Annotated in this window: 53 protein-coding genes, 1 pseudogene and 1 riboswitch (2 of these 55 only partly in view); of the genes and pseudogenes, 36 read left to right on the top strand and 18 right to left on the bottom strand. The window is 71.9% G+C overall.

Translation table 11 applies throughout. The features are described 5' to 3' along the window. On the top strand, positions 1-89 hold the final stretch of the coding sequence (locus ACF08F_RS04865) for a hypothetical protein (protein ID WP_392297055.1). It extends 676 nt beyond the left edge of the window; only the last 89 of its 765 coding nucleotides appear in the window; the start codon falls outside the window, past its left edge; the stop codon is at positions 87-89. On the opposite strand, the gene ACF08F_RS04860 is transcribed toward ACF08F_RS04865, so the two are convergent. The 4 genes from ACF08F_RS04860 to ACF08F_RS04845 all read right to left on the bottom strand — a co-directional run bounded on the left by ACF08F_RS04860 (position 29) and on the right by ACF08F_RS04845 (position 4,991). After that, a complete protein-coding gene (locus tag ACF08F_RS04860) occupies positions 29-739 on the bottom strand; it encodes a hypothetical protein (RefSeq protein ID WP_392297054.1) in 711 nt (236 codons plus the stop codon). The two genes, ACF08F_RS04865 and ACF08F_RS04860, sit on opposite strands and share 61 nt — an antisense overlap. Then, on the bottom strand, positions 736-2,499 hold the full coding sequence (locus ACF08F_RS04855; protein WP_392297053.1) for a phosphatidylglycerol lysyltransferase domain-containing protein: 1,764 nt from the start codon (positions 2,497-2,499) through the stop codon (positions 736-738). The genes ACF08F_RS04860 and ACF08F_RS04855 overlap by 4 nt, the downstream gene beginning before the upstream one ends. A 113-nt stretch (positions 2,500-2,612) precedes the next feature. Further along, positions 2,613-3,743 carry a nicotinate-nucleotide--dimethylbenzimidazole phosphoribosyltransferase gene (cobT, locus tag ACF08F_RS04850; protein WP_392297052.1) on the bottom strand — a complete coding sequence of 377 codons (1,131 nt, stop codon included), beginning with the start codon at positions 3,741-3,743 and terminating at the stop codon, positions 2,613-2,615. A gap of 45 nt (positions 3,744-3,788) precedes the next feature. Continuing rightward, positions 3,789-4,991 (bottom strand): bifunctional adenosylcobinamide kinase/adenosylcobinamide-phosphate guanylyltransferase, encoded by a 1,203-nt coding sequence (locus ACF08F_RS04845; RefSeq protein WP_392297051.1) that lies wholly within the window; start codon positions 4,989-4,991, stop codon positions 3,789-3,791. Positions 4,992-5,082: 91 nt separating this feature from the next. Between ACF08F_RS04845 and ACF08F_RS04840 the strand changes: the two genes are divergently transcribed. After that, positions 5,083-5,289 carry a hypothetical protein gene (locus ACF08F_RS04840; protein WP_392297050.1) on the top strand — a complete coding sequence of 69 codons (207 nt, stop codon included), beginning with the start codon at positions 5,083-5,085 and terminating at the stop codon, positions 5,287-5,289. Positions 5,290-5,459: 170 nt separating this feature from the next. Here ACF08F_RS04840 and ACF08F_RS04835 read toward each other — a convergent pair whose 3' ends face one another. Together ACF08F_RS04835 and ACF08F_RS04830 are read right to left on the bottom strand one after the other, a co-directional pair. Next, a complete protein-coding gene (locus tag ACF08F_RS04835; protein ID WP_392297322.1) occupies positions 5,460-6,236 on the bottom strand; it encodes a class I SAM-dependent methyltransferase in 777 nt (258 codons plus the stop codon). A gap of 95 nt (positions 6,237-6,331) precedes the next feature. After that, the gene (locus tag ACF08F_RS04830; protein ID WP_392297049.1) at positions 6,332-6,937 is read right to left on the bottom strand and encodes a DUF3043 domain-containing protein; all 606 of its coding nucleotides are present in this window, start codon (positions 6,935-6,937) and stop codon (positions 6,332-6,334) included. 272 nt (positions 6,938-7,209) lie between these two features. On the opposite strand from ACF08F_RS04830, the gene ACF08F_RS04825 reads away from it, so the two are divergent. The 5 genes from ACF08F_RS04825 to ACF08F_RS04805 all read left to right on the top strand — a co-directional run bounded on the left by ACF08F_RS04825 (position 7,210) and on the right by ACF08F_RS04805 (position 13,697). Further along, the gene (locus tag ACF08F_RS04825; protein WP_361972502.1) at positions 7,210-8,007 is read left to right on the top strand and encodes a PspA/IM30 family protein; all 798 of its coding nucleotides are present in this window, start codon (positions 7,210-7,212) and stop codon (positions 8,005-8,007) included. A gap of 40 nt (positions 8,008-8,047) precedes the next feature. After that, entirely contained in the window at positions 8,048-8,326 is a 279-nt protein-coding gene (locus tag ACF08F_RS04820) for a hypothetical protein (RefSeq protein WP_392297048.1), read from the top strand. 97 nt (positions 8,327-8,423) lie between these two features. Next, complete coding sequence (locus ACF08F_RS04815; RefSeq protein WP_392297047.1) at positions 8,424-9,662, top strand: sensor histidine kinase; 1,239 nt, start codon at positions 8,424-8,426, stop codon at positions 9,660-9,662. Further along, positions 9,659-10,348 carry a response regulator gene (locus ACF08F_RS04810; protein WP_392297046.1) on the top strand — a complete coding sequence of 230 codons (690 nt, stop codon included), beginning with the start codon at positions 9,659-9,661 and terminating at the stop codon, positions 10,346-10,348. Before ACF08F_RS04815 ends, ACF08F_RS04810 begins: the two co-directional genes overlap by 4 nt. Positions 10,349-10,526: 178 nt before the next feature. Continuing rightward, positions 10,527-13,697, top strand: a complete 3,171-nt coding sequence (locus ACF08F_RS04805) for an efflux RND transporter permease subunit (RefSeq protein WP_392297045.1) — start codon at positions 10,527-10,529, stop codon at positions 13,695-13,697. 75 nt (positions 13,698-13,772) lie between these two features. Here the strand turns inward: ACF08F_RS04805 and nadA are convergent, their stop codons facing one another. Then, positions 13,773-14,954, bottom strand: a complete 1,182-nt coding sequence (gene nadA / locus ACF08F_RS04800) for a quinolinate synthase NadA (RefSeq protein ID WP_392297044.1) — start codon at positions 14,952-14,954, stop codon at positions 13,773-13,775. 236 nt (positions 14,955-15,190) lie between these two features. Between nadA and ACF08F_RS04795 the strand changes: the two genes are divergently transcribed. Continuing rightward, a complete protein-coding gene (locus tag ACF08F_RS04795; protein ID WP_015033024.1) occupies positions 15,191-15,547 on the top strand; it encodes an iron-sulfur cluster assembly accessory protein in 357 nt (118 codons plus the stop codon). A gap of 96 nt (positions 15,548-15,643) precedes the next feature. Here ACF08F_RS04795 and ACF08F_RS04790 read toward each other — a convergent pair whose 3' ends face one another. Both ACF08F_RS04790 and ACF08F_RS04785 read right to left on the bottom strand, forming a co-directional pair. Next, complete coding sequence (locus ACF08F_RS04790) at positions 15,644-17,203, bottom strand: hypothetical protein (RefSeq protein ID WP_392297043.1); 1,560 nt, start codon at positions 17,201-17,203, stop codon at positions 15,644-15,646. Between the two features lie 66 nt (positions 17,204-17,269). Further along, positions 17,270-17,476, bottom strand: coding sequence for a hypothetical protein (locus tag ACF08F_RS04785; protein ID WP_055643988.1), 207 nt, complete (start codon positions 17,474-17,476; stop codon positions 17,270-17,272). Positions 17,477-17,652: 176 nt separating this feature from the next. Here ACF08F_RS04785 and ACF08F_RS04780 point away from each other — a divergent pair, with 176 nt between their 5' ends. Beyond that, positions 17,653-18,627: a carbohydrate kinase family protein gene (locus tag ACF08F_RS04780; RefSeq protein ID WP_392297042.1), complete on the top strand. Its 975-nt coding sequence runs from the start codon at positions 17,653-17,655 to the stop codon at positions 18,625-18,627. Positions 18,628-18,655: 28 nt separating this feature from the next. Here the strand turns inward: ACF08F_RS04780 and ACF08F_RS04775 are convergent, their stop codons facing one another. After that, positions 18,656-20,044, bottom strand: a complete 1,389-nt coding sequence (locus ACF08F_RS04775) for a cysteine desulfurase/sulfurtransferase TusA family protein (RefSeq protein WP_392297041.1) — start codon at positions 20,042-20,044, stop codon at positions 18,656-18,658. 394 nt (positions 20,045-20,438) lie between these two features. Here ACF08F_RS04775 and coxB point away from each other — a divergent pair, with 394 nt between their 5' ends. From coxB to ACF08F_RS04755, 4 genes are all read left to right on the top strand, one after another. Then, entirely contained in the window at positions 20,439-21,404 is a 966-nt protein-coding gene (gene coxB, locus ACF08F_RS04770; protein WP_392297040.1) for a cytochrome c oxidase subunit II, read from the top strand. Further along, positions 21,401-23,137 carry a cytochrome c oxidase subunit I gene (ctaD, locus tag ACF08F_RS04765; RefSeq protein ID WP_392297039.1) on the top strand — a complete coding sequence of 579 codons (1,737 nt, stop codon included), beginning with the start codon at positions 21,401-21,403 and terminating at the stop codon, positions 23,135-23,137. The genes coxB and ctaD overlap by 4 nt, the downstream gene beginning before the upstream one ends. Continuing rightward, the gene (locus ACF08F_RS04760; protein WP_392297038.1) at positions 23,134-23,532 is read left to right on the top strand and encodes a cytochrome c oxidase subunit 4; all 399 of its coding nucleotides are present in this window, start codon (positions 23,134-23,136) and stop codon (positions 23,530-23,532) included. Before ctaD ends, ACF08F_RS04760 begins: the two co-directional genes overlap by 4 nt. 135 nt (positions 23,533-23,667) lie before the next feature. Beyond that, the gene (locus tag ACF08F_RS04755; protein ID WP_392297037.1) at positions 23,668-24,927 is read left to right on the top strand and encodes an Ig-like domain-containing protein; all 1,260 of its coding nucleotides are present in this window, start codon (positions 23,668-23,670) and stop codon (positions 24,925-24,927) included. A 191-nt stretch (positions 24,928-25,118) separates the two neighbouring features. On the opposite strand, the gene ACF08F_RS04750 is transcribed toward ACF08F_RS04755, so the two are convergent. Further along, positions 25,119-25,520 (bottom strand): hypothetical protein, encoded by a 402-nt coding sequence (locus tag ACF08F_RS04750; RefSeq protein WP_392297036.1) that lies wholly within the window; start codon positions 25,518-25,520, stop codon positions 25,119-25,121. A 191-nt stretch (positions 25,521-25,711) separates the two neighbouring features. Here ACF08F_RS04750 and ACF08F_RS04745 point away from each other — a divergent pair, with 191 nt between their 5' ends. From ACF08F_RS04745 to ACF08F_RS04720, 6 genes are all read left to right on the top strand, one after another. Next, a complete protein-coding gene (locus tag ACF08F_RS04745) occupies positions 25,712-26,332 on the top strand; it encodes a heme-copper oxidase subunit III (RefSeq protein WP_352189322.1) in 621 nt (206 codons plus the stop codon). Between the two features lie 74 nt (positions 26,333-26,406). After that, a complete protein-coding gene (locus tag ACF08F_RS04740) occupies positions 26,407-27,216 on the top strand; it encodes a c-type cytochrome (protein ID WP_392297035.1) in 810 nt (269 codons plus the stop codon). Next, a complete protein-coding gene (locus ACF08F_RS04735; protein ID WP_392297034.1) occupies positions 27,213-28,265 on the top strand; it encodes a Rieske 2Fe-2S domain-containing protein in 1,053 nt (350 codons plus the stop codon). The genes ACF08F_RS04740 and ACF08F_RS04735 overlap by 4 nt, the downstream gene beginning before the upstream one ends. After that, positions 28,262-29,887, top strand: a complete 1,626-nt coding sequence (locus tag ACF08F_RS04730) for a cytochrome bc complex cytochrome b subunit (RefSeq protein ID WP_392297033.1) — start codon at positions 28,262-28,264, stop codon at positions 29,885-29,887. Before ACF08F_RS04735 ends, ACF08F_RS04730 begins: the two co-directional genes overlap by 4 nt. Positions 29,888-30,025: 138 nt before the next feature. Then, on the top strand, positions 30,026-31,090 hold the full coding sequence (gene trpD / locus ACF08F_RS04725; RefSeq protein ID WP_392297032.1) for an anthranilate phosphoribosyltransferase: 1,065 nt from the start codon (positions 30,026-30,028) through the stop codon (positions 31,088-31,090). A gap of 75 nt (positions 31,091-31,165) precedes the next feature. Further along, positions 31,166-31,282: riboswitch (SAM riboswitch) on the top strand. A gap of 221 nt (positions 31,283-31,503) precedes the next feature. Beyond that, positions 31,504-32,904, top strand: a complete 1,401-nt coding sequence (locus ACF08F_RS04720) for an aminotransferase class V-fold PLP-dependent enzyme (protein ID WP_392297031.1) — start codon at positions 31,504-31,506, stop codon at positions 32,902-32,904. Positions 32,905-32,974: 70 nt separating this feature from the next. On the opposite strand, the gene ACF08F_RS04715 is transcribed toward ACF08F_RS04720, so the two are convergent. Both ACF08F_RS04715 and ACF08F_RS04710 read right to left on the bottom strand, forming a co-directional pair. Next, a complete protein-coding gene (locus ACF08F_RS04715; RefSeq protein ID WP_055643999.1) occupies positions 32,975-33,256 on the bottom strand; it encodes an Lrp/AsnC family transcriptional regulator in 282 nt (93 codons plus the stop codon). Then, on the bottom strand, positions 33,253-33,987 hold the full coding sequence (locus ACF08F_RS04710; protein ID WP_392297030.1) for a rhomboid family intramembrane serine protease: 735 nt from the start codon (positions 33,985-33,987) through the stop codon (positions 33,253-33,255). Before ACF08F_RS04710 ends, ACF08F_RS04715 begins: the two co-directional genes overlap by 4 nt. A 158-nt stretch (positions 33,988-34,145) precedes the next feature. On the opposite strand from ACF08F_RS04710, the gene ACF08F_RS04705 reads away from it, so the two are divergent. From ACF08F_RS04705 to ACF08F_RS04685, 5 genes are all read left to right on the top strand, one after another. Then, a complete protein-coding gene (locus ACF08F_RS04705) occupies positions 34,146-34,388 on the top strand; it encodes a hypothetical protein (RefSeq protein WP_309049699.1) in 243 nt (80 codons plus the stop codon). 33 nt (positions 34,389-34,421) lie between these two features. Further along, positions 34,422-35,786: an NYN domain-containing protein gene (locus ACF08F_RS04700; RefSeq protein WP_392297029.1), complete on the top strand. Its 1,365-nt coding sequence runs from the start codon at positions 34,422-34,424 to the stop codon at positions 35,784-35,786. A gap of 259 nt (positions 35,787-36,045) precedes the next feature. Then, positions 36,046-37,089: an NlpC/P60 family protein gene (locus ACF08F_RS04695; RefSeq protein WP_392297028.1), complete on the top strand. Its 1,044-nt coding sequence runs from the start codon at positions 36,046-36,048 to the stop codon at positions 37,087-37,089. Positions 37,090-37,279: 190 nt separating this feature from the next. Continuing rightward, positions 37,280-38,296: an NlpC/P60 family protein gene (locus ACF08F_RS04690; protein WP_392297027.1), complete on the top strand. Its 1,017-nt coding sequence runs from the start codon at positions 37,280-37,282 to the stop codon at positions 38,294-38,296. A 70-nt stretch (positions 38,297-38,366) separates the two neighbouring features. Next, positions 38,367-39,602, top strand: a complete 1,236-nt coding sequence (locus tag ACF08F_RS04685; protein ID WP_392297026.1) for a hypothetical protein — start codon at positions 38,367-38,369, stop codon at positions 39,600-39,602. On the opposite strand, the gene ACF08F_RS04680 is transcribed toward ACF08F_RS04685, so the two are convergent. Continuing rightward, positions 39,559-40,137 (bottom strand): PadR family transcriptional regulator, encoded by a 579-nt coding sequence (locus ACF08F_RS04680; RefSeq protein WP_392297025.1) that lies wholly within the window; start codon positions 40,135-40,137, stop codon positions 39,559-39,561. The two genes, ACF08F_RS04685 and ACF08F_RS04680, sit on opposite strands and share 44 nt — an antisense overlap. A gap of 98 nt (positions 40,138-40,235) precedes the next feature. Between ACF08F_RS04680 and ACF08F_RS04675 the strand changes: the two are divergent. After that, positions 40,236-41,549: pseudogene (locus ACF08F_RS04675) on the top strand (MATE family efflux transporter); the annotation flags it as partial. A gap of 11 nt (positions 41,550-41,560) precedes the next feature. On the opposite strand, the gene ACF08F_RS04670 reads toward ACF08F_RS04675, so the two are convergent. Further along, complete coding sequence (locus ACF08F_RS04670) at positions 41,561-42,838, bottom strand: glycosyltransferase 87 family protein (RefSeq protein ID WP_392297024.1); 1,278 nt, start codon at positions 42,836-42,838, stop codon at positions 41,561-41,563. An 83-nt stretch (positions 42,839-42,921) separates the two neighbouring features. On the opposite strand from ACF08F_RS04670, the gene ACF08F_RS04665 reads away from it, so the two are divergent. After that, positions 42,922-44,064, top strand: a complete 1,143-nt coding sequence (locus tag ACF08F_RS04665) for a glycosyltransferase family 4 protein (protein WP_392297023.1) — start codon at positions 42,922-42,924, stop codon at positions 44,062-44,064. A gap of 105 nt (positions 44,065-44,169) precedes the next feature. On the opposite strand, the gene ACF08F_RS04660 is transcribed toward ACF08F_RS04665, so the two are convergent. Continuing rightward, positions 44,170-45,966, bottom strand: a complete 1,797-nt coding sequence (locus tag ACF08F_RS04660; RefSeq protein WP_392297022.1) for an AMP-dependent synthetase/ligase — start codon at positions 45,964-45,966, stop codon at positions 44,170-44,172. 254 nt (positions 45,967-46,220) lie between these two features. Here ACF08F_RS04660 and ACF08F_RS04655 point away from each other — a divergent pair, with 254 nt between their 5' ends. The 6 genes from ACF08F_RS04655 to ACF08F_RS04630 all read left to right on the top strand — a co-directional run bounded on the left by ACF08F_RS04655 (position 46,221) and on the right by ACF08F_RS04630 (position 51,164). Then, positions 46,221-46,988 (top strand): metallophosphoesterase, encoded by a 768-nt coding sequence (locus tag ACF08F_RS04655; protein WP_392297021.1) that lies wholly within the window; start codon positions 46,221-46,223, stop codon positions 46,986-46,988. Positions 46,989-47,095: 107 nt separating this feature from the next. Continuing rightward, positions 47,096-47,539, top strand: a complete 444-nt coding sequence (locus ACF08F_RS04650) for an SRPBCC family protein (protein WP_392297020.1) — start codon at positions 47,096-47,098, stop codon at positions 47,537-47,539. 128 nt (positions 47,540-47,667) lie between these two features. Beyond that, positions 47,668-48,795 carry an ArsA-related P-loop ATPase gene (locus ACF08F_RS04645; RefSeq protein ID WP_392297019.1) on the top strand — a complete coding sequence of 376 codons (1,128 nt, stop codon included), beginning with the start codon at positions 47,668-47,670 and terminating at the stop codon, positions 48,793-48,795. A gap of 41 nt (positions 48,796-48,836) precedes the next feature. Further along, positions 48,837-49,325 carry a DUF5304 domain-containing protein gene (locus tag ACF08F_RS04640; RefSeq protein WP_392297018.1) on the top strand — a complete coding sequence of 163 codons (489 nt, stop codon included), beginning with the start codon at positions 48,837-48,839 and terminating at the stop codon, positions 49,323-49,325. Positions 49,326-49,401: 76 nt separating this feature from the next. Continuing rightward, positions 49,402-50,343, top strand: coding sequence for an ROK family glucokinase (locus ACF08F_RS04635; protein ID WP_390485445.1), 942 nt, complete (start codon positions 49,402-49,404; stop codon positions 50,341-50,343). A 77-nt stretch (positions 50,344-50,420) separates the two neighbouring features. Beyond that, positions 50,421-51,164 (top strand): endonuclease/exonuclease/phosphatase family protein, encoded by a 744-nt coding sequence (locus tag ACF08F_RS04630; protein WP_392297017.1) that lies wholly within the window; start codon positions 50,421-50,423, stop codon positions 51,162-51,164. A gap of 26 nt (positions 51,165-51,190) precedes the next feature. Here ACF08F_RS04630 and ACF08F_RS04625 read toward each other — a convergent pair whose 3' ends face one another. Both ACF08F_RS04625 and ACF08F_RS04620 read right to left on the bottom strand, forming a co-directional pair. After that, positions 51,191-52,033, bottom strand: coding sequence for a hypothetical protein (locus ACF08F_RS04625; protein WP_392297016.1), 843 nt, complete (start codon positions 52,031-52,033; stop codon positions 51,191-51,193). Beyond that, on the bottom strand, positions 52,026-52,808 hold the full coding sequence (locus ACF08F_RS04620; protein ID WP_392297015.1) for an alpha/beta hydrolase: 783 nt from the start codon (positions 52,806-52,808) through the stop codon (positions 52,026-52,028). Before ACF08F_RS04620 ends, ACF08F_RS04625 begins: the two co-directional genes overlap by 8 nt. 188 nt (positions 52,809-52,996) lie before the next feature. Here ACF08F_RS04620 and ACF08F_RS04615 point away from each other — a divergent pair, with 188 nt between their 5' ends. From ACF08F_RS04615 to ACF08F_RS04600, 4 genes are all read left to right on the top strand, one after another. Then, positions 52,997-53,728, top strand: a complete 732-nt coding sequence (locus tag ACF08F_RS04615; RefSeq protein WP_055644018.1) for a lysophospholipid acyltransferase family protein — start codon at positions 52,997-52,999, stop codon at positions 53,726-53,728. Between the two features lie 34 nt (positions 53,729-53,762). Further along, on the top strand, positions 53,763-54,977 hold the full coding sequence (gene macS, locus ACF08F_RS04610; RefSeq protein WP_392297014.1) for a MacS family sensor histidine kinase: 1,215 nt from the start codon (positions 53,763-53,765) through the stop codon (positions 54,975-54,977). Beyond that, positions 54,974-55,660 (top strand): response regulator, encoded by a 687-nt coding sequence (locus ACF08F_RS04605; protein ID WP_392297013.1) that lies wholly within the window; start codon positions 54,974-54,976, stop codon positions 55,658-55,660. Before macS ends, ACF08F_RS04605 begins: the two co-directional genes overlap by 4 nt. Before the next feature lie 103 nt (positions 55,661-55,763). Further along, positions 55,764-56,699, top strand: the 5' portion of a protein-coding gene (locus ACF08F_RS04600; protein WP_392297012.1) for a 2-hydroxyacid dehydrogenase. Its footprint extends 60 nt past the window's final position; the window shows 936 of its 996 coding nt (coding positions 1-936); it begins with the start codon at positions 55,764-55,766; its stop codon lies off the right edge, out of view.

Raw genomic sequence — 56,699 nt, 5'->3', positions numbered from 1 at the left:
AGCGCTGGACCAAGGTGCGGCGCCGCGCTCAGGACCTGATCGGCGGCTTCCAGGAGCGCGTCCCGGGCCGGGGCTCCACGCCCTCCTGACCCCGTTCGCGCCAGGCCTGGACGGCGATGAGGACGAGCACGCCCGCGATGGCCGCCAGGTGCTCCTTGCCCGCCAGGTTCGGCTTGACGATCACCTCGACGACCATGGCCAGGACCACCGCGCCGCCCGTCCACCAGGCCCGGTAGCGCCAGCAGACGTAGACCGCGAGGCCCACCACGGCCGCCGACGGGCCGGTGTCGACCACCTGCGCGTCGGAGGCCGGGAGGCCGAAGGGGGTGCCCGGCCCGAGCGCGATGCCCACGCGCGCGTACAGCGTCCCCGAGAGCGTCGCCAGATAGGCCACGCCGAGGGTCCGCCACCGGCCGAGGCAGATCTCGGCGATCCCGAACACCAGCAGGACCTGGGCCAGGGCGCCCCACACGGGCAGGTCGAGCGCGGGGACGAAGAGCGAGAGCGGGGTCCGCAGCAGGGCCAGCCACAGTGGGTCCTCGGCCCGTACGGAACCGATGTTCTGGACCGGCTGATAACCCCAGTCCTGGTTCTGCACCAGCTGGAAGAGAGCCGTCAGACAGACGGCCGTCAGCGTCATCGGGACCGCGTGCCATCCCCGGGACGCGAGCCCCGCCCGTACGGTGCCGAACAGCGGACCCCACTCGCGGCGCGCGAAACGCGTGACGGACCCGCTCAACGCCCGCTCTCCAGGTGCTTGCGGTGCAGCCACTTCGGCAGGCCCGGGGCTTCGAGGAAGCCCTCGGCCCGGCCGGCGGCCAGGCCGATGCGCAGCAGGTCGGCGCTCTTCTCGAAGAGCATGAATCGGGGCTCCCAGATCGGTCGGTACTTGGCGTTGGCGCGGTACAGCGACTCGATCTGCCACCAGCGGGAGAAGAAGCTGAGCAGTGAACGCCACATGCGCAGCACGGGTCCCGCCCCGAGCTTCGAGCCGCGTTCGAAGACGGAGCGGAACATCGCGAAGTTCAGCGAGACCTGGGTGATCCCGATCTCCTTCGCGCGCTGCAGCAGCTCGATCACCATGAACTCCATCAGGCCGTTCTCGGAGTCCCGGTCGCGGCGCATCAGGTCGAGCGAGAGGCCCTTCGGCCCCCAGGGCACGAAGGAGAGCACCGCCCGCAGCTCGCCGGTGCCGTCGGTGCACTCCAGCATCACGCAGCGCCCGTCGTGCCGGTCCCCGAGCCGTCCGAGGGCCATCGAGAAGCCGCGCTCGGTCGCCCCGTCGCGCCAGTCGTCGGCCTTGCGGAGCAGCTCGTCCATCTCCTCGGCCGGGATGTCCTCGTGGCGCCGGATCCGGACCTCGTAGCCGGCCCGCTTGACCCGGTTGAAGGCCTGCCGGACCGTCCGCATGGCCCGCCCGTCCAGGGTGAACTCGTCGGTCTCGACGATCGCCTCGTCGCCCAGCTCCAGGGCGTCGAGACCGTGCCGGGCGTAGATGACCCCGGCCTCCTCGCTCGCGCCCATCACGGCCGGGATCCAGCCGTGCTCGCGCGCCTCCGCCAGCCAGGGCTCGATCGCGCCGGGCCAGGCCTCGGGGTCGCCGATCGGATCGCCGGAGGCGAGCGAGACCCCGCCGACCACCCGGTAGGCGATGGCGGCCTTCTCGCTCGGCGACCACACGACGCTCTTCTCGCGGCGCAGCGCGAAGTAGCCGAGCGAGTCGCGCTCCCCGTGCTTGTCGAGGAGGGCCCGCAGCCGCTCCTCGTCCTCCTTGGTCAGCGGGTCGACGGCCCGCCGGGCGCGGAAGGCGGCGAAGAGCACCGCGAAGAGCAGCAGCGTGGAGAGGACGTTGATGGTGACGTCGACCCAGCCGGGGGTGGTGATGCCGGCGAAGCGCGAGTCGTCGCTGGCGAGCGTCACCAGCCGCATCACGCCGTACCGCCAGCGCTCCAGGAAGGTGGAGGGCGCGGTGGAGGTGTTGGTGACGGTGACCAGGACGGCGGCGAGCAGCGAGGTGACGAGCAGTCCGCCGACCGCGACGACCGCGGCGAGCCACGGGTTGGAGCGGTCGCCCTTCGCGTAGAACTCCTTGCGGCCGAGCAGCAGCGCCAGGACGAAGGAGGCGGTCAGCGCGAGCGAGATCCAGTTCTGGGCGTGCTGCCGGATCTCCGGGAAGACCATCACGAGGGCGAAGAGCAGCAGGAAGAGCCCGGCGAGAACCATGTTGAGGATCCACGCGGCCCGCTTGCGGCGGCGCATGGTGATCGCCAGGAACAGCGTGAAGACGCCCGAGGCGAAGCCCGCCGTGAGCATGTACGGGGTGAAGTAGTCGTCCTCGTTGTGACGGCGCAGGTCCTGTCCGAAGGAGACCCAGACGGCGCTCAGGAAGTTGATGAACGTGACGACGCGCAGGTACCAGACGGCGTACGCGGCACTGCGCCGCGAACGGACGGTGGAGCCTCGGGGTGTTGCTTCGGCAGACAAGCGGACTTCTCCCATGAAAAGCGATCATATGGGGCATCACTTGTCGTGCGGAGACGCCGGAGGCGGCCACGCGCGCGTCGCGCGTGACCGCCCCGGAGTCGACGTTCCGTCCCTGTCGCTCCTCCTCGTCAGACCCGCGGAGCGGCCTCGGCCTCCGCGGTGTCCCCGGCCTCGGGAGCCGACGCGGCCCCAGGAGCCGACCCGGCCTCCGGAGTGGTCGGATCCGGACGCTCGGGCAGCTCCGCGGCGAAGGCCGCCGCGGCCTGGACGAGGGGAAGCGCGAGCAGTGCCCCGGTTCCCTCACCGACATGGACGCCGTGGTCGAGCAGAGGGTTGAGTGCCATCCGGTCCAGCGCCTTCGCCTGCGCCGGCTCCCCGCTGACCTGCCCCGCCAGCCACCAGTCCGGAGCGCGGAACGCCGCCCGCTGCGCCACCAGCGCGCAGGCCGCCCCCACCACACCGTCCAGGATCACCGGCAGCCGCCGCACCGAGGCCTGGAGCAGGAAGCCCGTCATCGCCGCCAGGTCGGCGCCGCCGACCGCCGCGAGCAGCTCCAGCTGGTCACCGAGGACCGGCCGGGCCCGCCGCAGCGCGTCCCGGACGGCGGCGCACTTGCGCATCCACGCCAGGTCGTCGATCCCGGCACCGCCCCGGCCGGTCACCACGGAGGCGTCCGTCCCGCACAGCGCCGCGATCAGCGTCGACGCCGGGGTCGTACCGCCCACGCTCAGGTCCCCGAGCACCACCAGGTCGGTGCCCGAGTCCGCCTCCTCGTCGGCGATCGCGATGCCGAGCCGGACCGCCGCCTCGGTCTCCTCGGCCGTCAGCGCGTTCTCCACGTCGATCCGCCCGCTGCCCCGCCGCACCCGGTGGCGTACCACCTCGGCGGGCAGCAGCTCCGGCTCGCAGTCCAGACCGGCGTCCACGACCCGTACCGGCACGCTCATCGAGCGGGCCAGCACGGCGACCGGGCTCGCCCCGTCGAGCACCGCGCGCACCAGCTCGTGCGCGGAGCCGGCCGCGCGGCCCGACACGTCCAGCGAGGCCACCCCGTGGTCGCCCGCGAAGAGCAGCACCTTCGGCTGCTCGATCGCCCGCACCTTGACCGAGGACTGCGCGGCCGAGAGCCACTCGCCGAGCTCGTCGAGCCGGCCGAGCGCGCCCGGCGGCACGGTCAGCCGCTCGCGGCGCTCCTCGGCGTCCCGCCGGATCCCCCCGTCGGGGCGCTCGATCAGATCGGAGAAGTCGTCCAGGTTCACGGGTTCCGCCTTGTGACATCAGCGAGGGCCATCGGTGTTGGCACCCTACCCGCGCAGCACCAGCGCCTGTCCCGCGACCACGAGGAGGACCTCCTCGCACTCCTCGGCGAAGGCCGCGTTCAGCCGCCCCAGCTCGTCCCGGAATCGGCGGCCCGCGGCCGTGGCGGGCACCACGCCCGAGCCCGTCTCGTTCGTCACCGCGACGACCGTGCGGCGCGTCGCCCGCACCGCCGCGACCAGCTCCGCCGTCCGCTCCCGCAGCGCCGCCTGCCCGCCGTCCGCCCACTTCTCGTCGTCCCAGGCGCCCACCCGGTCCATGGCGTCCGTCAGCCACAGCGACAGGCAGTCGATGAGGAGCGCGGGACCGTCGTCGGCGAGCAGCGGTACCAGGTCACAGGTCTCGGCGGTACGCCACGCAGCCGGCCGCCGCTCCCGGTGGAGTCCCACCCGCTCCGCCCAGTCCGGGTCGCCCTCCCGGGTCCCGCTCGTCGCCACGTACAGCACCTCGGGGAAGGTCTCCAGACGCCGCTCGGCCTCGACGGACTTCCCCGACCGGGCCCCGCCGGTCACCAGTGTCCGCCGCGGCACGTCCGGCACCTCGTGGTAGTCGCCCACGTACAGCGTCGTCCCGTCCGGCACCGCCCGCGCCCCGGCCGCAGCGAGCCGCCGGTCCAGTGCGGGCCCCGTCGGCACGTCGTGGTCCAGGTGCACGGCGATCACCTCGGTGGCCGGCCCGACCGCCCCGGTCGCCCGCAGCCGCGCGATGCCGTCGGGGCGGCCCGTCACATCGGCGACGACCATGTCGTACGGCAGCCCGTGGTCCTCCGGAAGCCCCGCCGGCGCCCCGCCCGGCGGCAGGTAGAGCAGCCGCTCGCCGTCCGCGGAGGTCACCTCGTACCCGGTACCGGGGGAGTCCATCGGCACCGCCCGCACCCGGTGCCCGCTGATCAGCGTCAACTCCCTGCCGTCCGGCACCCGGCCCGCCGTCGGCAGCCCGGCCGGCACCTCCACGGCCGGCCCGTCGTGCGGATGCGTGAGCAGCACCTGGCGCACGCCCACGAGCGAGTGCCCCGAACGGGCCGCCGCGAGCGCGGCCCCCGGGGTGAGGTCCAGCAGCAGGGCCCCGTCCACGAGCAGCGCGGTCGCGGCCCGGACCCGGGGTCCGCGGGAGAGCGCGCAGACGGCGCAGGGACAGTCGGGGCGGGGGAGCCCGAGGGGGGCACCGGTGCCGAGCAGAGTCAGTTCCACCCTCAGATCCTCCCGCGCCACCGCGAGGCGTGCGCGCCCGGCTACGCTGCGGGCAGGAAACCGATCATCCGGTGAGCGCCTGGAGGCGGACATGGCATGGACGTGGCGGTTCGAGAAGTCCGACGGCACGGAGGTCGAGCCGGTGGTGGCTCCCGAGGAGTTCACCACCCAGGGCGACGCCGAGAGCTGGATCGGAGAGCACTGGCGTGACCTCCTGGGCGGCGGCGCGGACCAGGTGACGCTCTCGGAGGACGGCACCAAGATCTACGGCCCGATGCCGCTGGACGCGGAGGGCTAGGGCGGCCAGGAGGGGGTGCGGGGTCCTCGACCCCGCGCCCCCTGCCCGGTGGGGCCGCGCCCGGGCAGGGAGACCCGCACCTCCGGCGACCGGAGGTGCGGGGGGTGCGTCGAACGTTCGTGATCCCGCCGGGCCCGGTGCGGCGGGTCGGCCCCGGGGTGTGTCCCGGGTCAGCCCCGGACGCCGCACAGGTGCAGCAGGGCCGCGATCCGCCGGTACGGCTCCGTGCGGCCCGCGCGCTCCTCGGCGGCGAGCAGCCGGTCCAGCTCCTCGGCGGCCGGCAGGCCCGTCTCTGCCGGGATGCCGTCCGTGAAGACCCGCACGCCGTACCAGGCGTGCAGCGGCGCCGCGATCCCCGCGAGCGTGGACGTCAGGGCGTCGAGCCGGTCGGCCCGCACCTTCACGCCGTTGTCGTCGGTGTAGACATCGGTGTCAAAGCCCGCGAGGGCACCGGACCAGTCGCCGGCGAGCCCCGGGCGCATGGCGAGCGCCTCGCCGTTGCGCACGACGAGGGAGAGCAGACCACCGGGGGCCAGCATCCGGGCCAGCCCCGCGAGCAGCGCGTCCGGCTCGTCCGCGTACATGAGGACGCCGTGGCAGAGCACCACGTCGAAACTGCCGGGCAGGAAGTGGACGCCGGTCTCGCGCCCGTCGCCCTCGATCATCCGGACCCGCTCGCGGATCCCGGCGGGCTCCGTCGCGAGCGACTCGCGCGCCGCCTTCAGCAGCTCGGGATCGGCCTCCAGGCCGGTCACCGTGTGTCCGGCGCGGGCCAGCCGCAGTGCCTGCGTGCCCTGGCCCATGCCCGCGTCGAGGATCCGCAGCCGCTGCCCCACGGGGTAGCGGCCGGATATCTGCTCGTCGAGCTGGCGGGCGATGACCTCCTGCCGGATCGTGTCGCGCAGCCCGCCGTGCCCGGCGGGCCAGTGGACGACGGCGGGCAGCACGGGGCCGCCCGTCGCCGACGCGTCCACGCCGAAGGCACGCTCATCGGGAGCGAGCTCCCCGAAAGCGTGCCCGCCCAGGGCCGAGCTGTCGGCGCTCAGGGCCGCTCTCCGCGCTTGACCTGCGGCTTCGGCAGCCGCAGTCGGCGCATCTGGAGCGTACGCATGAGGCCGTAGGCCACGGCACCGCGCTTCGGCTCGTTCGGGAAGCGCTCGTTCAGCTGCTTCCGCAGTCGGATCCAGATGCCGACCGAGTCGATCACGATGAGGACGATCACGCCGAGCCACAGCAGCAGCGAGATGTTCTGCAGGCCGCGGTTGGCGTTGCCGAACAGCGACAGCACGAGGATCACCACGGCCATCGGCAGGAAGAACTCGGCGATCGCGAAGCGCGAGTCGACGAAATCGCGCACGAAGCGGCGCACCGGACCCTTGTCGCGGGCCGGCAGATAACGCTCGTCGCCGCTCGCCAGCGCCTCGCGCTGCCGGGCCAGGTCCGAGCGACGCGCCTCGCGCTGACGCTTGGCCGCCTCCTTGCGGTCGGTCGGCACCGTCGCGGCGCGCCGACGCTGGGTCTGCGCTTCGCTCCGCTTCGGTGTCGGGCGGCCCTTGGGGGCCTCGGGGTCGCGGGGCTGCTTGGTGGAGAGGTCCGCCGTCACCTTGTCGGTGGGGGCCTTCTCGTCCTTCGAACGGCTACGGAACACAAAACCCAAGGGTACGGGGTGGTGGGCATGGACCCCAGCCCGGGCGGGAACGATCCGCTAACGGACTGCGTCTACGGCGGTACGTACGGAGGACGCGCGAGGGTTCCCCCTAGATCCGTCTACACCCTGGGCGGGAGGAGGACCGACGCGCAGTCGTCCTTGGGGAGGAGCGCATCCCGCTCCGAACAGTGCGGTAATGGAGACAGGGCCCGTACTGTGGACCTGTTGGAGAGCTGGAGCCGAAGTCCGTCAGAAGGGGGCGCGCGAAGCCCATGAGCGGTGTCATGAAGCGTATGGGGATGATCTTCCGCGCGAAGGCGAACAAGGCCCTTGACCGGGCCGAGGATCCGCGCGAGACGCTCGATTACTCCTACCAGAAGCAGCTGGAGCTGCTGCAGAAGGTGCGGCGCGGCGTGGCCGACGTCGCCACCTCCCGCAAGCGGCTCGAACTCCAGCTGAACCAGTTGCAGGGCCAGTCCGCCAAGCTGGAGGACCAGGGCCGCAAGGCGCTGGCGCTCGGCCGTGAGGACCTGGCGCGCGAGGCGCTGTCCCGGCGGGCCGCGCTCCAGCAGCAGGTCAGCGACCTTGAGGTGCAGCACCAGACGCTGCAGGGCGAGGAGGAGAAGCTGACGCTCGCCGCGCAGCGCCTCCAGGCCAAGGTCGACGCCTTCCGCACGAAGAAGGAGACGATCAAGGCGACCTACACGGCCGCCCAGGCCCAGACCCGGATCGCCGAGTCGTTCTCCGGCATCTCGGAGGAGATGAGCGACGTCGGCCTCGCGATCCAGCGGGCCGAGGACAAGACCGCCCAGCTCCAGGCGCGCGCGGGCGCGATCGACGAGCTGCTCGCCTCGGGCGCCCTCGACGACCAGTCCGGGCTCGCCAAGGACGACATCCAGGCGGAGCTGGACCGGCTCTCGGGCGGTACGGACGTCGAGCTGGAGCTCCAGCGGATGAAGGCCGAGCTGGCCGGAGGCCCCTCGGCGCAGCAGCAGGCGATCGAGGGCGGCGGCGAGGCCGCACCGCAGGACCGCACCCAGCAGCAGTCCCACCCGCGCTTCGAGAAGTAGGCAGCCGGCCGGCACGGGTAGCCGACAGACAGGACGCGTCATGATCGTACGGATCATGGGGGAGGGCCAGTGGAAGCTGGCCGACAGCCACTTCGGTGAGCTCAACAGGCTCGACGACGAGCTGCTCGCAGAGATGGAGTCGGGGGACGACAAGGGCTTCCGCCGCACGCTGGGCGCCCTGCTCGACGCCGTCAGGCGGCTCGGCGAGCCGCTCCCCGACGACGCCCTGGAGCCCTCCGAGCTGATCCTCCCGGCTCCGGACGCGAGCCTCGACGAGGTCCGCGAGATGCTCTCCGACGACGGCCTGATCCCGGGCTGACGTCCGTGCGACGCCTCCGGTGTCCCGCCGCCCCCACCGGGGCGGCGGGACACCGTGCTTTCCCCCCGAGGGTCCGCTGCCCGTACCGTTCTCCGACGTGACCCCCACCGGACCCGCCACCGGCACCCTCTACGCCCGCCTCCGCGACTGGTTCCGCGCCCACCCGCTCGCCTTCGACGCGACCATCGCGGCCGGCACGCTCGTCGCCATGGTCGCGGCGTCCTTCACCGACCCGCACGGCAGCCCCGAGGGGCCGACCTTCGGTGACCGCGCCCCCGACGCGGGAAGCGTGCTGATCATGTTCCTCGGGGCCGCCGCGCTGGTGCTGCGCCGCCGCCGTCCCTTCGCGGTGCTCTGCTTCACGGTCACGATCTGCTTCGTCGAGCTCGTCGACGACGTCCGGCCCGCCCCGATCGCCATGAGCGCCGTCGTCGCGCTCTACACGGTCGCCTCCCGCACCGACCGCCCCACCACCTGGCGCGTCGGCCTCGCCACGATGGCGCTCCTCACCGCCGCCGCCATGATCTTCGGGCCGACCAACTGGTACGCCCAGGAGAACCTGGGCGTCTTCGCCTGGACCGGCATGGCGGCCGCCGCCGGGGACGCCGTCCGCAGCCGCCGGGCCTTCGTCGACGCGATCCGCGAGCGCGCCGAGCGGGCCGAACGCACCCGGGAGGAGGAGGCCGGCCGCCGGGTCGCCGAGGAGCGGCTGCGGATCGCCCGCGACCTCCACGACGTCGTCGCCCACCACATCGCCCTGGTCAACGTCCAGGCCGGGGTCGCCGCCCACGTCATGGACAAGCGCCCCGACCAGGCCAAGGAGGCCCTCGCCCACGTCCGCGAGGCCAGCCGCTCCGCCCTCGACGAGCTCCGCGCCACCGTCGGGCTGCTGCGCCAGTCCGGCGACCCCGAGGCGCCCACCGAGCCCGCCCCGGGCCTCGCCGTCCTCGACGGACTCCTCGACAGCTTCCGCAAGGCCGGCCTCCCGGTCGCCCTGGCCCGTGCCGACGGCGACGGCGCCCTGCCCGGCACCGTCGACCTCGCCGCGTACCGGATCGTGCAGGAGGCCCTCACCAACGTCCGCAAGCACGCGGGACCGGACGCCGAGGCCGAGGTCAGCATCGTCAGGGTGGGCCGTACGGTCGAGATCACGGTCCTGGACAACGGCACCCCGCAGCCCGAGGTCCCCGCCGACTCCGGCGGCCACGGCCTCCTCGGCATGCGCGAACGGGTCAGCGCCCTCGGCGGCACCCTGACCGCCGCACCCCGCTACGGCGGCGGCTTCCGCGTGCAGGCGATACTGCCCGTGACGACCCGCACGGGGGAGGACGCATGACGATCCGGGTACTGCTCGCCGACGACCAGGCCCTGCTCCGCAGCGCCTTCAAGGTCCTCGTCGACTCCGAGCCGGACATGGAGGTGGTCGGCGAGGCCGCCGACGGCGCCCAGGCCGTCGACCTGGCCCGCGCCGAGCGGCCGGACGTCGTCCTCATGGACATCCGGATGCCGGGCACGGACGGCCTCGCGGCGACCCGCGCGATCACCGCGGACCCCGAGCTGTCCGCCGTACGCATCGTCATGCTCACCACCTTCGAGGTCGACGAGTACGTCGTGCAGTCGCTGCGCGCCGGGGCCTCCGGCTTCCTCGGCAAGGGCGCCGAACCCGAGGAGCTGCTCGGCGCGATCCGGATCGCCCACGCCGGCGAGGCGCTCCTCTCCCCGGCCGCCACCAAGGGCCTCATCGCCTCCTTCCTCGCCCAGGGCGGCGGGCGCGAACCCCTGGACACCGGCGACCGGCCCTACTCCGAGCGGCTCGCCGCGCTCACCGCCCGCGAGCGCGAGGTCCTCGTCCTCGTCGGCGGCGGCCTCTCCAACGACGAGATCGCCGAGCGGCTCGACGTCAGCCCGCTCACCGTGAAGACGCACGTCAACCGGACCATGGCCAAGCTCGGCGCCCGCGACCGGGCCCAGCTGGTCGTCACGGCCTACGAATCGGGACTGGTACGGCCCCGGGTGGAGTGACGGCAGGCCCCGGCGTACTCCAGACGCGGTATGCGCGGGATAAGGATGTGGACCCGGGGGCCGAGGACTTCCGCCCGCGGATGGCAGATCGTATGGACGGGGGGCGTCTCCGGCGGTCCAGGGCCGGGTTCTCGGCTGCTCCCGCCTGTCGACGAGTACGCCACAGAAGAGAGACCCCATGTCCTGGCTGTCCAGATTCAGCCTCGCCCAACGGGCCCTGATCGGGCTGACGTCCATCGTCGCGATCGTGTTCGGGGCGATCGCGATACCGCAGCTGAAGCAGCAGTTGTTCCCCTCGATCGAGCTCCCCATGGTCTCGATCCTCGCCCCGTACCAGGGCGCCTCTCCCGATGTGGTCGAGAAGCAGGTCGTCGAACCGCTGGAGAACAACCTCAAGGCCGTCGACGGCCTCAAGGGCGTCACCTCCACCGCCTCCGAGGGCATGGCCGTCGTCATGGCCTCCTTCGACTACGGCGACGAGTCGACGAAGCAGCTCGTCGCCGACGTCCAGCAGGCCGTGAACCGGGCCCGCGCCCAGCTCCCCGACACCGTCGACCCGCAGGTCGTGGCCGGCTCGACGGACGACATGCCGACCGTCGTCCTCGCCGCCTCCTCCGACCAGGACCCGCAGGCGCTCGCCGACCAGCTGCAGAAGACCGTCGTCCCCGCCCTGGAGGGCATCGAGGGCGTCGGCCAGGTCTCGATCGACGGCGTCCAGGACCTCCAGGTCTCGGTCACCCCGGACGAGCGAAAGCTCGCCGCGGCCGGACTCAGCTCCATGAAGCTCGCCGAGGCCCTCCGCTCCGGCGGCGCCACGATGCCGGCCGGCTCCTTCTCCGAGGCCGGCAAGAGCCGCACGATCCAGGTCGGCGGCGGCTACACCTCCCTGCGGCAGATCGAGGACCTGCGCATCCCCTCGGCCACCCCCGGCAAGGGCAAGGCGGTCCGCCTCGGCGACGTCGCCACCGTCCGCCAGGAGGAGTCCCAGCGCGTCTCCCTCACCCGCACCAACGGCAAGCCCAGCCTCGCCGTCATGGCCACGATGGACAAGGACGGCAGCGCCGTCGCCATCTCCGACGCCGTCGAGGAGAAGCTGCCCGACCTGCGCCGCGACCTGGGCGCCGGCGCCGAGCTCACCGTCGTCTCCGACCAGGGCCCGGCCGTCGCCAAGGCGATCTCCGGCCTGACCACGGAGGGCGCGCTCGGCCTCGTCATGGCCGTCCTGGTGATCCTGGTCTTCCTGACCTCGATCCGCTCGACCCTGGTGACCGCCGTCTCCATCCCGCTCTCGGTCGTCCTGGCCCTGATCGTGCTGTGGAGCCGCGACCTCTCGCTCAACATGCTGACCCTGGGCGCGCTCACCATCGCCATCGGCCGGGTCGTCGACGACTCGATCGTGGTCCTGGAGAACATCAAGCGGCACCTCGGCTACGGTGAGGAGCGCCAGGCCGCGATCCTCACCGCGGTCCGCGAGGTGGCCGGCGCTGTCACCTCCTCGACCCTCACCACCGTCGCCGTCTTCCTGCCGATCGGTCTGACCGGCGGCATGATCGGCGAGCTGTTCGGCTCGTTCTCGCTGACGGTCACGGCGGCCCTGCTGGCCTCCCTGGTCGTCTCCCTGACCGTGGTCCCGGTCCTCTCGTACTGGTTCCTCCGCGCCCCCAAGGGCACCTCGGAGGACCTGGCGGAGGCCCGCAGGCTGGCCGAGGAGAAGGAGGAGAAGAGCCGTCTCCAGCGCCTGTACGTGCCCGTGCTGCGGTTCGCGACCCGCCGCCGGATCATGAGCCTCGCCATCGCGCTCGTCGTCCTCGTCGTCACCTTCGGCATGGCGCCGCTCCTGAAGACGAACTTCTTCGACCAGGGCGAGCAGGAGGTGCTCAGCATCCAGCAGGAGCTGGCGCCCGGCACCAGCCTGAGCGCCTCCGACGAGGCCGCGAAGAAGATCGAGAAGGTCCTCGCGGAGACCGAGGGCGTCAAGGACTACCAGGTCACCGTCGGCTCCTCCGGCTTCATGGCGGCCTTCGGCGGCGGCACCGGCTCCAACCAGGCCTCGTACAAGGTCAGCCTGGAGAACTCCGACGCGTACGAGAAGACCCGCGACTCCATCCAGAAGGCGCTCGCCGGCCTCGACGGCATCGGCGACACCACCATCGCGGCCGGCGACGGCTTCGGCAGCCAGGACCTGAGCGTGGTCGTCAAGGCCGCCGACCCGAAGGTCCTGGAGCAGGCCTCCGAGCAGGTCCGCGGGGCGATCGCCGGGATGAAGGACGTCACCGACGTCCAGAGCGACCTCTCCCAGTCCGTGCCGCGCATCTCCGTCCGGGCGAAGCCCGCGGCGGCCGACGCCGGCTTCGACTCCGGCACGCTCGGCATGATCGTCGCCCAGGCCGTCCGGGGCACCCCGGCCGCCAAGGCGATCCTCGACGACAGCGAGCGGGACGTCCTCATCACCTCGGCGAAGCCCGCCACCACCCTCGCCGAGCTCAAGGCCCTGCCGCTCGGCCCGGTGAAGCTGGGCGACATCGCCACCGTCGAGCTGGTCCCCGGCCCGGTCTCCATGACCCGGATCGACGGCGCCCGCGCGGCGACGGTCACGGCCAAGCCGACCGGCGACAACACCGGCGCGGTCAGCGCCTCGCTCCAGTCGAAGATCGGCGCGCTGGACCTGCCCGAGGGCGCCACCGCCAGCATCGGCGGTGTCTCCGAGGACCAGTCCGAGGCCTTCACCAACCTGTTCCTGGCGATGCTCGCGGCCGTCGCGATCGTCTTCATGCTGCTCGTGGCGACCTTCCGGTCGCTGATCCAGCCGCTGATCCTGCTGGTCTCGATCCCGTTCGCGGCGACCGGCGCGATCGGTCTGCTGGTGGTCACCGACACCGCGATGGGCGTCCCCGCGATGATCGGCATGCTGATGCTCATCGGCATCGTCGTGACCAACGCGATCGTCCTGATCGACCTGATCAACCAGTACCGCGCCCAGGGCCTGGGCGTCGTCGAAGCGGTGATCGAGGGCGGCCGGCACCGGCTCCGCCCGATCCTGATGACCGCCCTGGCGACGATCTTCGCGCTGCTGCCGATGGCCCTCGGCATCACCGGCGAGGGCGGATTCATCGCCCAGCCGCTCGCCGTGGTCGTGATCGGCGGCCTCATCACCTCGACCCTGCTCACCCTGCTCCTCGTCCCGACGCTCTACGCGATGGTGGAGCTCCGCAAGGAGCGCCGCGCGAAGAAGAAGGCGGCGAAGAAGGCGGCGAAGCAGGACGCGAGGAAGGGCGACGACAGGGCGGACGTCCCGGAGCAGCCGGACGTCACCCCGCTGGACGGCACCCTGCTGGACCTCCTCGACTGAGCCGGTCCGACGACGTACGAAGGGGCGCCCCGCGAGCTCGCGGGGCGCCCCTTCGGCGTACGGACGGGAGAACCGTTACGGCAGCGCCAGCATCCGCTCCAGGGCGAGCTTGGCGAAGCTCTCCGTCTCCTTGTCGACCTGGATCTGGTTGACGAGGTTGCCCTCGGCCAGCGACTCCAGGGTCCACACCAGGTGCGGCAGGTCGATGCGGTTCATGGTCGAGCAGAAGCAGACCGTCTTGTCGAGGAAGACGATCTCCTTGTCCGGGTGCGCGTTGGCCACGCGCCGGACCAGGTTGAGCTCGGTGCCGATCGCCCACTTCGAGCCGGCCGGGGCCGCGTCCAGGGTGTTGATGATGTACTCGGTCGAGCCCACGTAGTCCGCGGCGGCGACGACCTCGTGCTTGCACTCGGGGTGGACCAGCACGTTCACGCCCGGGATGCGCTCGCGGACGTCGTTGACCGAGTCCAGCGAGAAGCGGCCGTGCACCGAGCAGTGCCCGCGCCACAGGATCATCTTGGCGTTGCGCAGCTCCTCGACGGTGAGACCGCCGTTCGGCTTGTGAGGGTTGTACAGAACGCAGTCGTCGAGGGACATGCCCATGTCGCGGACGGCCGTGTTGCGGCCCAGGTGCTGGTCCGGCAGGAACAGGACCTTCTCGCCCTGCTCGAAGGCCCAGTCCAGCGCGCGCTTGGCGTTCGACGAGGTGCAGATCGTGCCCCCGTGCTTGCCGGTGAAGGCCTTGATGTCGGCCGAGGAGTTCATGTAAGAGACGGGCACGACCTGCTCGGCGACGCCCGCCTCGGTCAGCACGTCCCAGCACTCGGCGACCTGCTCGGCGGTGGCCATGTCGGCCATCGAGCAGCCGGCCGCCAGGTCCGGCAGGACGACCTTCTGGTCGTCGGTGGTGAGGATGTCGGCCGACTCGGCCATGAAGTGCACACCGCAGAAGACGATGTACTCGGCCTCCGGCTTGGCGGCGGCGTCGCGCGCGAGCTTGAACGAGTCGCCGGTGACGTCGGCGAACTGGATGACCTCGTCACGCTGGTAGTGGTGGCCGAGCACGAAGACCTTGTCCCCGAGCTTCTCCTTGGCCGCACGGGCGCGCTCCACGAGGTCCGGGTCGGAGGGCGACGGCAGGTCGCCCGGGCACTCCACGCCGCGCTCGCTCTTCGGGTCGGCCTCGCGGCCGAGCAGGAGCAGGGCGAGCGGCGTCGGCTGGACATCCAGGGGCTGGGCGGTGGTCACGTCACGCACCCTTTCTTCGGGTCTTCGGGACAAGCCTTTTCGTCGAAATGACGCTATCTATCATAACCGCTTCACGTCACGTTGACGATGTCCATAGTGTCGATGTGACGAATTCGCCGTCCGCGTTCGCGGACCGGGTGTGCGAGCATGAAAGGAGAAAGACCCGCTCGCCCCGGAATGAATCCGGGACACCGCCGGTTGCAACCGTCGGCAAGCAGTCTCCGTACACACCGGGAGAGAAGCAGATGTCCGTATCGGACGAGAAGACCACTGTCAGCGACGGCATCCTCCTGTCCGACGCCGCCGCGGCCAAGGTCAAGGCCCTCCTCGACCAGGAAGGCCGCGAGGACCTGGCCCTGCGCGTCGCCGTTCAGCCCGGCGGCTGCTCCGGCCTGCGTTACCAGCTGTTCTTCGACGAGCGTTCGCTCGACGGCGATGTCGTGAAGGACTTCGACGGAGTCAAGGTCGTCACCGACCGCATGAGCGCCCCCTACCTCGGTGGCGCCTCGATCGACTTCGTCGACACCATCGAGAAGCAGGGCTTCACGATCGACAACCCGAACGCCACGGGCTCCTGCGCCTGCGGCGACTCGTTCAGCTAAGTCGCACCACCCGCACGAAACGCGAGGGCGGCGGCCCGGGACTCCCGGGCCGCCGCCCTCGCGGCATCTACGGCGCCGTTCGCCGGCGCGGCTCCGTCAGCGGCGCGGCACGGCCTCCCCGCTCGCCCCGTCGACGACCGGCCGGTCGCCCAGCGGCGCGTCGAGCGTCACCGTCTTCTTCACCTCGACCGCGATGGCGATGCAGGCCCTGCCCGGGTCGATCGGCGTCTCCTTCACCCGCAGCGTGACCCGGTCCGCGCTCTCCGTCGCCGTCACCGTGTACTCGCTGCACACCCCGCCCCAGAAGGTGACGGCCAGCTTCCGGCCGTCGTCCTCGGTCCGGTACGACTCGATCTGCCGCGCCGGGGACGTGCCCTCGTCGGGCGTGGGCGTGGGTGTCGGCGTGGGCGAGGGCTTCGCCGGGGGTGCCAGGAACTCCGGGACCACCGCCGTCCGCGTCACCGTGTACGGCGCCGCGTCCGCGGGGTCCGCCGTGAACAGCCAGGCCGGCACGAGCTGCCGCTCACCGGCCACGTCCTGCGCGGCCAGCCCGAAGACCGCGCCCGTCACCGGCACCTGGTCCGGCGGCGCCATCTCCACGATCGACTCGCAGGGCCCGCCCGGCGTGCTCGACCCGCTCGTCGGCTCGCCCAGGTCCGGCCTGCCGACATCCGGCAGGTCCGTCCCGGTCGCCTCGGGCCGGCCCGCGTCGGGCACCCCGGCCGGCGGGTCGGTGGCACAGCCGCCGATACCGATCGGACCGGTGCCCTCGGAGTCCTCGTTCAGCGCGGCGAGCGCCTTCTCCGCCCCGATCACCGGGTACGTGGCGCCCTTCGCCGGCTCCTTGAGCATCCCGCTCCCGGCGACCGGCCGGCCGTCCGGCCCGATGTGGAGCCCCGTCGACCAGCCGTAGGTCGGCAGTCCGCCCACCACGGGCTCGGCGTTCACCACCCGGACCGAGCCGTTCATCACCTGGGTCGCCGACACCTTGGCGTCGTCCTGGCCGATCGCCTTCAGGACGGGCGCCGCGGCCGCCTTCGCCGCCGCCTCGCTCACCGGTGAACCGCCGGGGGAGGGCTTCGTCTCGCCCGGTGGGGGACAGGCCTTGCCCTTGAGGCAGGCGTCGCCGGCCGGTCCGCCGTCGTACCAGGAGTACGTCCAGTTCCCCGGGGCCTTCCGCGCCACGTCGAGGCGCGCTCCCGAGCCGTCCTTCTCCGGCCGGATCGTCCAGACCTCACCGACCAGGGCGGGGCTCCCGGAGATGCCCAGCGCTTCGGCCAGCCTGGTCACCTCCGCCGAGGTGACCAGGCCCTCGGGCCGGTGGACCGCGGCCGAGGAGGGCCCCTTGGGGAGTGGGCCCTTGGCTGTGTAGACGGTCCCGTTCGGGCCGCCTCCGGGGTCGGGCTCGCCGGGGGCGATGCCCGTGCCGCCGTCCGCGCCGCTCTCCAGGCGCAACAGCGGCGGCGCCGGCGCGCGAGGCGTCTCGGTCGTCCCGCTCCGCGCTGCCGCGTCGGCCGTCCCGCTCGTCCGGGACTCGCCCGGCGCCGTCGCGGCCATGGCGAGGTAGACCCCGCCGCCGCCGGCGAGGAGGACACCCGCCGCCACCGAGGCGGTGAGCAGCCTCCGCCGCCTCAGACCGTTCTCCGTACCGCTCACCGCATCGCTCCCTCGTATCGACCGGACACGGGTGTGACGGAGCGGAGCGGCGGACGGTTCCGTCCGTCAGCCGCCGTACTCCGCGGTGGCGGCGATCAGCCGCGCGGAGGCCGCCGGGACGACGACCCCGTGGATCAGCGCGGGGGAGACCGGGGCGGGTGCGGGGGAGACCGGGGACACCCAGTGGGGGGCCATCCGAGCACCGTCGCCGCACAGCTGGGCGAGGCTCAACTCGGACTCGTGGCGCTCGCGAGGAGCGGGGTACGTGGTCATGGCCGCACCGTATGCACCCGGGCACTCCGGAGAAAAGGCCTACTCTGGGGTAGTTTCCACTGTTCGGCAGGACCGCCCCCACCGGGTAGCGTGAACTGTCGCCCGCCCGTCGCCCACCACCACCCTTCAGTCGAGCGCTTCGCGCGCCGTATCGATTTCCGCAGGAGCACCCCGCCGTGCGTATCGCAGTCACCGGCTCCATCGCCACCGACCACCTCATGACCTTCCCTGGCCGGTTCGCCGACCAGCTCGTGGCCGACCAGCTCCACACGGTGTCCCTCTCGTTCCTCGTCGACAACCTGGACGTGCGCCGGGGAGGCGTCGCGGCCAACATCTGCTTCGGCATGGGCCAGCTCGGCAGCGCCCCGCTCCTCGTGGGCGCCGCCGGCTTCGACTTCGACGAGTACCGCGCCTGGCTCGACCGCCACGGCGTCGACACCTCCTCCGTGCGGATCTCCGAGGTCCTGCACACGGCCCGCTTCGTCTGCACCACGGACCAGGACCACAACCAGATCGGCTCCTTCTACACGGGCGCGATGAGCGAGGCCCGGCTGATCGAGCTCAAGGCCGTCGCCGACCGTGTGGGCGGCCTCGACCTGGTCCTGATCGGCGCCGACGACCCCGAGGCGATGCTCCGCCACACGGAGGAGTGCCGCTCCCGGTCGATCCCGTTCGCCGCCGACTTCTCGCAGCAGATCGCGCGCATGGACGGCGAGGAGATCCGCACCCTCCTCGACGGGGCCACCTACCTCTTCTCCAACGAGTACGAGAAGGGCCTCATCGAGTCCAAGACGGGCTGGACCGAGGAGGAGATCCTCTCCCGCGTCGGCCACCGGATCACCACCCTCGGCTCGCGCGGCGTCCGCATCGAGCGCGTCGGCGAGACCCCGATCGAGGTCGGCTGCCCCGAGGAGACGGCCAAGGTCGACCCGACCGGCGTCGGCGACGCCTTCCGCGCCGGCTTCCTGACGGGCCTGCACTGGGGCGTCGGCCTGGAGCGCGCCGCCCAGGTCGGCTGCATGCTCGCCACGCTCGTCATCGAGACCCTGGGCACGCAGGAGTACACCCTGCGCCGCGCCAACTTCATGGACCGCTTCACCAAGGCCTACGGCGACGAGGCCGCCACCGAGGTCCAGTCCCACCTGGGCTGACGCCCCTCTGCGGCACGCGCCGGGTGGCTCAGGCCACCCGGCGCACCACGTACGCCACGCCGCCCCGCTCGGACGGCTCCTCGCCCACGTACTCCTGGCCGCGCATCTCGCACCAGGCCGGGATGTCCAGACGGGCCGCCGCGTCGTCGGCGAGGACGGTCACCGTCCCGCCGACCGGGACGTCCCCGATCACCTTCGCCAGCTCGATCACCGGGATCGGGCAGCGCCGCCCCAGCGCGTCCACCATGAGCCCGCCGGCCCCCGCCGTCGGCGCCGCCGCCGGTGCCGTCGGAGCGCCGAGCCGCTCCCGTACCCCCGCGACCACCCCCGGCAGCACGTCGAGGAAGCGGTCCACGTCCTCCGCCGGGGTGCCGGCCGGCAGCGACACCCGGACGTTCCCCTCGCTCAGCACACCCATCGCGCGCAGCACATGGCTGGGCGTCAGCGTCGAACTCGTGCACGACGAACCGGACGAAACGGAGAAACCCTCCCGGTCCAGCTCGTGCAGCAGCGTCTCTCCGTCGACATAGAGACAGGAGAACGTGACCAGATGGGGGAGCCGGGTCACCGGATCGCCCACCACCTCCACGTCCGGCACCAGCTCCGGCACCCGCGCCCGGATCCGGTCCACCAGGCCCCGCAGCCGCGCCGCCTCGGCCGCCGCCTCCGCCCGGACCGCCCGCAGCGAGGCCGCCGCCGCCACGATCGCCGGCAGGTTCTCGAAGCCGGGCGCGCGTCCCGACTCCCTTTCGTCCGCGGGCCCTTGGGGCGCGAACCGCACCCCCTTCCGTACGGCGAGGAGGCCCACGCCCGCCGGGCCGCCCCATTTGTGCGCGCTCGCCGCGAGCAGCGACCAGTCGCCCTCCACCGGCCCCCAGCCCAGCGACTGGGCCGCGTCCACGAGCAGCGGCACCCCCGCCGCCCGGCAGGCGTCGGCCACCGCGGCGACCGGCTGCTCGGTCCCCACCTCGTGGTTGGCCGACTGGAGACACGCCAGGGCGGTCCCCGCCTCCAGCGCCGCCGCGAAGGCCTCCGCGTCCACCGCGCCCGACCGGCCCACCGGCACCTCGGTCACCGTGCCGCCCGCCGCCACGTGCCGCTCGGCCGCGTGCAGTACGGAGGAGTGCTCGACCGCCGAGACGACGAGCCCGTTCCCGACGCGCCGGCGCCCCGCGAGGGCCCCGGAGATCCCGGCGTGAACCGCGCGCGTCCCCGAAGGAGTGAACACGAGCTCGTCCGCACGGCACCCCACCGCCTCCGCCGCGGCCTCCCGCGCCGCGTCCAGCAGGAGCCGGGCCCGCCTCCCCTCCCGGTACAGCCGGGCCGGATCGGCCCAGCCCTCGTCCAGGGAGGCGAGCAGCGCCTGGCGGGCGACGGGGTGCAGGGGGGCGGCGGACGCGGCGTCGAAGTACGGCATCCGCCCACGGTAGGGCCGCCCCTCCCCGACACGCCGCGCCGACCCCCGTCCCGGGCCCGGCCGACACGCCCGACGCGCCCGGCCCGCGCCTCCGCTTCGCCTGCCGTCCGCACACCCGTGCGCTTTCCGTGAGCCCTCGTCAGAAGGCCCTTCCCGCAGGACGGCAGACCGCCGTACGGGCGTCCGGGACCCCCCTCCGGAACCCCGGAGTCCACCCCTTCGGGGACTCGGACGGCGCGTTGGGCACCCTCCCCGCGCGACCCCAAATAGCGTCCAGTAGGGTTTGGTCCGCATAAACATCCAAACCCCTGCCCGCGGCCGGGGCGGCGACCGACCAGCGAGACGGACGGCCGTGGCCGACCACTGCGGGCCGAGACTCTCGGGAAGGCGCTACGTGAGTCCCAACGGCTCCGACCGCTCGTCGCGGCGCCCGATGCGGCGGAAGCTGCCGCAGGTGCTGACTGCGGGCCTGATCCTGGCGACAGCCACGGGCTGCTCGTACAACTGGGAAGACTTCCCCCGCCTTGGCATGCCCACCCCCGTCACGGAAGAGGCTCCTATGATCCTCTCCCTGTGGCAGGGCTCGTGGGCCGCCGCGCTCATCACCGGAATCCTGGTGTGGGGCCTGATCCTCTGGTCCGTCATCTTCCACCGGCGCACCAGGACCAAGGTCGAGGTACCTCCGCAGACCCGTTACAACATGCCCATCGAGGCGCTGTACACGGTCACCCCGCTCATCATCGTCTCGGTGCTCTTCTACTTCACCGCGCGCGACGAGTCCAAGCTCCTCAGCCTCACCCCCAAGCCCGCCCACACCATCAACGTGGTCGGCTACCAGTGGAGCTGGGGCTTCAACTACGTCGAGAACGTGCCGGGTGTCGAGGGCGACGCCAAGACGGACAAGAACCTCTCCTCGATCCCGGACAAGTTCCTCGAGGCGTTCCCGGAGAACGCCGGCGGTGTCTACGACGCCGGCATCCCCGGTGACCGGAACCCGCAGACCGGCAACCCGGGCCCGACCCTGTGGCTGCCGAAGGGTGAGAAGGTCCGGTTCGTCCTGACCTCCCGTGACGTCATCCACTCCTTCTGGGTGGTCCCCTTCCTGTTCAAGCAGGACGTCATCCCGGGTCACACCAACGTCTTCGAGGTGACTCCGAACCAGGAGGGCACCTTCCTCGGCAAGTGCGCCGAGCTGTGCGGTGTCGACCACTCCCGGATGCTCTTCAACGTCAAGGTGGTCTCTCCGGAGCGCTACCAGCAGCACCTGAAGGAGCTGGCCGAGAAGGGGCAGACCGGCTACATCCCGTCTGGCATCGAGCAGACGGACCCGGCCAGGAATGCGGAGAAGAACCAACTGTGAGCATCCACAACGAAACCCAGGGTGCCGCCGCAGCTGAGGACTCGTACGAGAACGAGCTGCCCGTACGGCGCAAGCAGCCCGGCAACGTCGTGATCAAGTGGCTGACCACCACCGATCACAAGACGATCGGGACGATGTACCTGGTCACGTCGTTCGCGTTCTTCTGCATCGGCGGCCTCATGGCGCTCTTCATGCGCGCCGAGCTGGCCCGTCCGGGTACGCAGATCATGTCGAACGAGCAGTTCAACCAGGCGTTCACGATGCACGGCACGATCATGCTGCTGATGTTCGCGACGCCGCTGTTCGCCGGATTCGCGAACTGGATCATGCCGCTGCAGATCGGCGCGCCCGACGTGGCGTTCCCGCGGCTGAACATGTTCGCGTACTGGCTGTACCTCTTCGGCTCGCTCATGGCAGTGGGTGGCTTCCTCACCCCGCAGGGCGCCGCCGACTTCGGCTGGTTCGCCTACTCCCCGCTGTCGGACGCCGTCCGCTCGCCGGGTGTCGGCGCCGACCTCTGGATCATGGGTCTGGCCTTCTCCGGCTTCGGCACGATCCTCGGTTCGGTCAACTTCATCACCACGATCATCTGCATGCGCGCTCCGGGCATGACGATGTTCCGCATGCCGATCTTCACCTGGAACGTCCTGCTGACCGGTGTCCTGGTCCTGCTCGCGTTCCCGGTCCTGGCGGCCGCGCTGTTCGCCCTGGAGGCGGACCGCAAGTTCGGCTCGCACATCTTCGACGCGGCCAACGGTGGAGCGCTGCTCTGGCAGCACCTCTTCTGGTTCTTCGGCCACCCCGAGGTGTACATCATCGCGCTGCCGTTCTTCGGCATCGTCTCCGAGGTCATCCCGGTCTTCAGCCGCAAGCCGATGTTCGGCTACATCGGTCTGGTGGCCGCGACCATCGCGATCGCCGGTCTGTCCGTGACCGTGTGGGCGCACCACATGTACGTCACAGGCGGTGTGCTCCTACCGTTCTTCTCCTTCATGACGTTCCTCATCGCCGTACCCACCGGCGTGAAGTTCTTCAACTGGATCGGAACGATGTGGAAGGGCTCGTTGTCGTTCGAGACACCGATGCTCTGGACGATCGGCTTCCTGATCACCTTCACCTTCGGTGGTCTGACGGGCGTCATCCTGGCCTCGCCGCCCATGGACTTCCACGTCTCCGACTCGTACTTCGTCGTCGCGCACTTCCACTACGTCGTCTTCGGCACCGTGGTCTTCGCGATGTTCGCGGGCTTCCACTTCTGGTGGCCGAAGTTCACGGGCAAGATGCTGGACGAGCGGCTCGGCAAGATGACGTTCTGGACGCTGTTCATCGGCTTCCACGGCACCTTCCTGGTGCAGCACTGGCTCGGTGCCGAGGGCATGCCGCGTCGTTACGCGGACTACCTCGACGCCGACGGCTTCACCGCGCTGAACACGATCTCGACGATCTCGTCCTTCCTGCTCGGTCTGTCGATCCTGCCGTTCTTCTACAACGTCTGGAAGACCGCCAAGTACGGTAAGAAGATCGAGGTCGACGACCCGTGGGGCTACGGCCGCTCGCTCGAGTGGGCGACCTCCTGCCCGCCGCCGCGGCACAACTTCCTCACGCTGCCGCGGATCCGCTCCGAGTCCCCGGCCTTCGACCTGCACCACCCTGAGATCGCCGCTGTCGACCAGCTGGAGAACAAGGGGCACGTGGCCGAGGCCCTCACGAGCGGCAAGGAGGCCGGCAAGTGAAGATCCAGGGCAAGATGTTCATCTGGCTGAGCGTCTTCATCCTCGCCATGGCCATCCTGTACGGCGTGTGGTCGAAGGAGCCGGTCGGCACGACGGCGCTGTTCCTCGCGTTCGGCCTGTCCATCATGATCGGCTACTACCTGGCCTTCACGGCCAAGCGTGTCGACGCGATGGCGCAGGACAACAAGGAGGCCGACGTCGCGGACGAGGCCGGCGAGCTGGGCTTCTTCGCCCCGCACAGCTGGCAGCCGCTCTCGCTGGCCGTCGGCGGTGCGCTCGCCTTCCTCGCCGTCGCGATGGGCTGGTGGATCATGTACTTCTCCGCCCCGCTGATCCTGGTCGGCATCTTCGGCTGGGTCTTCGAGTTCTACCGCGGCGAGAACCAGAACCAGTAGTCACAGCGCAGTAGCGGTACCCCGCTCCGCACCGGAGCACCCGAGGGGCCCGGACACTTCGTCAACGAAGTGTCCGGGCCCCTCTTTTGCCGCACTCGGCGCGCCTCCTTCGAGGACAGTCCCTAGCGTGAAGTCATGAACGACACGCCGCGCATTCGGACTGTTCTGAGCTGCACTCTTCTGGCCGTCACCGTCACCGCGGCCGCCACGTCGTGCGCGGGCTCCGACGGCCATCCGCTCTCGGTGAAGCCCTACGACGCGGCGGACGAGCTCGCCATCAGCGCCGGGGACGCCGACACCAAGGCGGATCCGGAGAAGCCCCTGGAGATCTCGGCCAAGGGCGAGGACGGCCGGATCACCGACGTCACCGTCACCGACGCCGCGGGACGCCACCTGGCGGGCGAACTCACCGCGGACGGGCAGCGCTGGCGCTCCACGGCCTCCCTGGCGGCCGGCGCGCGCTACACCGTCCGGGTGGCCACCGAGGACGAGGACGGCGCCCCAGGCGCCCGTACGTACACGTTCGAGACGGCACCGGCCAAACGGGCCCTGACCGTCACCTTCGGGCCCGAGGCGGGCACGTACGGCGTCGGACAGCCCCTCACCGCCGACCTCAGCCTCCCCGTCAAGGACAGAGCGGCCCGCGCGGTCGTCGAGCGGGCCCTCAAGGTCCGCTCCACCCCCGCCGTCGAGGGCTCCTGGTACTGGGTGGACGACAAGAAGCTGCACTTCCGCCCGAAGGAGTACTGGCCCGCCGGCGCCCGTGTGACGGCCGTCGCCAACCTGGACGGCCTCAAGGTGGGGGACAAGCTCTACGGCGGCGCCTCCAAGCCGCTGAAGCTGTCCATCGGCGACCGGATCGAGGCGGTCGCGGACGCCGGCACGCACTACATGACCGTCCGGCGCAACGGAGAAGTGATCAACACCATTCCGGTGACCACCGGCAAACCGGGCTTCTCCACCCGTAACGGCATCAAGGTAGTGCTCGGCAAGGAGTACTACGTCCGGATGCGGGGCACCAGCGTCGGCATCGCGGAAGGCAGTGCGGAGTCGTACGACCTCCCGGTCTACTACGCCACCCGGGTGACGTGGAGCGGCGAGTACGTCCACGCCGCGCCCTGGTCCGTCGGCTCTCAGGGCGTGGCGAACGTCAGCCACGGCTGCGTCGGCATGTCGACCGGGAACGCGGCCTGGTTCTTCGAGACCGTCCGCCCCGGCGACATCGTGAAGACCGTCAACAGCATCGGCAACACGATGGACACCTTCGGCAACGGCTTCGGCGACTGGAACCTGCCGTGGGACAAGTGGCGCAAGGGCAGCGCCCTGGTGGCGGAGACGGGGGACCCGACCGCCACCGAGGACGCCGGAGCCCGGCTGCGGCCCCTCTCCTTCTAGGGCGTGTTGCGAAAGTCCCGCCTGCCCGACGGCGCCTGGCACGCACGCTCGCCGCGTTGTCGGGATCACCCCGATACATCCAGTATCGGGGCGACCCTCCGCCTTGCGATCGCACGCACCAGACGCCGTCGGGCCCGCCCTTCGGGCGGCCGGCGCTACTTTCGCAACACGCCCTAGGGCTCCCCTCCGGGCTACGCGCCGAGGGACAGCCGGGAACGGAGCAGGGACGCCAGGGACGCCGCGAACTCCACCGGTTCCACCGGAAGGGTGATCGCGGCGTCCGCGCGGCTCCAGGTGGCCAGCCAGGCGTCCTGTGGGCGCCCGATGAGCAGCAGCACCGGCGGGCAGCGGAAGATCTCGTCCTTGATCTGCCGGCACACGCCCATGCCGCCGGCGGGCACCGCCTCGCCGTCCAGGACGCAGACGTCGACACCGCCCTCGTCCAGGCGCTTCAGCACCGCGGGCAGCGTCGCGCACTCCACGAACTCGACCGGAGGGACGTCGGCCGCGGGCCTGCGCCCCGCGGCGAGGCGCACCTGCGCGCGGGTGTTCGCGTCGTCGCTGTAGACCAGGACCGTGGCACTCGACTGCATCGTTCCTCCGTGGGGAAGTCCGTGGGAAGGTCGTCGATCGATGCGCGGGATGCTACTCCGGTCCACACCCCGTCAACACCCGTTCAGCACCTGTTCGAAGGGCCTTCCGATGGGCCGTTCGGGCTGGACACGCCCCCCTGACACTCCGAACGGCACCCCCCGGAGTGAGGGCGGGATAAGCGACCGACATAATGTCGGTCGTGGCGACAGTAACGACAGTAGAAACAGGGCACGCGCACCCGTCGGTCAATCGACCGAACCTCACCAGCGTCGGAACCATCATCTGGTTGAGCTCCGAGCTGATGTTCTTCGCGGCCCTCTTCGCGATGTACTTCACCCTGCGATCGGTGACCGGTCCCGAGTTCTGGACGGAAAAGGCCGACGCCTTGAACTTCCCGTTCTCGGCGACCAACACCACGATCCTGGTGCTCTCCTCCCTCACCTGCCAGCTCGGCGTGTTCGCCGCCGAGCGGGGCGACGTGAAGAAGCTCAGGACGTGGTTCATCATCACGTTCGTGATGGGTGCGATCTTCATCGGCGGCCAGGTCTTCGAGTACACGGAGCTGGTCAAGCACGAGGGCCTCTCGCTCTCGTCGGACCCGTACGGCTCGGTGTTCTACCTGACCACCGGCTTCCACGGCCTGCACGTGACGGGCGGTCTCATCGCCTTCCTGCTGGTCCTCGGCCGGACGTACGCCGCCAAGAGGTTCACCCACGAGCAGGCAACCGCCGCCATCGTCGTGTCCTACTACTGGCACTTCGTCGATGTCGTCTGGATCGGCCTCTTCGCCACGATCTACATGATCAAGTAACTCGGTGCCGCCGCACGGCGGACCGAGACATCCAGCAAGCATCGACGCAGAAGATCCTGACACCGGGGTAATCCGTGAAAAAGCTCTCCGCACGACGACGCCATCCGCTGGCGGCGGTCGTCGTCCTCCTACTCGCGCTGGCGGCCACTGGGGGGCTGTACGCCGCGTTCGCGCCCGCGGGCACGGCGAAGGCCGATGAAACCGCCCAGTCCCTCGCCATCGAGGAGGGCAAGAAGCTCTACTCCGTCGGCTGCGCCAGCTGCCACGGAACCGGCGGTCAGGGCACCTCTGACGGCCCGTCCCTGGTCGGCGTCGGCTCGGCCTCCGTCGACTTCCAGGTCGCCACGGGCCGTATGCCGGCCCAGCAGCCGGGTGCCCAGGTCCCGAAGAAGAAGAACATCTACTCGCAGGCCGAGATCGACCAGCTTGCGGCGTACGTGGCTTCCCTCGGTGCCGGCCCGATCACGCCGACCGAGAGCCAGTACAACCCTGCCGGGGCCGACATCGCCAAGGGTGGCGAGCTGTTCCGCAGCAACTGTGCCCAGTGCCACAACTTCACCGGTGAGGGCGGCGCGCTGAGCAACGGCAAGTACGCCCCGAGCCTCGAAGGCGTGAGCCCGAAGCACCTCTACGAGGCCATGCAGACCGGCCCGCAGAACATGCCCTCCTTCCCGGACACGACCATGCCGGAGCAGGAGAAGAAGGACATCATCGCGTACGTCCAGGCCGTCAACGGCGAGAAGGCCGACAACCCGGGCGGTCTCTCGCTCGGTGGCCTCGGCCCCGTCTCCGAGGGCCTGTTCGCCTGGGTCTTCGGCCTGGGTGCGCTGATCGCAGTTGCCATCTGGGTCGCGGCCCACACCGCTAAGGCCAAGAAGTCATGAGTAGCCAAGAGATTCCAGAAGAGACCCTGCCGGCAGGGCAGGACACCGCGCACGGCGCGGTGAAGGTCGCCGACGACCCGTTCGCCGACCCGGGCCTTCCGCCCCACAAGCCGCGCATCCAGGACATCGACGAGCGGGCCGCCCGCCGGTCCGAGCGTGCGGTCGCCTTCATGTTCGTGCTGTCGATGCTGGCCACCGTCGGCTTCATCGCCTCGTACGTGATCTTCCCGGTCGACCAGATCGTGTACATCTGGCCCTTCGGCCGGGTGTCCTCGCTCAACTTCGCCCTCGGCTGGACCCTCGGTCTCGCCCTCTTCTTCATCGGCGCGGGGGCGGTCCACTGGGCCCGCACCCTGATGTCCGACGTCGAGGTCGCCGACGAGCGTCACCCGATCGCGGCGTCGCCCGAGGTCAAGGCGCAGGTCATGGCGGACTTCGCGGCCGGTGCCGCCGAGTCCGGCTTCGGCCGCCGCAAGCTCATCCGCAACACGATGTTCGGTGCGCTGGCGCTCGTCCCGCTCTCCGGCGTGATGCTCCTGCGCGACATGGGTCCGCTGCCCGAGAAGAAGCTCCGGGTCACCAAGTGGGCCCGCGGCAAGCAGCTGATCAACATGAACACGCACGAGCCGCTGCGTCCCGAGGACGTCGCGGTCGGTTCGCTGACCTTCGCGATGCCCGAGGGCATGTCGGAGCACGACCACGACTTCCAGGTCGAGATCGCCAAGGCCGCCCTGATGATCGTCCGGATCCAGCCGGAGGACATCAAGGACAAGCGCGAGCTCGAGTGGTCGCACGACGGCGTCGTCGCCTTCTCGAAGATCTGCACCCACGTGGGTTGCCCGATCTCCCTGTACGAGCAGCAGACGCATCACGTGCTGTGCCCGTGCCACCAGTCCACCTTCGACCTCTCCGACGGCGCCCGCGTCATCTTCGGCCCGGCCGGTCACGCCCTCCCGCAGCTGCGGATCGGCGTGAACGACAAGGGCTTCCTGGAGGCGCTCGGCGACTTCGACGAGCCCGTCGGTCCTGCCTTCTGGGAGCGCGGATGAGCACCGTGACCGAAACGACGAAGAAGGCGCCCGCCGGTGAGCGGGTCGCCGACTGGGCCGACGGTCGCCTGGGGATCTACACGCTGGCCAAGGCCAACATGCGGAAGATCTTCCCGGACCACTGGTCCTTCATGCTGGGCGAGATCTGCCTCTACAGCTTCCTCATCATCATCCTGACGGGCGTCTATCTGACGATGTTCTTCCACCCGTCGATGAACGAGGTGGAGTACGTCGGACCGTACGTCCCGCTCCAGGGACAGCTGATGTCCGAGGCGTTCAACTCGACCATGCACATCTCCTTCGAGGTGCGCGGTGGTCTGCTGATCCGGCAGATCCACCACTGGGCGGCGCTGATCTTCCTCGCCGGCATGTTCGTGCACATGATGCGTGTCTTCTTCACCGGCGCGTTCCGCAAGCCGCGTGAGATCAACTGGCTGTTCGGCTTCCTGCTGTTCTTCCTGGGCATGTTCACCGGCTTCACCGGTTACTCGCTCCCGGACGACCTGCTCTCCGGCACCGGTGTCCGCTTCATGCAGGGCGCGATCCTGTCGGTGCCGATCGTCGGCACCTACCTCTCGATGTTCCTGTTCGGCGGGGAGTTCCCCGGCGGCGACTTCGTGGCCCGGTTCTACTCGGCGCACGTGCTCCTGCTGCCCGGCATCATGCTGGGCCTGGTGGTCGCCCACCTCATCCTGGTGGTCGTCCACAAGCACACGCACTACGAGGGCCCCGGCCGCACGAACAAGAACGTCGTCGGCATGCCGCTGCTGCCCGTGTACATGGCGAAGGCCGGAGGCTTCTTCTTCCTGGTCTTCGGTGTCATCGCGGTCATCTCGGCGATCGCCTCGATCAACCCGATCTGGGCGCTCGGCCCGTACCGCCCGGACCAGGTGTCCACCGGCGCCCAGCCCGACTGGTACATGGGCTTCGCCGAAGGCCTGATCCGTGTCATGCCGGGCTGGGAGATCAACCTCTGGGGCCACACGCTCGTCCTGGGCGTGATGATCCCGCTGGCGATCTTCCCGGCGGTCCTGGCGGCCATCGCGGTCTACCCGTTCATCGAGTCGTGGATCACCGGCGACAAGCGCGAGCACCACATCGCGCAGCGCCCGCGCAACGCTCCGACGCGCACCGCCTTCGGTGTCGCCTGGATCACCGCGTACATGATCATGCTCGTCGGTGGTGGAAACGACCTCTGGGCCACCCACTTCCACCTGTCGATCAACTCGATCACCTGGTTCGTACGGATCTTCTTCTTCGTCGGCCCGGTCATCGCGTTCATCGTCACCAAGCGGATCTGCCTCGGCCTCCAGCGCCGGGACAAGGACAAGGTGCTGCACGGCCGCGAGTCGGGCATCATCAAGCGCCTGCCGCACGGTGAGTTCGTCGAGGTCCACGAGCCGCTCAGCCAGGGCGAGCTGCACCGCCTCACGGCGCACGAGCAGTACGAGGCGGCGGAGCTGCCGCCGGCCGTGGACGAGAACGGCGTGGAGCGCAAGATCGGCGCGCTGGAGAAGCTCCGGGTCAAGCTCAACAAGGGCTACTACGGCGCGGACAACCAGGTCGCCAAGCCCACCGTCGAGGAGTACAAGGAGATCCAGAGCGGCCACGGCCACCACTGATCCCCTGACCTTCCCCTGATGCAGGTCGCCACGGTGAGAGCCCCGTCCATTCGATGGACGGGGCTCTTCGCCGTCCCCGAGGGTCGATAGGGTGAGTGTCGTTACCTGTTACGTGCAGAGCAGACAAGAGGAGCGGCCATGAGCGCTGTGCACCCCGCTGGAGGCGACTTCGCGGCGGGCCGCTCCTGGCCCGTCGTCCTGGACGGTCTTCTCTCCGGCCGCGACCAGAGCGCCGACGACACGGCCTGGGCGATGGACCGCATCCTCCGCGGCGAGGCCACCGACGCCCAGATCGCCGGCTTCGTCGTCGCCCTGCGCGCCAAGGGCGAGACCGTGGAGGAGATCACCGGTCTCGTCCGGACCATGTACGAGCACGCCAACACGATCGAGGTGCCCGGCCCCTCCGTCGACATCGTCGGCACCGGCGGCGACGGGGCCAAGACCGTCAACATCTCCACCATGTCGGCCATCGTCGTCGCCGGCACCGGGGCCAAGGTCGTCAAGCACGGCAACCGGGCGGCGTCCTCCGCGTCCGGCGCCTCCGACGTCCTGGAGAAGCTCGGCGTCAACCTGCAGCTGACCCCGAAGAGGGTCGTCGAGGTCGCGGAGGAGGCGGGCATCACCTTCTGCTTCGCGGTGAAGTTCCACCCCGCGCTGCGGCACGTCGCGACGGCCCGCAAGGAGCTGGGCATCCGGACCGTCTTCAACTTCCTGGGCCCGCTCACCAACCCCGCCCGGGTCAGGGCCCAGGCGACCGGTGTCGCCGACCCCCGGATGGCCCCGATCGTCGCCGGGGTCCTCGCGGACCGCGGCTCCTCCGCGCTCGTCTTCCGCGGCGACGACGGCCTCGACGAGCTGACCACCACGGCCACCTCGCGGGTCTGGGTCGTCCGGGACGGCGCGGTGCGGGAGGAGGCCTTCGACCCCCGGGACGTGGGCATCGGGATCGTGCCGGTGGAGGCCCTGCGCGGCGCCGACGCCTCGTACAACGCCGACGTCGCCCGACGGCTCCTCGCCGGGGAGCCCGGACCCGTACGGGACGCGGTGCTGCTCAACTCGGCGGCGGCGCTGACGGCCCTGGAGCCGGGTGGCGGCACCCTCGCGGAGCAGCTGCGGGCCGGAATCGAGAAGGCCGCCGAGTCGATCGACTCCGGGGCGGCCGGCCGGGCCCTGGAGCGCTGGATCGCTGCCAGCAACGCGTAGTCGACCCCGAGGCCCCGGTCCAGTATGCGGACCGGGGTCTTGCGCTTCGGTGATCATGTGGCAGGATGCATGCCAGGTCATGAGTGACAGCTACGAAGCCCCGGCTTGCTGTCCGGCAACCCTCCGTCCGTGGCGGGGTGCCCCGGGTGAAGACCAGGCCGTGGACAGCAAGGTCCACGGCAAGCGCGGACCCCTCGACACACCAGGGGTCCTGGTCTCTCGAGGAGCGTTTTCCGTGAGCAAGCGAATGCGATAGGGCGAATCCGCCCCTTCTTCACCCTCGGAACAGGGTCACTTCCGCGTACCCGTGTGCGCTCCCGACGTCCCCGAGGCATCACCCGTACCCCGCCGCCTCCCGGCCGCGTACGGCCCCCTTTGAAGCCATTCCGCACCGCCCGCCGGGAGATACCGCCATGTCCGCATGCCCGAACACCGCCACCGCCACCACCGCCGTCTCCGCCGCGGAGTCCGCCGACCCCTGCTGCGCCGCCCCGCTGCCGGTGCTCGGCCGGGACGTCACCGTCCCCCTCGTCACCGGCGGCGAAGTGACCTACGCGGCCCTCGACTACGCCGCCAGCGCCCCGGCGCTCCAGCGGGTCTGGGACGACGTCGCCGCCTACGCCCCCTACTACGGCAGCGTCCACCGCGGCGCCGGCTACCTCTCCCAGCTCTCCACCGACCTCTTCGAGAACAGCCGCGCCACCGTCGCCGAGTTCCTCGACTGCCGCCCCGGCGACCAGGTCGTCTTCACCCGCTCCACCACCGACTCGCTCAACCTGCTCGCCCGGACCGTCCCGGCCGGCTGTGAGGTCTTCGTCTTCGAGACCGAGCACCACGCCTCCCTCCTCCCGTGGCAGGACGCCCGCGTCACCTACCTCAACGCGCCCCGCACCCCCGCCCAGGCCGTCGAGACCCTGGAGCGCGCCCTCGCCGACCGCGACCCTCACGGCCCCGCCCTCGTCTGCGTCACCGGCGCCTCCAACGTCACCGGTGAGCTGTGGCCGGTGAAGGAGCTCGCCGCCGCCGCCCACGCCCACGGCGCCCGGATCGTCCTCGACGCCGCCCAGCTCGCGCCCCACCACCCCGTCTCCGTGCGGGAACTGGACGTGGACTGGGTCGCCTTCTCCGGGCACAAGCTGTACGCGCCCTTCGGCTCGGGCGTCCTCGCGGGCCGCTCCGACTGGCTCCAGGAGGCCGAGCCCTACCTCGCCGGCGGCGGTGCCTCCCGCAAGGTGGCGCGCCGCGCCGACGGCGGCGTGGACGTGGAGTGGCACACCACCGCGGCCCGCCACGAGGCCGGCTCCCCGAACGTCATCGGCGTCTACTCCATCGCCTCCGCCTGCAAGGCGCTCACCGAGGCCGGCTTCGACCAGCTCGTCGCCCGTGAGCGGCACCTGATCGACACCGTCCGCGCGGGACTCGCCGAGGTTCCCGAGGTGCGGGTCCTCTCGCTCTTCGGCGACGACGCGCCGCGCGTCGGCGTCATCTCCTTCGTCGTGGAGGGCTGGAACAGCTCCCACTTCGCCGCCGCGCTCTCCGCCGAGTACGGCATCGGCGTCCGCGACGGCCTCTTCTGCGCCCACCCGCTGGTCCGCACGCTCCTCGGCAGCGACCCGCAGGACCCGGGCGAGTGCGGCGCGCCCGAGGCCGCCCCCGGCGAGCGCTCGCTCAACGCCATCCGGGTGAGCTTCGGCGCCGGTACGCCGGACGAGCACGTGGAGCGGTTCGTCGGCGCCGTGAAGGAGCTCGTCCGGGACGGCGCGCAGTGGAAGTACCGCACCGAGGACGGCCGCTGCGTCCCGGACCGCGGCTGATCACTCACTCGTACGGGTGAAGGGGGCCTCCCGATCGGGAGACCCCCTTCATCTGTGCGTGTGCGCGGCCTCAGGACTCCAGGCCGATGGCGAAGGCCGCCTCCAGATCGTGCTGGGAGTAGGTGCGGAACGCCACGTGCGTGTCCGTGGCCTCGACGCCGGGGATCTTGCTGATGCTTCCGGGGATCACGTCCGCCAGGTCGTCGTGGCGCGACACCCGCACCATGGCGATCAGGTCGTAGGTGCCGGTCACCGAGAAGACCTCGCTGACGCTGTCGAGCGAGGCGATCGACTCGGCGATCTCGGGGATGCGGTCCACGCTGGTCTTGATGAGCACGATCGCGGTGATCACGGCTGGCTTTCTCCCTCGGTCGCCGCGGCTGGTGCCTTCACTCTATCCCCACCCCGGTAGCGGCCCCAGGCGTACAGGAAGCCGACGGAGAAGCCCACCACATGGGAGAGATAGGCGACGCCGGGGCCCGGTCCCGCCGCCCGCGCCGCCAGCCACTGGAGCACGAACCAGAAGATCAGCACGATCCAGGCGGGAAAGCGCAGCGGCAGGAAGAAGAGGAAGGGGAAGAGGCTGGTCACCCGGGAGCGCGGGAAGAGGAAGAGGAAGGCCCCGAGCACCCCGGAGATCGCCCCCGACGCCCCGACCAGCGTCTGCTCGCTGTTCGCGTGCGCCACCGCGTACCCGACGAGGGCGAGGTAGCCGGTGCCCAGGTAGAAGAGGGCGAAGCCGACCGGGCCCATGCGTTCCTCGGCCATGGCGCCGAAGACGTAGAGGAAGAGCATGTTCCCCAGCAGGTGGAGCCAGCTGCCGTGGACGAAGAGCGCGGTGAACGGGGTGAGCAGGGCGCGGGGTTCGCCGCTCATCAGCTCGGCGGGGACCACGCCCCAGCGGCGGAAGTACGTGCTCTGGGCCGCGAGGAGCGCGTCGCCCGTGCCGTACACCGGGTTGAGGCCGGAGACCGGGCTCACCGCGAAGAGCAGACAGCAGGCGGCGATCAGGCCGTAGGTCACCGTGGGGCCGCCGCGGGTGCCGCGCCAGGCACCGAGGGCCGCCGCTCGCCAGTCGATCATGGACAGATCATGGCGTACCGGTGCCGAACTGGACAGAGTGCCTCGCCGTGCTCCGGTGTACCGGGGAGGCCGTAGGGTAACGGGCAGTACGACAGCGGTTCGACGGCGCACCGCGGCTCCCGCACCTGGCACCACACGACAGGAAGAAGGACGGACCGATGACGACGGTTCCCCTGCCGACCGACGAGACCCGCTGGCGCTGCACGCTCTGCGGCAACCTGACCCGGTTCGACGTGACCCGCTCCTCGAAGGTCGTGGAGTACGTCCATCTGGACCTCGCGGGCGAGCCGACGGTCGAGGAGCGGCAGGTGGTCAGTGAGACCATCGAGTCGGTCCGCTGCCGCTGGTGCAACGCGGTGGACCAGATCGAACTGGTGGACAGGCCGGGCGCCGCCTCCTGAGGGACGGCGCGGACGACATAGGGGTGACGGATCGTGGAGCAGCCCGCGCACGGTGGAGAGCCGGCCGGCGCGGCAGGTGACGCTGCCGAGACGCTCGAACACCCACTGACGGAAGGTGTACGTCGGAGGGTCGTCGCGCTGGTCGCCGACGCCTTCGGCGGGCTGACCGTCGCGGAGCTGCCCGGCCCCCTGCGGCAGTACGCCCGCTTCACCGCGAGCCGGCGGGCCAAGTTCGCCGGCAACGCGATGGCGGCGGCCCTGGAGAGCGATCCGCTGTTCCGGCAGCGGATCGGCGAGCGCTTCAAGCAGGCCCAGCCCGAACTGGCCGGAGCCGTCGAGACGGGCACCCCGCCCGCCGCCGCGGACCCGGTCGACGTGGCCGCGGCCGCCTATGTGCTGCGTCCGGTCGGCTGGGTCAAGCTCGTGGCCGCCGCGGGCGAGGAGGCCCAGCGGGCGGACGCCGAGCGGGCCGACGAGGCCGGGCGGCGCGAACTGGAGCGGCTCCGCGAGGAGCTCGCCACCGCGAGGGACCGCTCGCGCGGCGAGACGGAGCAGCTGCGCCACGACCTGGAGGCCGCCCGGAAGGAAGCGGAATCGCTTCATCGCAAGCTGCGCAGCGCCCAGAGCGACGTGAAGCGCGGCGAGGCCGCGATGCGCCGCGCCCAGGGCGAGATCGACGCGGCGCGGGCGGAGGCGGCGGCCCAGGTGTCGGCCGCCGAGAGTGAGAGCCGGCGGCTCAAGGCCCGGCTCGGCGAGGTCGAGGCGGCCCTGGAGGCGAGTCGCAGGACCGCCCGTGAGGGCCGCTCGGTGGAGGACATGCGGCTGCGGCTGCTGCTCGACACCGTGCTCGACGCCGCCCAGGGGCTCCGTCGCGAACTCGCGCTGCCGCCCGTCTCCGTGCACCCGGCGGACACCGTGGACGCCGTGGAGCCGGGCCGGATGTCCCCGAAGGACATCGCGGCGCGGGCGCTCTCCGAGACCGACCCGGCCCTGCTGGACCAGCTGCTCGCGCTGCCGCAGGCCCATCTCGTCGTCGACGGGTACAACGTCACCAAGACCGGTTATCCGACGATGCCGTTGGAGAAGCAGCGGCTGCGCCTCCTGGGGAGCCTCTCGGCTCTCGCGGCCCGTTCGGGCGCCGAGGTCACCTGTGTCTTCGACGGGGCGGAGCTGGCGGCCCCGGTGCTGCTCGCGCCGCCGCGCGGGGTGCGGGTGCTGTTCTCCAAGCCCGGCGTCACGGCGGACGAGTTGATCCGTCAGCTGGTCCGGGCCGAGCCGCCCGGGCGGCCCGTGGTCGTGGTCTCCACCGACCGCGAGGTGGCCGACGGGGTCGCGAAGGCGGGGGCGCGACCGGTGGCGTCCGCCTTGTTGCTGAAGCGGCTTTCGCGCCTCTCGTAGGGACCTCGTAACTCCTGGGCGTTATGCCCGAATTGTGGGTGGCGTACCGTCAAGTGGCCATCACTGGCCGTGTGGTGCGTGTGAACAAAGTGCTGCGCGAGCGATATTTTTGCCGGTGGGATTTGAACTGATCACAACTTGGTCACTAGGGTCAGGGGTCGAACCTTCGCACGGTCGATCACTCATCCGGGGTGGCGGCGGAGGAACCGCCTGCCTCTCAACCGGTCGGGCGGCTCTGAGGAAGAAGGAGACCGCCTTCGTGGCGTCCCACCGTCGACCCAAGCAGCCGAGCCGGGCCCGTGTGACCGTGCTCACCGCGGCCGCGGCCGCGGCCGTCGCCCTCTCCGCCCAGGGAGCGCAGGCGGCCCCCAAGCCCAAGATCGACGAGGTCAAGTCGAAGGTCGACGAGCTGCACCACGAGGCCGAAGAGGCCACGGAGCAGTACAACCAGGCCGAAGAGCGCCGGGGCAAGCTGCAGGACGAGATCGGGAACCTCCAGGACAAGGTGGCCCGCGGTCAGCAGGAGCTCAACACCCTGCGCGACCAGATCGGTTCGGTCGCCAGCGCTCAGTACCGCTCCGGCGGCATCGACCCGGCGCTCCAGCTCTTCCTCTCCGCCGACCCGGACACCTACCTCGACAAGGCGTCCGCGATCGACCAGCTGAGCGCCCAGCAGGCCGACGTGCTCACCTCGATCCAGGCCAAGCAGCGGACCCTCGCGCAGCAGCGCGCCGAGGCGACGACGAAGCTCGCCGACCTCGAGGACGTCCGCAAGACCCTCGGTGCGAAGAAGAAGAAGTACCAGGGCAAGCTCGCCGAGGCCCAGAAGCTCCTCAACACCCTCACGGCGGAGGAGAAGGCCAAGCTGGAGCAGGAGGAGCGGGCGAAGGAGCAGCGCGCCAGCCGCGCCGCCAACCAGCGCGTCGACCTCGGCAACGAGGCCCCCGCGAGCGGTCTCGGCGCCGCCGCGCTCGCCGCCGCCGCCACCCAGGTCGGCAAGCCGTACGTCTCCGGCGCCGAGGGGCCCAACGCGTACGACTGCTCCGGCCTGACCCAGTGGGCCTACGGCCAGGCCGGCGCCGGCCTCACCCGCACCACCTACACCCAGCAGAACGACGGCACGAAGATCGGCCGCAGCCAGCTCAAGCCGGGCGACCTGGTCTTCTTCAACGGCCTGTCGCACGTGGGTCTGTACGCGGGCAACAACACGATCCTCCACGCTCCCAAGCCGGGCGCCAGCGTGCGCTACGAGTCGATGAGCTACATGGGCACGTTCCAGTTCGGCGTCCGCATCGCCGGCTGACACGCCCCTCCCGGACATGCCGCCCGAACGGGTGGTTCGTCCGGACCCGCGCTGACCTGACGCCCCGCCGGTGACCTGTGTTCTCCGGCGGGGCGTCACTTTGTGTGCCCGGCGCCTTCGTTGGACGCGACGTGATCAGCGGCTACTGTCTGCCGCCTCAGTCTGCGTCGAGCCGAACGGAGCCCGATCAGTGGCGTCCCACCGCCGACCCGCGAGGGTCACCGTCCTCACCGCGGCCGCCGCGGCCACCGCGGCGGCGTCCCTCGGGGCCGTCCCCGCGAGCGCCGACCCGGGGACCGGTGGCAGTGCCGCCACCAAGGCCACGGTCGACCGCCTCTTCGAGGAGGCCGAGAAGGCCACCGAGGGCTACAACCAGGCGGACGAGAAGGCGGACGCGCTGCGCAGGACGGTCTCCCGGGCGCAGGACGGACTCGCCCGGGGCCAGGACCGCATCAACCACATGCGCGGCGCCCTCGGCTCGGTCGCCGGGGCCCAGTACCGCTCCGGCGGCATCGACCCCGCCCTCGCGCTGCTGCTCTCCTCCGACCCGGACAGCTACCTGGAGCGTGCCTCCGCCCTCGACCGCGTCACCGCCCGACAGGGCGCCGCGCTCGGCGAACTGCGGCGGGAGCAGCGCCGGCTGAACCAGAAGCGGGACGAGGCGCGCATCGTCCTCGCCGAGCTGGAGCGCAGCAGGGCCGACGTCGCCCGTCACAAGCGCGCCGTCGAGCGCAAGCTCGCCGAGGCCCGCCGCCTCCTCGCCTCCCTCACCGTCGCGGAGCGCGCCGACTACGACCGCGCCTCCCGCTCCGGCGGGCGCGCGGAGGAGCTGCCGCCCCTCGCCGACGTCCCTGTCGGCTCCTCCCGGGCCTCCGCCGCCGTGCTCGCCGCCCGCAGCGCGATCGGCAAGCCGTACGTGTGGGGGGCGACCGGGCCCACCGGCTTCGACTGCTCGGGCCTGGTGGTCTGGTCGTACCGGCAGGCCGGGATCAGCCTCCCGCGCACCTCCTCCGCGCAGCGGCACGCGGGCCGGCAGGTGCCGCTCTCGCAGGCGCAGCCCGGCGACCTGGTCACGTACCGCGGCGACGCCAGCCACGTGGGCATCTACGCGGGCAACGGCCAGGTCATCCACGCGCCCTATCCGGGTGCGCGGGTCCGCTACGACCCGGTGAACATGATGTCGAACGTCACGGTGACGCGGGTCTGAGCCCGGGGCGGGGCGCCGATCCCGCCGGACCGGAAGCGGCACCGCCCGGTCCGACCGTACGATCGGAGGCGTGGCAGGTCAGGGGCGTGGAGCGCGGCGACGGGCCGTGGCCTGCCTGCTCGCCCTCCTGTTCACGCTCACGGCGCTCGCCGGCTGCTCGCCGGGCGGCACCGGAGGCCCGGCCGCGGCCGTGGTGTCCCGGGAGATACAGGCGCTCCTCGACGCGCACGCCAGGGCGCTCCTCGACCGCGACGAGGCCGCCTTCCGGGCCGCCCTCGACCCCGCGTACGCGCCGACGGCCCTGACCCTGTTCCGGCGGCTCGGGGAGGTGCCGCTCGACGCCTGGCGGTACCGGGTCACCGGCGTCGAACGCACCGGCGAGGGCCGGGCGACCGTCCGCGCCGAGCTCGGACACCGGCTCACGGACCACGACACCGGCTTCGCGAACAGCGGCCGCGTCCTCGACCTGGCCGAGCGGGACGGGCGCTGGTACGTGACCGGTGACCGGCCCGCGGAGGGCGCGCCGCGGCAGCTGTGGGAGCAGGGGGACGTACGGACCGTCCGGGGCTCCCGTTCGCTGGTCCTCGGCGTCGGCCAGGACCCGGAGCGGCTCCGGGAGATCGCGGCGGCGGCCGACCGGGCGGTCCCGGTCGTGAGCCGGGCCTGGCCCTCGGACTGGGCCGACGCGGTCGTCGTCCTCGTCCCCGGCTCGCTGGACGGGATGGGCGGGCTCCTCGGAGCGCCGGGCAGCTCCTACCGGGGCATCGCGGCCGTCACCACGGGGGAGACGGCGGGCGGGGCGGACGCGCCCGCGGACCGGGTCATCGTCAACCCCGAGGCGTACGGCGTCCTCGGCTCCTTCGGTCGGCAGCTGGTCCTCACCCACGAGACGGTCCATGTCGCCACCCGGGCCCACACCTCCGCGTCCACCCCGGTCTGGCTCTCCGAGGGCTTCGCCGACTGGGCCGCCTACCGGGGCACCGGCCGGACACCCGCCCAGGCGGCGCCCGAGCTCGCCCGCGCGGTCCGCGCCGGCGAGCTGCCCGCCCGGCTCCCGGAAGACGCGGACTTCGGCTTCGGCGGCGACGCGGAGGGGCTCGCCCGGGCCTACGAGGGCGGCTGGCTCGCCTGTGCGCTCATCGCGGAGCGCTGGGGCGAGCGGGAGCTGACGGAGTTCTACCGCGCGGTGGGGGCGCACCCGGGCCGGGAGGGGGCGGTGGAGAAGGCGCTCCAGGAGGTCCTGGAGACCACGCCCGAAGAGTTCACGGCCGCGTGGCGGACGTACCTGGGGGAGCGGCTCGGCTGACGCGCTCCGCGCGCGCGTCCAGTTCGGCGAGGGCCTCCGTCAGCCATGCCTTCTCCTCCGTGCCCGTCGCGCGGGCGATCCGCAGCATGCCCCGGCGGAAGAGGTCGGGCTCCTCCTCGGCGCGCACCGGGGTCCCGCCCTCGTAGAAGAAGCTGGCCGGGGCGGTGAGGAACGCCTGGCGGCGGCGGAGCACGGCCGCCTGGTCCGCCGGGTCGGGGAGATGGCCGAGGAAGGCGAGCAGGGTGAAGAAGCGCTGGCCGTCGGTGATCTCGGCGTCCTTGGGGGCGCGCAGCCGGGCGAGCAGCTCCTGGCGTCCCTCGGGGGTGAGCGAGAGCGTGCGGCGCGGGGCGGCGCTCGCGCCGGGCTCCGTACGGCTGTCGACGAGGCCGCTCTTCACGAGGCGGGTGATCGCCGGGTAGAGGGCGCCGTCGCTGACCGGGCGGACGTGGCCGCTCAGGCCCTGGATGCGCTCCTTGAGCTCGTACCCGTGCAGCGGCTTTCCGTACAGGAAGCCCAGGATCGACAGCTCCAGCACCGGGCGTCCTCCTTCGCGCTTGTCGTGGGACCGGCCACCATGCTACCTCTTTTCGAGGTGCCTCTATTCGAGGTACATCGAAAAGAGGGGGTTCTCGTATGTCCGAACACCGCCGCACGCTGGTCCGGCTCGCCCGCCCGGTCTATTGCGAACTCCTCGCCGGGGTCGCCGCCGGCATTATCAACATGGTCTGGGTCGCCCGGCTCGGCGGGGACGCCGTCGCCGCCGTCGCCGTCGCCACCAACGTCGAGAACCTCCTCCTCGGCGTCGTCCTCCTCGCCGGCTCGGGCACCACCGTGCTCGTCGCCCGCGCCCGGGGCGCCGACGACCCCGGCGACGTCCGCGCCGCAGTCCGCGGCGGCGCCGCCCTCTGCGCGCTCCTCGTGCCACCCGTCGCACTCGGCGGCCACCTGCTCCGCGAACCGATCGCGGCCCTGCTCCTCGGCGGCCAGGACCACCCCGCCCACGCCCTGGCCGTCGCCTACTTCGCGATCTCGCTCCCCGGCACGGCCGTCTTCTTCGCCACGAACGTCCTCGACGGCATCCTCAAGGGCACCGGGGACACCCGCACCCCCATGCGGCTCGCCTTCCTCGCCAACGGACTGATCCTCGTCCTCGACCCGCTGCTCATCCACGCGTACGGGGTGCAGGGCGCCGCCCTCGCCACCGTCGTCGGCCGGACCGTCGCCCTCGCCGCCGGACTCCTCGTCCTGCGTCGCAACGCCCTGCTCAAGGCCGCGCGCACCGCCCGCCCCGCCCTGCCGACCGCCGCCGCCCTGCGTCGTACCGCCGCCACCGGGCTGCCCATGTCCGTCGACTTCACCGTCCGGATGGCCGGGGCCCTCGCGCTCGTCTCCGTCGTCGCCCGGCTCGGCGTCACCGAGATCGCCGCCTACGGCATCGCCACCAAGGCCATGTACGTCGCGACGATGGCCTTCTACGCCGTCCGGCAGGCCGCCGCGATCCACACCGCGCACCTCCTCGGAGCCCTGGAGGGACCGGCCGCCCGACTGCGGCCCGGCGCCCGGGGGAACGAGGAGCGGAGAGCCGTCGCGCGGCAGGCCCTCGTCCTCGCCGCCTGCCTCGGCGTGACCGCCGCCGTGCTGCTGCTCGTCGGCGCGGGACCGGTCATGCGGGCCTTCGGCGCCGAACCGGCCGTGGCCGAGGCGGGCGCGCTCTTCCTGCGCTGCCTCGGCCCCTACCTGGTGCTCATGGCCTGCTTCATCGGGGTCGCCGGGGTCTTCGAGGGCAGCGGGGCCGGTCCGTACCTCGCCCGGATCACCGTCGCCGGCGTCCTCGTCCAACTGCCGCTCGCCCACGCCCTGTCAGGACTCGGGCTCGCCGGGATCTGTCTGGCCATGGCCCTCGCGACGGCCGTGCAGTGCGCGGCCCTGGGGCTGCTGCACCGCCGCGGCACCGGTGCTCAGAAGGATCCGGACAGGGCCTTCTCGCGCTCCGGCCGAGTCGCCTGGGCGGGGACGGTGGCCGCGGCCAGGCGCGGCTCCGTCACCGTCTGGCGCCACAGGATCCGGCAGGCGATGAGCGCGGCGGCGATCAGCAGGCCGTTCCGGGTGAACAGCACCGCCACGCCCAGCGGGTCGCTGCGCGTCACGTGCGAGAACCACACCGGGAACTCGAACTGCGTCACCGCCGCCGCCCAGATCACCAGGTGCACCGGCCGCTGCATCCGGCTCGACCGGTAGGCCAGGCAGACCGCGCCCAGACCGATCAGCCACAGCATGTACTGGGGGGAGAGCACCCGGCTCGTCACCGTGAACAGCAGCACCGCCACGAAGGCCGCGTCCGCCACCGTCGACGAGGTGAAGCGGCGCGAGCGGATCCGCCACAGCAGGAGCCAGCCGAAGGCGGCGACGGTGAGCGCGAGCGCGGCGGTGGAGACCGCGGAGACGTACGGGCCGAGGAACTCGATCGAGCCGTAGTTCATCCGCGCCTCGCCCTCCCACCCGAAGTGCCGGATCACGTGGAAGACCATCGAGCCCAGCGACTCGACCTCGGTGCCCCGGTCGCGCTGGAAGGAGAGGAAGGCCAGCGCCCCCGGCATCCACAGCACGCACAGCAGCAGTACGGCGGCCGCCGCGCCCGCCGCCGTCGACCAGGCACGGAAGGTCGCCCGGCCCTTCGCGGTGCCCGCCAGGATCAGCGCGGGCCACACCTTCAGGACCGCGCCGAAACCGGCGAGGGCGCCGAGGACGCGCGGGCTCCGGCCAGCCGCGAGCAGCCCCGCCACCGCGACGGCGGTCACCATCACGTCGTACCGGGCGTACGCGATCGGGCCGAGCAGCGCGATGCCCGCGAGCCACATCCAGGCGCCGTCGAGCGCCCGGCCCGCGCGCCGCCCCGTGTGCAGGAGCAGCCCGAAGACCAGCGCGTCGCAGAGGAAGGCGAGGACGAAGAACGCGGACGCGTAGTCGAGGAAGGGCAGCAGCCCGGGCGAGAGGATCGCGAGGGCCGCGGCCGGCGGGTACTGCCAGGTGACGTCGTCCAGCGGGTACGTGCCCGTCCGCAGGACCTCGTACCAGCCCTGGTAGATGTTCGAGATGTCGAAGGTGATGTCCGGCCCGGGGACGACCACGACCTTGAAGACGCAGAGCAGCAGGATGACCCTGGTCAGCGCCCAGAGGCCGAGCGGGAGCCGCAGACCCGACCGCGAACCGTCCTTCACTGCGCCGCCCGTCTTCACTCGATCGTCCTTGTCCTGTCGGTCCGCTCGCGCGGAGAGTGGTGGTGCCGGGCGGTGAGTGCCATCGCGTACTGTCGGCCACGATGGACAAGACCCTGATCGTAACCAACGACTTCCCGCCGCGACCCGGCGGAATCCAGGCGTTCCTGCACAACATGGCGCTGCGCCTGGACCCCGAACAGATCGTGGTCTACGCCTCCACGTGGAAGCGAAGCCGCGAAGGGGTCGAGGCGACCGCTCTGTTTGACGCCGAACAGCCTTTCACGGTTGTCCGCGATCGCACCACCATGCTGTTGCCCACACCCCGGGTCACCGCCCGCGCCACCGCCCTGCTCCGCGAGCACGGCTGCCGGTCCGTGTGGTTCGGCGCCGCCGCGCCCCTCGGCCTGATGGCCCCGGCGCTGCGCAGGGCAGGTGCGAAGCGGCTCGTCGCCACCACCCACGGCCACGAGGCCGGCTGGGCCCAGCTGCCCGCCGCCCGGCAGCTGCTGCGGCGGATCGGCGAGGGCACGGACACCGTCACCTACCTCGGCGAGTACACCCGCTCCCGGATCGCGGAGGCCCTCACGCCCGCCGCCGCCGGGCGGATGGTCCAGCTCCCGCCCGGCGTGGACGAGAAGACCTTCCACCCCGACTCGGGCGGCGCCGAGGTCCGCGCCCGCCTCGGGCTCAGCGACCGGCCCGTCGTCGTCTGCGTCTCCCGGCTCGTCCCGCGCAAGGGCCAGGACACCCTGATCCGGGCCCTGCCCGCGATCCTGCGCCGGGTGCCGGACGCGGTCCTCCTCATCGTCGGCGGCGGCCCGTACGAGAAGGACCTGCGCCGCCTCGCCGACGAGACCGGCGTGGCCGGGTCCGTGCGCTTCACCGGCGCCGTCCCCTGGGCCGAGCTGCCCGCCCACTACGGGGCCGGCGACGTCTTCGCCATGCCCTGCCGCACCCGCCGCGGCGGCCTCGACGTCGAGGGCCTCGGCATCGTCTACCTGGAGGCCTCGGCCACCGGCCTCCCGGTCGTCGCCGGCGACTCCGGCGGCGCCCCCGACGCCGTCCTCGACGGCGAGACCGGCTGGGTCGTCCGCGGCGAATCCGCCGAGGAGACCGCCGACCGCGTCGCCACGCTCCTCCTCGACCCCGAGCTCCGGGCCCGCATGGGCGAGCGCGGCCGCGCCTGGGTCGAGGAGAAGTGGCGCTGGGACCTCCTCGCGGAGCGGCTCAGGGAGCTGCTCTGACACCGCGGTGCGGAGCACAGGAGTACGGAGAGGGGCCCCGGGCGGACACATCGCCCGGGGCCCCTCTCCTGTGCGCTGCGCGTCGTCGGGGACGACCGGCCGGGCTCAGCCCCGGTAGATCGCCTCGATCTCGTCCGCGAACTCCCGCGCCACGACATTGCGCTTCAGCTTCAAGGACGGGGTGATGTGACCCGCCTCCTCGGTGAACTGGGCGGGGAGCACACGGAACTTGCGGACCGACTCGGCCTTGGAGACCGCGGCGTTGCCGTCGTCGATCGCGCGCTGCACCTCCGCCAGGAGGTCGGCGTCCTCGCGCAGGGAGGCCGCCGAGGAGCCGGCCGGCTTGCCGTGGTCGGACGCCCAGCGGCCGAGGAACTCCTCGTCCAGGGTGACGAGCGCGCCCACGAACGGCCGCCCGTCGCCGACCACCATGCACTCCGCGACCAGCGCGTGCGCCCGGATGCGGTCCTCGATGACCGCCGGGGCGACGTTCTTGCCGCCCGCCGTCACCAGGATCTCCTTCTTGCGGCCCGTGATCGCGAGGTAGCCGTCCTCGTCGAGCGTGCCGATGTCGCCCGTGTGGAACCAGCCGTCCGCCAGCGCCTCGGCCGTCGCCGCCTCGTTGTTCCAGTACCGCGAGAAGATGTGCTCGCCGTGCAGCAGCACCTCGCCGTCGTCCGCGATCCGCACCACCGAGCCCGGCAGCGGCTGCCCGACCGTGCCGATCTTCTGCCGGTCCCACGGGTTGAACGCGGTCGCCGCGCACGACTCCGTCAGGCCGTAGCCCTCCAGGACCGTGAAGCCGATGCCGCGGAAGAAGTGTCCGAGCCGCTCGCCCAGCGGCGCGCCGCCCGAGATCGCGTACTCGCCGCGCCCGCCGAGGACCGCCCGCAGCTTGCTGTAGACGAGCTTGTCGAAGATCTTGTGCTTGAGCTTGAGGCCGAAGGACGGGCCCGCGGGGGTCCCGATCGCCCGGCTGTAGGCGATGGCCGTGTGCGCGGCCTTGTCGAAGATCTTGCCCTTGCCGTCGGCCTGCGCCTTGGCCCGCGCCGAGTTGTAGACCTTCTCGAAGACCCGCGGCACGCCCAGGATCAGCGTCGGCCGGAACGAGGCCAGCTCGTCCGTGAGGTTCTTGATGTCCGGGACGCAGCCGAGACGGATCGGCGCCATGACGGACGCGACCTCGACGAGCCGCCCGAAGACGTGCGCCGCCGGCAGGAAGAGGAGCACCGAGCACTCGCCGGTACGGAAGAGGGGCTTCAGCCGCTCCACGATGTTGCCGCACTCGGCGAAGAAGGCCCGGTGGGACAGGACGCAGCCCTTGGGGCGGCCGGTCGTGCCAGAGGTGTAGACGATCGTCGCCGGGTCGTCGGCGTTCGCCGCCGACATCCGCGCGTCGAGGAGCTCGTCGGAGACCTCCGCGCCCTCGGCGGTGAGCCGCTCGACCGCGCCGGCCTCGATCTGCCGGACGCCCTTGAGCTCCGGGAGCTCCGCCCGGACGGACTCCACCGAGGCCTCGTGGGCCGCGCTCTCCACGAGCGCCAGCGAGGCGCCCGAGTCGCCGAGGATCCACTGGATCTGCTCCGGCGAGCTCGTCTCGTAGACCGGCACGGTCACACCGCCGGCGCTCCAGATCGCGAAGTCGAGCAGCACCCACTCGTAGCGCGTACGGGACAGCAGCGCGACCCGGTCGCCCGCCTCGACGCCCGAGGCGATCAGACCCTTGGCGACCCCGCGGACCTCCGCGAGGAACTGGGTGGCCGTCACGTCCGTCCACACGCCGTCGACCTTGCGCCCCATCACGGCGACGTCTGGGTGCCGGGAGGCGTTGCGGCGGATGAGATCCGTCAGGTTGCCGTCCGTGGGGACCTCGTACAGGGCCGGAAGGCTGAACTCGCGCAAGACTGCTGCTCCTCATCGGGCGCCGGCGCCACGGCTCTGTGTGATGCACCGGTGTGGTCCATGATCGGGCAGGTGCTCAGTGGGGGTGAGCACGACTGGACCGACCGGACGTTACCCATCAGTAGTTGGTTCCGATAGGGGGTCCCGGCCAGATGTTCCGTGCGTCACACATGCATGACGGTGCTGTGCGCACAGTAATCCACGGGTTTCCCGACTCGGAAGTAACCGCAGGTGACACCCCCTAAGGTGACCTCATGCGAGTCCATGTGGTCAGTGACGTGCACGGCAACGCCGAAGACCTCGCCAAGGCGGGGGAGGGCGCCGACGCCCTCATATGTCTCGGGGACCTGGTCCTCTTCCTCGACTACGCCGACCACAGCCGGGGCATCTTCCCCGACCTGTTCGGCGTCGAGAACGCCGACCGGCTCGTGGAGCTGCGCACCGCCCGCCGCTTCGACGAGGCCCGTGACCTGGGCCGGCGCCTCTGGGCCGAGCTGGACGTCGACCGCGAGACCGCGATCGAGGCCGCCGTCCGCCGCCAGTACGCCGAGCTCTTCGCCGCCTTCCCCGCCCCCACCTACGCCACCTACGGGAACGTCGACATCCCCCGGCTCTGGACCGAGTACGCCGGACCGGGCACGACCGTCCTCGACGGACAGCGCGTCGAGCTCGGCGGCCTCACCTTCGGCTTCGTCGGCGGCGGACTGCGCACCCCGATGCGCACCCCGTACGAGATCTCGGACGAGGAGTACGCGGCCAAGGTCGAGGCCCTCGGGGACGTCGACGTCCTCTGCTCCCACATCCCGCCGGAGGTCCCGGAGCTGACCTACGACACCGTCGCCCGCCGCTTCGAGCGCGGCAGCCGCGCGCTGCTCGACGCCATCCGGCGCACCCGCCCCCGGTACGCCCTCTTCGGCCACGTCCACCAGCCGCTCGCCCGACGGATGCGGATCGCCGCGACCGAGTGCGTCAACGTCGGCCACTTCGCCTCGACCGGCAGGCCCTTCGCCCTGGAGTGGTGACGGGCGCCGAGTCGCGGCGCGATAGCCTTCCGTCGGCGCATCTGTACGTTTGTGCCCTTGTTTTCCTTCGAGTTCTCGCCGGACCGCACAGTGGAGGAGCCACCGCGATGGCCGAACACACCAGCTCCAGCATCACCATCGAGGCGGCGCCGGCCGACGTCATGGGTGTGATCGCCGACTTCGCCCGCTACCCGGAGTGGACCGGCGAGGTGAAGGAGGCCGAGGTCCTGGAGTCGGACGCCTCCGGCCGCGCGGAGAAGGTCCGGCTGCTGCTCGACGCCGGCGCCATCAAGGACGACCACACCCTGGCGTACACCTGGACCGGCTCCGACGAGGTCAGCTGGACCCTGGTCAAGTCCCAGATGCTCCGCTCCCTCGACGGCTCCTACCGGCTCGCCCCGCTCGGCGGCGGCACCCGCACCGAGGTCACGTACCAGCTGACCGTCGACGTCAAGATCCCCATGCTCGGCATGATCAAGCGGAAGGCCGAGAAGGTCATCATCGACCGCGCCCTGGCCGGCCTGAAGAAGCGCGTCGAATCCGGCGCGTGACGTCCCGGGGGCGGCTTGCCGATCAGGCCGGGCTCGCGGCGTGATCGGGGCGACGCCCCCTGAGGGGCTCCCTGGACCGGTCCGACCGGCGGCACAGCCCCCAGGAGGGCGGCGGTAACGTCCTCCGCATGCGGATCATCCTTGTCACCGGTCCCGGCGGCGCCGGACGCACCACCGTCGCCGCCGCGACCGCCCTGGCCGAGGCACGTGCGGGCCGCCGCGTCCTCCTCGTCTCCGAGGACGCCGGCCCCGGGCTCGCCGCGGACGGCCTGAGCGTCCTGCGCCCCGACCCCGCCGCGGACTTCCGGCACGAGTTCCTCGCGCTCCAGGCCCGCTCCCGTACCGCCCTCGACCTCCTCGGCGCCGCGCCCTTCGAGGACGCCGAGCTCACCGAGCTCCCCGGCAGCCGCCAGTTCGCCCTGCTCAGGGCCCTGCGCGACGCCGCCCAGGGCGAGCACGACCTCGCCGTCGTCGACCTGCCCCCGCTCCCCGAGGCCCTCGCCCTCCTCGCCCTGCCCGAGCAGCTCCGCCGCTATCTGCGCCGCCTGCTGCCCCCCGAACGGCAGGCCGCCCGCGCGCTGCGCCCGATGCTCGCCCAGCTCGCCGGGGTCCCCATGCCCGCGCAGTGGCTTTACGAGACCACCGCCCGCTGGGAGACCGAGCTCGCCGCGGCCCAGGCCGTCACCGACGCCCCCACCACCAGCGTCCGGCTCGTCCTCGAACCCGGCCCCGCCGCCGTCCGCGCCCTGCGCACCGCCCGGCTCGGCCTCGCCCTCCAGGGCCTCGCCCTCGACGCCGTCGTCGCCAACCGGCTGCTCCCCGCCGACTCCGAGGACCCCTGGCTCGCCGGACTCACCGCCCAGCAGCACCGGCACCTGGCGGAGCTCCGTACCGCCGCGGGCGTCGTGCACGAGCTGCCGCACCTCGGCCGCGACCCGCGCGGCGCCGAGGACCTCGCCCTCCTGGCGCCCGCCCCGCCCGCCGCCCCCGCCCCCGCACCCGGCCCCGAGGTCGAGGACCGGCGGGAGGAGGACGGCGTCCTGGTCTGGCACATCCCGCTGCCCGGCGCCGTCAAGGAGGAGCTCGCCCTCGTCCGCCGCGGCGACGAACTGCTCCTGACCGTCGGCCCGTTCCGCCGCCACCTGCCCCTGCCGCCCGCCCTGCGCCGCTGCACCGTCACCGGCGCCGGGCTCGTCGAAGGGGACCTCAGGGTGCGCTTCACCCCCGACCCCGGACTCTGGCCACGGACCCCCTGAGGGCGTGTACCGTCGAAGTACCAGCCACTGAGGAGTGCGCCATGAGCGATTCGGATGCCTGGGCCAAGGCGTGCGCCGAGGACCTGGAGGCGGAGAAGGCCCGCCGCCGCGCGGAGCGGGGAGCCGAGCCCGGCTCGGCCGCCGAGGAACTCCGCAAGCTCTTCGACGCCGTCGCCGACAAGGTCGCCGGGGGACTCGGCGGCCCGCTGCTCGGCGGTCTCGGCGGGATCGGCGGACAGACCGTCCAGCAGTTCGTCAGCCAGGCGAAGGCCGTCGTCGAGCCCGTCATCGAGCGCAACCCGCAGGTCTTCGACCACCTCGCCGCCGCCGGGAACGAACTGCTCGCCGCCTACCGCTCCGCCGTCGAGGGCCACGAGACCCGCTGGACCCGCGGCGGGACCGTCGCCGAGGACGACCCGCGCCGCGAGGCCGACGCCCCCGGCGACCGCAAGGACGGCACGGACGGCACGGACGAGTCGCGCCGCGACGACGAGGGGCCCGGAACGGGCCAGCAGATCGACCTCGACTGATCGGGACGGAGCGGGACGACCCCTCCCCTCGGGTACGGTGGGCCGTAGCGGGGCTCGACCGAATACTGAGGGACACATGGGACTCACCATCGGCGTCGACATCGGCGGCACCAAGATCGCGGCCGGCGTGGTCGACGAGGAGGGCAACATCCTCGACACGCACAAGGTGCCCACCCCGCCGACCCCCGAGGGAATCGTCGACGCGATCAGCGCCGCCGTCTCCGAGGCGGGCAAGGGGCACTCGATCGAGGCCGTGGGCATCGGTGCCGCGGGCTACGTCGACGACAAGCGCGCCACCGTCCTCTTCGCGCCGAACATCGACTGGCGGCACGAGCCGCTGAAGGACAAGGTCGAGCAGCGCGTCGGCCTCCCCGTCGTCGTGGAGAACGACGCCAACGCGGCGGCCTGGGGCGAGTACAAGTTCGGCGCCGGGCAGGGCCACGAGGACGTCATCTGCATCACCCTCGGCACCGGCCTCGGCGGCGGCATCATCATCGGCAACAAGCTGCGCCGCGGACGCTTCGGCGTGGCCGCCGAGTTCGGCCACATCCGGGTCGTCCCGGACGGTCTGCTGTGCGGCTGCGGCAGCCAGGGCTGCTGGGAGCAGTACGCCTCCGGGCGCGCCCTCGTCCGGTACGCCAAGCAGCGCGCCAACGCCACCCCGGAGCGCGCCGCGGTCCTGCTGGGCCTCGGCGACGGCACCCCCGAGGGCATCGAGGGCAAGCACGTCAGCCAGGCCGCCCGCGCCGGCGACCCGGTCGCCGTCGACTCCTTCCGCGAGCTGGCCCGCTGGGCGGGCGCCGGTCTCGCCGACCTGGCCTCGCTCTTCGACCCCTCGGCGTTCATCGTCGGCGGCGGCGTCTCGGACGAGGGCGACCTCGTCCTCGACCCGATCCGGAAGTCCTTCCGGCGCTGGCTGATCGGCGGCCAGTGGCGCCCGCACGCGCAGGTCCTCGCGGCCCAGCTCGGCAACAAGGCCGGCCTGGTCGGCGCGGCCGACCTGGCCCGCCAGGGCTGACACCCGTACGAAGGCATACGACGACCGCCCGCCGCGTCCTCCCGGACACGGCGGGCGGTCGTCGTATGTTGACCCGCATGGCGATCAGAGAGCTGCCCAACTCCCGCACCGAGCCGGACGGTTCGGCCGTCCTCCGGGTCCTGAGCTACAACGTCCGCTCGATGCGCGACGACGAGGACGCCCTCGCCCGGGTGATCCGCGCCTGCGCCCCGGACCTCGTCTTCGTCCAGGAGGCCCCGCGCTTCTTCCGCTGGCGCAAGCACGCGGCCCGGCTCGCCGCCAAGAGCGAGCTCGTCATGCTGAGCGGCGGAGCCACCGCGGCCGGACCGATGCTCCTCTGCTCCCTGCGGGCCACCGTGGAACGCACCGAGGACGTACTGCTGCCGCTCACCCCGGGGCTGCACCGGCGCGGCCTCGCGACCGCCGTCGTCCGCTTCGCCGGGGCCAGGGTCGGGGTGATCAGCTGCCATCTGAGCCTGCGGAAGGACGAGCGGTACGCCCAGGCGGGGATGGTCCTCGACCGGGTCGCCGCCCTCGGCACCCCGCACGCCCTCGTCGCCGGGGACCTCAACGAACGGCCCGGCGGTCCCGCCTTTACCCGGCTCGCGACGGAGCTCCGGGACGGCTGGACGGTCAGCCCCTGGGGCGGTGAGCACACCTCCACCCCGGCCGACCCGCACCAGCGCATCGACGCGATCCTGGCCACCCCCGGCGTCGAGTTCCTCGGCTGCGGGGTCCCGCCCCACCTCGACCCCGAGGACCTGAGAACGGCCACGGACCACCTGCCCGTGCTGGCGGCGGTCCGTGTGCCCGCCTCGTAGGGCGGGGGAGTCGTCCGGGCGGGGAGCTACACGACCGCCCCGCGGCCGGGGTCCCCGAAGCCGTCGTCATCGTCGTCGTCGTGCTTCATGCGCGCCACCAGGGTCGCGAAGCCGCCCAGGAAGCCGCCCACGCAGAGCGTCGTCAGCCACCAGGTCATGTCCCACTGGAACAGGACGGCCAGCAGCATGAGCACCGGACCGCCGACCACGCCCAGCCAGGCGAACTTGGTCGTCGTGTCCGCCTCCGGGAGCGGCGGGGGCTCCGGCGGGACGAAGTGCCCCTCCCCGGTGCCGTCCGCGTCCTCCTCCGGCTCGGCCGGGGTGTAGTCCCGGGGGCCGCTCGGGCGCACGCCGGGCGCGAAGACGACGGAGCTGCCCAGCGCGGGCTTCTCCACCCCTGCCTCCGGCTTCCGGTCGGTGCCGGGGTCGGCCGGGGACTCGCCGTCCGCCGCGGCCGGCCCGGTCGCTCCGGTCGGTCCGGGTTCGCGGCCGGACGCGGCGCCCGACCCGGCCCCGGACCCGGCTCCCGTACCGGCCGAAGCGGCCCCGGACCCGGCTCCCGTGCCCGTTCCGGACGTGGTGCCCGTGCCCGTACCGGACCCGGCTCCCGTACCGGACGTGCTGCCCGTCCCCGTACCGGACGCGGCACCCGGCCCGGTCCCGGCGCCCGGCTGCACCCTGGGCCCGTCCTCGCTGGCGCCCTCGTCCTCCTCCGGCTCGGGCAGCGCGAGGTTCTCGATCGGCCGGAACGGCCTCGTCCCCGGCGGATCCGCGGGCTCTTCCCCGTACCCCGCGACGATCGCGGCCCAGGCCGCCTCCTCGTCGATGGGCTGCGGCTCCCGCTCGCCGCCGTCCTGCTGATCAGCCACCGCTGCTGCTCCTCTTCCCGTCGACCGGACTCGGGGCGAGACGCTCGACGAACGCCCAGCTCTCCTCGAAGATCCGCTCCGCGTCATGGTCCAACGTCGCGACGTGGTAGCTCTGTTCCAGCAGGATCTCCTGGACGTCCGTCGAGGACACCCGACTGAGGACGCGGGCCGAGTCGGCCGGCGGCACCACGTGGTCCTGCGGGCTGTGCAGCACGATCATCGGCTGCGTGACCTGCGGGAGCTGTGCGTCCACCGTACGGAAGAACTCGCGCAGCGAGTGCGCGGCGTGCAGCGGCACCCGGTCGTAGCCGACCTCCGCCACGCCCTCCTTGGCGATGTCGCTCGCGATGCCGGCCGTCGTGCGGACCAGGTGCCGGGCGACCGGCAGCGCGTGCGCCGCCAGGCCGTGCACCTTGTTGCCCGGGTTGACGAGGACGATGCCGCGGACCGCGTCACCGTGCTGCGCGGCCAGCCGCAGGGTGAGCGCCCCGCCCATGGAGAGACCGAAGACGAAGACGGTCTCGCACCGGTCCATGAGCTCGCGCAGGGCCCGGTCCACCTCCGCGTACCAGTCGTGCCAGGTGGTGAGCTGCAGGTCCTCCCAGCGGGTGCCGTGGCCCGGCAGCAGCGGCAGCGACACGGTGAGTCCGCGGTCGGCCAGATACTCGGCCCACGGGCGCATCGACTGCGGGGAACCGGTGAATCCGTGACAGAGAAGGACGCCGACCTCTCCGCCTTCGTGGCGGTACGGCTCGGCTCCGGGAAGGACCGGCACCGGGGTCTCCTGTTCGGTTGCGACTTCGGCGGCCTCGGGTGCGCCGAAGCGACGGAAAGTGGGGAAGGACCTTCACGGTACGCGACCGGACCGACACCGACCAGGGCCGCAGCGGGGGCCGTGGCCAGGTACGGGATAAAGTCGTGGCGACGGCACACGGAAGGCATGGCGAGTTGATCTACGGCGCAATGAAGTTCTCCATCGGAGGGTCCCTGAAGCTTGCCTTCCGGCCCTGGGTCGAGGGACTGGAGAACATTCCGGCCGAGGGTCCCGCGATCCTGGCGAGCAACCACCTCTCCTTCTCGGACTCCTTCTTCCTCCCCGCCGTCCTGGACCGCAAGGTCACCTTCATCGCGAAGGCCGAGTACTTCACCTCGCCGGGCGTGAAGGGCAAGCTCACCGCCGCCTTCTTCAAGGGCGTCGGCCAGCTCCCGGTCGACCGCTCGGGCGCCCGCGGCGCCGGCGAGGCGGCGATCAAGGCCGGCATCGAGGTCGTCGAGAAGGGCGGGCTCTTCGGGATCTACCCCGAGGGCACCCGCTCGCCCGACGGCCGGCTCTACCGCGGCAAGCCCGGCGGTCTGGCGCGCGTGGCCCTGGCCACCGGCGCGCCGGTGATCCCGGTCGCCATGATCGACACGGAGAAGATCCAGCCGCCCGGCAAGGTCGTGCCCAAGCTGATGCGCCCGGGCATCCGGATCGGCAAGCCCCTGGACTTCACCCGCTACCAGGGCATGGAGGGGGACCGCTTCATCCTCCGCTCGGTGACCGACGAGGTCATGTACGAGATCATGAAGCTGTCCGGCCAGGAGTACGTCGACATCTACGCGACCGCGGCCAAGCGGCAGATCGCGGACGCGGAGAAGGCGGCCAAGGAGGCCGTCAAGGCCGAGATCGCGGCGCGGGAAGAGTCCGGCGCGTAAGCACCCCCAGGGGTGTTCGGGGGGAGTGGGGGAGATGGCCAAGCGCGAGCGTGTCGTGCGCATGTCGGTCGAGCAGCCGCTGTGGCGTGCGCTGACCGGCTACCGCGTCCTGACGATGATCTACGCCGTCCTGCTCTTCGCCTTCGGGCGGCAGCAGTACGAGCGTCCCTGGATCGCCGTCGCCTACCTGGCGGTCATGTGCGTCTGGACTCTCGCGACCCTCCCCAAGGTGGCGAACGCGGCCAGCTGCACCAAGCGCTTCCTCGGCGTCGACCTCACCATCGCCCTCGTCGGCATCCTCCTCACCCCCCTCGCCGACGCCCAGGCCCAGTCGGTCGACCACTCCACCCTGCCGACGATATGGACAGCCGGCTCCGTCCTCGCGTACGCGATCAAGGGCGGCTGGCGCTGGGCCGGAGTCGCCTCCTCGCTCGTCGCCGTCGCCAACCTCGTCGAGCGCGGCCACCCCAGCCGGGACACCCTCCACAACGTGCTCCTCGTCTGGGTGGCCTCCATCGCCATCGGATACGTGGTCGAGGTGGCCCGCGCCTCCGAGCGCACCCTCGCCCGCGCCCTGGAGATCGAGGCCGCGACCCGGGAGCGGGAGCGGCTCGCCCGGGACATCCACGACAGCGTCCTCCAGGTCCTCGCGATGGTGCAGCGACGTGGCGCGGCGATGGGCGGCGAGGCCGCCGAGATCGCCAGGATGGCGGGGGAGCAGGAGGTGGCGCTCCGTACGCTCGTCGCGGGCGGTCTCACCCGGCCCAGCCTGGTCTCCGAGGACGAGTCCCAGGGGGCCGTGGTCCGGGTCGTCGAGGTGGACGACGAGCCCGACGACGACACCCCCGTCGACCTGCGCCTCCTGCTCGCCCCGCGCGCCGGGGCGAAGGTCACCCTCTCCGAGCCGGGCGCCCCGGTCCTGCTGCCGCCGCCCGCCGCGCGCGAGATGGCCGCCGCCGTCGGCGCGGCCCTGGACAACGTCCGGGTGCACGCGGGGGAGGACGCCCAGGCCTGGGTCCTGATCGAGGACTGGCCCGACGAGGTGATCGTCACCGTCCGGGACGACGGCCCCGGCATCCCGGAGGGCCGCCTCGCGGAGGCCTGGGGCGAGGGCCGGATGGGGGTCGCCCTCTCCATCCGGGGCAGACTGCGGGACCTGGGCGGCTCGGCCGAGCTGATCTCGGTCCCCGGGCAGGGCACGGAAGTCGAGTTGAAGGTCCCTCGGGGGAAGGCAGGACAGGAAAGATGAGCGAGCAGCACGCCGAGCGGCAGCAGATCAGGGTGATGGTCGTCGACGACCATCCGATGTGGCGGGACGCGGTCGCCCGCGACCTCGCCGAGGCGGGCTTCGACGTCGTCGCCACGGCGGGCGACGGGGAGCAGGCCGTCCGCCGGGCCACGGCCGCCGGCCCCGACGTCCTCGTCCTGGACCTGAACCTGCCGGTCAAGCCGGGCGTCCGGGTCTGCAAGGAGCTCGTCGGCGCGCACCCCGCGCTGCGGGTCCTGGTCCTCTCGGCGAGCGGCGAGCACGCCGACGTCCTGGAGGCGGTCAAGTCCGGTGCCACGGGCTATCTCCTCAAGTCGGCCAGTACGGAGGAGCTGATCGACGCCGTGCGGCGGACGGCCGTCGGCGACCCCGTCTTCACCCCGGGCCTCGCCGGCCTGGTCCTCGGCGAGTACCGCAGGCTGGCCTCCGAGCCCGCCCCGGCGGCCGGCACCGACGAGCCGAAGGCCCCTCAGCTCACCGAGCGCGAGACCGAGGTCCTGCGGCTCGTCGCCAAGGGGCTCAGCTACAAGCAGATCGCCGAGCGCCTGGTGATCTCGCACCGCACGGTCCAGAACCACGTTCAGAACACCCTCGGCAAGCTCCAGCTGCACAACCGGGTGGAGCTCGTGCGGTACGCGATCGAGCGCGGACTCGACGACGCGTAGCCGGACACTCCTCGCCCGGCGGTACCGGGCGCGGTGACATGAGGGGCCGTATATTCGCGAGAACCGCGTATATCCGGCCCTTCACCGCTTCTGGGGGACACCCGTGGAAATCCTGGCATTCGGCGTGCAGGTGGACGAGAAGCCCCTGATGGAGAAGGCCTTCGAGGGACACCACGACGTCCGCTGCCTGGGTGTGTTCCTGACCGAGGACACCGCGCCGATCGCGGCGGGCTACGAGGTCATCTCCAGCAGCGTCAACGCCGACCTCGGCCACAGGGTCCTGCAGACCCTCGCGGCAGGCGGCACGCAGATGATCGCCCAGCGTTCCACGGGCTTCAACAACATCGACCTGGAGGTCGCCGAGCGGCTCGGCCTCACCGTCGCCCGGGTCTCGTACTACTCCCCGTACTCCGTCGCCGAGTTCGCCTGGACGCTCGCGATGACCGTCAACCGCCGGATCGTCCGCGCCTCCAACCGGACCCGCGACTTCGACTTCCGCCTCGACGGGCTGATGGGCCGCGACCTCCGGGGCCGCACCGTCGGCGTCCTCGGCACCGGCAAGATCGGCGAGGCCTTCACCCGGATCGCCCACGGCTTCGGCATGAAACTGCTCGGCTGGGACATCGCCGAGAACCCCGCGTGCGTCGAGCTCGGCATGGAGTACGTCGAGAAGGAGCGGCTCCTCGCCGAGGCCGACCTCGTCAGCCTCCACGTGCCGCTGCTCCCGGCCACCCGGCACATCGTCGACGCCGCCGCGCTCCGGGCCATGAAGGACGACGCGATCCTGGTGAACTCCAGCCGTGGCGGCCTCGTCGACACCGAGGCCCTGGTCGGCGAGCTCAGGAAGGGCCGCTTCACCGGGGTCGGGCTCGACGTGTACGAGGCGGAGGCCGGGCTCTTCTTCCTCGACAAGTCCCTGGAGGCCGTCGACGACGACACCCTGGCCCGCCTGGTCACCTTCCCGAACGTGGTGGTCACCTCCCACCAGGCGTACTACACGGTCGACGCCGTCGGCCAGATCATCGACACCACGGTCCAG

It is taken from the genome of Streptomyces sp. NPDC015130 (genome assembly GCF_043080005.1).
Taxonomy (GTDB): Bacteria; Actinomycetota; Actinomycetes; order Streptomycetales; family Streptomycetaceae; genus Streptomyces.
The sequence above is the reverse complement of the archived record's forward strand: the minus strand, read 5'-3'. Positions and strand labels throughout refer to the sequence as shown.

Excerpts from the sequence above, each read along its gene's own strand:
- ACF08F_RS04855 (WP_392297053.1), bottom strand. The coding sequence starts at position 2,499 with ATGGGAGAAGTCCGCTTGTCTGCCGAAGCAACACCCCGAGGCTCCACC.
- ACF08F_RS04755 (WP_392297037.1), top strand. The coding sequence starts at position 23,668 with ATGAACGACACGCCGCGCATTCGGACTGTTCTGAGCTGCACTCTTCTG.
- ACF08F_RS04810 (WP_392297046.1), top strand. The coding sequence starts at position 9,659 with ATGACGATCCGGGTACTGCTCGCCGACGACCAGGCCCTGCTCCGCAGC.
- ACF08F_RS04630 (WP_392297017.1), top strand. The coding sequence starts at position 50,421 with ATGGCGATCAGAGAGCTGCCCAACTCCCGCACCGAGCCGGACGGTTCG.
- ACF08F_RS04645 (WP_392297019.1), top strand. The coding sequence starts at position 47,668 with ATGCGGATCATCCTTGTCACCGGTCCCGGCGGCGCCGGACGCACCACC.
- ACF08F_RS04805 (WP_392297045.1), top strand. The coding sequence starts at position 10,527 with ATGTCCTGGCTGTCCAGATTCAGCCTCGCCCAACGGGCCCTGATCGGG.
- ACF08F_RS04665 (WP_392297023.1), top strand. The coding sequence starts at position 42,922 with ATGGACAAGACCCTGATCGTAACCAACGACTTCCCGCCGCGACCCGGC.
- ACF08F_RS04635 (WP_390485445.1), top strand. The coding sequence starts at position 49,402 with ATGGGACTCACCATCGGCGTCGACATCGGCGGCACCAAGATCGCGGCC.
- ACF08F_RS04745 (WP_352189322.1), top strand. The coding sequence starts at position 25,712 with ATGTCGGTCGTGGCGACAGTAACGACAGTAGAAACAGGGCACGCGCAC.
- ACF08F_RS04650 (WP_392297020.1), top strand. The coding sequence starts at position 47,096 with ATGGCCGAACACACCAGCTCCAGCATCACCATCGAGGCGGCGCCGGCC.
- ACF08F_RS04615 (WP_055644018.1), top strand. The coding sequence starts at position 52,997 with ATGAAGTTCTCCATCGGAGGGTCCCTGAAGCTTGCCTTCCGGCCCTGG.
- macS (WP_392297014.1), top strand. The coding sequence starts at position 53,763 with ATGGCCAAGCGCGAGCGTGTCGTGCGCATGTCGGTCGAGCAGCCGCTG.
- ACF08F_RS04795 (WP_015033024.1), top strand. The coding sequence starts at position 15,191 with ATGTCCGTATCGGACGAGAAGACCACTGTCAGCGACGGCATCCTCCTG.
- ACF08F_RS04820 (WP_392297048.1), top strand. The coding sequence starts at position 8,048 with ATGATCGTACGGATCATGGGGGAGGGCCAGTGGAAGCTGGCCGACAGC.
- ACF08F_RS04785 (WP_055643988.1), bottom strand. The coding sequence starts at position 17,476 with ATGACCACGTACCCCGCTCCTCGCGAGCGCCACGAGTCCGAGTTGAGC.
- ACF08F_RS04825 (WP_361972502.1), top strand. The coding sequence starts at position 7,210 with ATGAGCGGTGTCATGAAGCGTATGGGGATGATCTTCCGCGCGAAGGCG.
- trpD (WP_392297032.1), top strand. The coding sequence starts at position 30,026 with ATGAGCGCTGTGCACCCCGCTGGAGGCGACTTCGCGGCGGGCCGCTCC.
- ACF08F_RS04710 (WP_392297030.1), bottom strand. The coding sequence starts at position 33,987 with ATGATCGACTGGCGAGCGGCGGCCCTCGGTGCCTGGCGCGGCACCCGC.
- ACF08F_RS04655 (WP_392297021.1), top strand. The coding sequence starts at position 46,221 with ATGCGAGTCCATGTGGTCAGTGACGTGCACGGCAACGCCGAAGACCTC.
- ACF08F_RS04840 (WP_392297050.1), top strand. The coding sequence starts at position 5,083 with ATGGCATGGACGTGGCGGTTCGAGAAGTCCGACGGCACGGAGGTCGAG.
- ACF08F_RS04750 (WP_392297036.1), bottom strand. The coding sequence starts at position 25,520 with ATGCAGTCGAGTGCCACGGTCCTGGTCTACAGCGACGACGCGAACACC.
- ACF08F_RS04720 (WP_392297031.1), top strand. The coding sequence starts at position 31,504 with ATGTCCGCATGCCCGAACACCGCCACCGCCACCACCGCCGTCTCCGCC.
- ACF08F_RS04640 (WP_392297018.1), top strand. The coding sequence starts at position 48,837 with ATGAGCGATTCGGATGCCTGGGCCAAGGCGTGCGCCGAGGACCTGGAG.
- ACF08F_RS04730 (WP_392297033.1), top strand. The coding sequence starts at position 28,262 with ATGAGCACCGTGACCGAAACGACGAAGAAGGCGCCCGCCGGTGAGCGG.
- ACF08F_RS04735 (WP_392297034.1), top strand. The coding sequence starts at position 27,213 with ATGAGTAGCCAAGAGATTCCAGAAGAGACCCTGCCGGCAGGGCAGGAC.
- ACF08F_RS04705 (WP_309049699.1), top strand. The coding sequence starts at position 34,146 with ATGACGACGGTTCCCCTGCCGACCGACGAGACCCGCTGGCGCTGCACG.
- ACF08F_RS04605 (WP_392297013.1), top strand. The coding sequence starts at position 54,974 with ATGAGCGAGCAGCACGCCGAGCGGCAGCAGATCAGGGTGATGGTCGTC.
- ACF08F_RS04775 (WP_392297041.1), bottom strand. The coding sequence starts at position 20,044 with ATGCCGTACTTCGACGCCGCGTCCGCCGCCCCCCTGCACCCCGTCGCC.